The following is a 56185-nucleotide window of genomic DNA, read 5'->3' as shown; positions in this document are numbered from 1 at the left end:
AGCGCCGCGTTGGAACCCATGAGTCCCCTGCTGAGGATCAGGGCCGTGTGCAGCTCGGCGGGGCGGGCGTTCGACGTCACCAGGTCGAGGTCGTGGCAGATGTCGAACACGTTCGGAGTGGGCGGGACCTGGCCGTGCTCCATCGCGAGCACCGCGGCCGCGGTGTCCAGCAGGGGCGCCCCGCAGTAGGCCCGTCCGATTCCCGTCTTGGGCGCCGTGACGGGTACGCGGGTTCCGTGTGCCCCGAGGGCGTCCGCGATGGCCAGGGCTTCGGCGCGGTCCGCGGCCGGGACGCCCAGGGCGTCGGCGAAGACGACGTCGATCTCCTCCGGTGCGCAGTCCGCCTCGGCGAGGGCGCCCCGGATCGCGTGCGCGAGTCCCTCCCGGGACCGCTCCCACTGCGAGGCGCCGGTGAACGTGGCCCCGTGTCCGGCCACGACGGCCCGGACGGCCGCTCCCCGCTCGCGCGCACGTCCCTCGTCCTCCACGACGAGCATGGCGCCGCCTTCCGCGGGCACGAAGCCGCAGGCTCCCTCGGTGAAGGGGCGGTAGGCGCGATCGGGGTCCTCGACGGTGCTGAGCTCGGGGTAGGCGAGCTGGCAGACCATCGAGTACGGGGCCAGCGGTGCCTCGGCGGCTCCGACGACCATCGCGCCGGTGCCGCGCCGTACCCCGCGGGCGGCGTGCGCGATGGCGTCCAGTCCGCCCGCCTCGTCGCTCGCGACCACTCCGCACGGTCCCTTGAAGCCGCCGCGGATGGAGATCTGGCCGGTGCTGGCGGCGTAGAACCAGGCGATGGACTGGTACGGGCCGACGAACCGGGAACCCTGTCCCCACAGCTTCTGCAGTTCCCGCTGGCCGAACTCGCCGCCGCCGGATCCGGCGGCGGTGACCACACCGATGTCGTACGCCTCCTCGGGGTCGACCGCGCCGAGGCCCGCGTCGTCGAGGGCGAGGACGGTCGCCGCCATCGCGAAATGGCTGAACCGGTCGGTCTGGACGAGGAACCTTTCCTCGATGAGGTCCGCGGCGTCGAAGGCCCGGACCTCACCCGCGACGCGCAGCGGCAGATGCTCGCAGCCCTCGCGGGTGATCCGGTCCAGAACGCCGAGGCCTTCCCTGACGGACTTCCAGTACGCGTCCGCACGCAATCCGTTGGGCGCGATGACACCGATGCCGGTGACGGCCGCGCGCCGGGGGCGCTGAGTACTCATCGTGTCCTCCCACCCGTCCCGGTCAGGAGCACCGCGGACTGGAATCCGCCGAACCCGCTGCCGACGGAGAGCACATTCCTGAGCTTCCGGGGGCGTGCGGTGCGCGGCACGTAGTCCAGGTCGCACTCGGGGTCGGGGGTCTCGTAGTTCGCCGTGGGCGGCACCACCTGGTGCTTCAGGGCGAGGACGCAGGCGACGACCTCGATCGCGCCGATCGCGCCCAGCGAGTGGCCCACCATGGATTTGATGGAGCTCATGGGCGTGTCGTAGGCGTGCTCGCCCAGGGACAGCTTGACCGCGGCGGTCTCGTGCCGGTCGTTCTGCCGGGTGCCCGAGCCGTGCGCGTTGACGTAGTCGATCAGCGTCGGGTCGAGGCGGGCCTGATCGAGCGTGCTGTCGATCGCCCGGGACATCTCCAGGCCCTCGCTGGTCAGACCGGTCATGTGATAGGCGTTGCCGTAGGTGGCGTAGCCGCCGATCTCGCAGTAGATGTGCGCGCCGCGGGCCCTGGCGTGCTCGTACTCCTCCAGGATCAGCACGGCCGCGCCCTCGCCCATGACGAAACCGTTGCGGTTGGCGTCGAAGGGCCGGGAGGCGTGCTCGGGGTCGTCGTTGTTGGGCGACGTGGCCTTGATGGCGTCGAAGCAGGCCATGGTGATCGGGGATATCGGCGAGTCCGACGCCCCGGCGATGCAGATGTCGGCCCGGCCTTCCTCGATGGTGTGGAAGGCGTATCCGACCGCGTCGAGTCCGGAGGTGCAGCCGGTGGAGACGGTCTGCACGGGTCCCTGGGCCCCGAACTGCTCGGCGACGACCGAGGCGAGCGTGCTGGGCGCGAACGCCAGGTGCAGTCGCGGGTCGGCGGCGCGGTGGTCCACGTCCCACCGCCGGCCGCCTTCGCTGACCTTGACGTAGTCGTGCTCCAGGCGGGTGGTACCGCCGACGGCGCTGCCCAGGGAGACGGCGACGCGCCAGGGGTCCTGGCTGCCGGCGTCGAGTCCCGAGTCACGGACGGCTTCCCCGGCGGCGACCACCGCGAACTGGATGTAGCGGTCGGCGTCCCGGATCAGCTCCGGATCGAGTCCGTGGTCGAGCGGGTCGAAGTCGCATTCGGCGGCTATGCGGGAGCGCAGTCCCGCCGGATCGAACAGCGTGATGCCGCGGGTCGCGGTGCGGCCGCCTGCGAGGAGGTCCCAGAACGCCTTCGTTCCGGTACCGCCCGGAGCGACCACACCGATGCCGGTGACGGCCACCCGCCGGGTCACTGTATGGCCCCACTTCGCTCGGACGGCTGTCCGTGGTCCGGCGCGGACAGGTCCGGGCCGCCGATGACGACCTCGTGGCCGGGCGCGGCGGCGTCGGTCGCCTCCGTGTCGACGTGGCCGAGGCTCGGACGCGGGGCGAGCGGGCCCAGGTGGAAGACCATGCGGGCTTCCTCGTCGCCGACGTTGCGGAAGCGGTGCCGCATGTCGATCGGGATCAACAGGCCCTGGTCGGGCCGGAGCGCGAACGCCTCACCGTCCAGGTCCACTTCGAGGGCGCCGCTGACCACGTACACGAACTCCTCGGAGTACGGGTGGTAGTGCTCGCCGATGCGCTCACCGGGCTGGATGATGGCCAGGCCCATGAAGCCGCTGGTGGACCCCGCCGTGGCGGGCGTGAGCAGGGCCCGGATGTCGCCTCCGCGCCTGCGGTTGGGTTCCGTCTCGCTCAGGTCCACGATGCGTGGATGGTGCTTGATCATGCTTGGTACCTCCGGGTGGGGCGAGGACGTCGGATGGGACGTCCGGGGACGCGGGCTGCGGCGGTCCGTCAGGAGCCCGCCGCGCTGCGGTCGGTGATGGGCAGCATGTCGGCGTGCGACAGGAGGCGGTTGATGTTGCGTTCCGTCCCCAGCGAGCCCTCGACGCCGATCGCGGCACCGTCGAGGAGACGCTCGAGCTCGGCGGCCTTCTTGGTGCCCTTGAGGCCGAGGGAGGCGACGGGGTCGCCGTCGAGCTCGCCCACGATGTCGATGAGCCGCACCACGATGTCGTCGCGCTGGAAGACGGTGCTGCCGTACACCGGGCTGTCCTTGTCGTCGGCCGCGGCCTCGTCCTGGTGGGCCAGCAGCCGGGCGAGTTCCATGCCGCAGCCCGGCCGGGCCGGGTAGTACAGCGCGTGCCGCCGCAGCTTCCCGGGTTCCTTGCGGCCGGAGACCACGTGGTGCACGGCCGGGAGCGCCGCCCGGGTGAAGAACACCCGTGCCGAGTCCGGGTCGCTCAGGTCCCGGTCCTGCTCCAGGTAGGGGTTGATGGCCTCCTCGACCGCCCGTACCTCGGGCTGGCGCGAGACGTGGCGCAGTGCCGCGAGGAGGTCGCCCTCCACCTCGACGGCCCGCACGACGCGGTTGCCGTGCATGAAGAGCGAGGTGCGGCGCAGCCGGGTGGTGTCGTCGACCTGGGCCTGGGGTGACTGGTACCCGGCCAGGATCTCGGCGACCTTCGACTCGGATCCGGGCTTGACGGTGAAGGTGAGGGCGTGGCGGGCCACACCGTTGCCGACACGGGCCTCGACCTGCTTGGGCGTCCTGGCCGACTCCGGGGTGAGCGGTTCGGCGGGGCTCGTCTCACGGAGGATGCTGTAGCGCATCGACCGGGTGTCCCGGACGCAGCTGTGCATCGGCCGGACGGTTTCGACGTGCTCCTCGCTGTTCACCCAGGCGAGGAAGGGCGGGGCACTCTCCCACTCGCTGGTGATGAGCCACTGCGAGGGGTTCTCGATCGACTGGCACAGCTGGTCACTGATGTGACCGGGGACCGAGGCGACCTGGTTGCGCATGAGTTCGTACGCGTCGAGGAACTGCTGCTGAGCGCCTTCGTACAGGTCGAGCAGCAGGATCACCCGAAGCCTGGAGCCGTCGAACGCCGACTGTGCGATACGTCCCGAGGGAGTCATTCCGGCACACCTCTCCTTTTCGTCACGGAAAGTCAGGAACGACCGCGGTATCCGAAACGCCGGGGCCGCCATGAGCTGATCGTTGACGCGAGCTCCGCAGTGCGCGAGCCCCACGGGTCGGACGAGTGAACCGCGCGCCATCCGGGTGCCCCTGGCGCGCGAACCAGCCCATAAGGGGCATGGAACCTGCATCCCCTTCCCTCACTCACGTCGCAGGCGACGCTGGAGGCAATCAATGAACCGATTCGAAGAGGCCGGAGAGATCGGTCACCACACGCCCGTCCTCATCGTCGGCGGCTCTCTGGTGGGCCTGTCCACGTCGCTGTTCCTGGGGCGGCTCGGCGTGCCGCACATCCTCGTGGAGCGCCACGCGGGCACCTCGATCCATCCGCGGGGGCGCGGCAACAACGTGCGCACCATGGAGGTCTTCCGGGTGGCCGGGGTCCAGCGGCGCATCGAGGAGGCCGCGTCGGTCCTCGCGGACAACCACGGCATCCTGCAGACGCCGACCCTGGTGGGCGATGCCGGCGAGTGGCTGTTCAAGGAGATCGACCCCGGCAACGGACTCGCCCGTTTCAGCCCGGGCGCATGGTGCCTGTGCAGCCAGAACGACCTGGAACCGGTGCTGCTGGAGAGCGCCCGGGAGCTGGGCGGCGACCTGCGGTTCTCCACCGAGCTGATGTCGTTCGAGCAGGACGCCGAGGGAGTGACCGCGAAGGTCAAGAGCCGGGAGACCGGCGAGCACACCACGATCCGCGCGGACTACCTCGTCGCGGCGGACGGTCCGCGCAGCCCCGTCCGCGACGCGCTGCGCATCGGGCAGACCGGGCCCGGCGACCTGTTCCACAACGTGAGCGTCACGTTCACCTCGCGCGGCCTCGCGGACGTCGTCGGCGACCGGCGGTTCATCGTCTGCTACCTGACCGACCCGGAGGCCGACGGGGCTCTGCTGCCGGTCGACAACAAGGAGCACTGGGTCTTCCACGCTCCCTGGCACCCCGAACACGGCGAAACCCTGGAGGAGTTCACCGACGAGCGCTGCGCGGAACACATCCGGCGGGCCGTCGGCGTGCCGGATCTGGATGTGGAGATCACCGGCAGGGCCGCCTGGCACGCCGCCGAGCGGGTCGCCGAACGGTACGCGCGGGACCGGGTGTTCCTGGCCGGCGACTCGGCCCACGAGATGTCCCCCACCGGGGCGTTCGGGTCCAACACCGGTATCCAGGACGCGCACAACCTGGCCTGGAAACTGTCCGCCGTGCTGGCCGGCTGGGCCGGTCCGGGACTGCTGGAGACCTACGACGCCGAGCGCCGGCCGGTGGCCGAGGCGACGAGCGCCCGGGCCTCGTCACGTTCGGTCGAGCACAGCCACCCCGGATACACCCCGGGTCCCGGAGCTGGTGGTCAGGGCGGCCCCGGCGGTCAGGGCGGCCCCGGCGGCAGGAAGGGCGGGATCCTCAACGTGGCGCTCGCCTACCGCTACCCGCGCGGCGCGGTCCTGGGCGCCGATCCGGCCGGTCCGGTCGTGCCCGAGGGAGTACGGCTGACGGGCGAGCCCGGAACCCGGGCGCCGCACATGTGGCTGACCCGCGCCGGTGCCCGGATCTCCACCCTCGATCTGTACGAGCGGTCCATGGTGCTGCTGAGCGCGGCCGACGGTGCCGGCGGCTGGGACGCCGCGGCGAGGGACCTGGCCCGGCAGATGTCCGTCCCGCTCGACTCCCACCGGGTCGGCACGGGGCCCGAGGCGGACCTCGTCCCCGCGGGTGACGCGGACTGGGCGGAGATCCACGGCGTCACCGCGGACGGCGCGGTGCTGGTCCGCCCCGACGGATTCGTCGCCTGGCGCTCCGAGGGGCCGGTCAAGGATCCCCGGACAACCCTGCGGGAGGCCCTGATCTCCCTGCTGGACCAGGCCTGACCTGCCCGTTCCGGGCGGGCCCCAGGACACCGCCCGGCCGGGAGGCCGGCCACCGTCCCCCGAGGAGCGCGCAAACAGCCGGAGGCCGTATCGGAATTCCGATACGGCCTCCGGCCACGACTTCTTCAGTCGGGACGACAGGATTTGAACCTGCGACCCCTTGACCCCCAGTCAAGTGCGCTACCAAGCTGCGCCACGTCCCGATGCGTCCTCTCACGGTTCCCCGCGTGATCGCGCATCCAAACCCTACCGCACGTCGGTGGATGGCCGCGCACGCATTGTCATCGTCCCAGCGCAGACGGGGTCGCCGTCCGGCAGGAGACATCGTCCGAGCGCGACAGGGGATGCCGTCCGGGCCCGGGAGGGGTCGCGTCAGGCCGGTTCGCTCAGGTCGGCCGCCGCCGCCCGGAGCGCGTCGGCCAGCCGGGCGGCCGGTTCCGGCAAGGGCCGCGGAAGGCGGGCGAGGACGACACGGCGCCGCTCCTCGGGGCCGCCGCGCACGGACAGGATGCGCACGCCGGGCGGCGCGGCGGGGGCCAGCGAGGCGGGAACGGTGGTCAGGCCGCAGCCCTCGGCCACCAGGTGCAGCTTGGCCAGCCAGTCACGGGCGGTGTGGGCGATCACGGGACGCTCGTCCAGTCCCGGCCAGACGCCCATCAGCCTCTCGTCCCCGACGGAGGAACCGGCGATCCAGCGCTGTCCCCGCAGGTCGGCGACGTCGACCGCGTCACCGGCGGCGAGCGGATGGGTCGCGGGCACCGCGAGCCGCAGACTGCGTTCGCCGAGCGTCCGCACCGCCAGCGGGGGCGACTCGCTGTCGAAGGGCCGGAACGGTGGCGCCGAGGCGAGCAGGGCGAGGTCCAGGGTGCCGGCCCGCAGGGCGCGCACCAGCGCGGGCGTGCTGCCCTCGCGGGTGCTGACGGTGATCGCCGGATGGCTGCGGCGCAGTGCGGCGACGGCTCGGGGCAACAGGACGGCGCCCGCGCTGGCGAACCAGCCGAGGCGGACGGTCCCGGCGTCGGCCGGCAGCCCGGCGAGTTCCCGCGCGGTCGCGTCGATCTGGTCGAGCACCGTCACGGCCCGGCGCAGCACGACGTGCCCGGCCGCCGTCAGCCGCACGCCGTCCCTGCGCCGCTCCAACAGCTGGGCCCGCGCGGCACGTTCGAGCGAGGCGATCTGCCGGGACACCGCGGACTGCGTGTAGCCGAGCGCACCGGCCGCCGCGGTGAGCGTGCCGCGTTCGGCCACCTCACGGAAGACGCGCAGGGCGACCAGCGAGACGTCGGTGAAATCCATGAGAATGACGCATACCAGATGTGAGCAGGTTTCGTTGGACGCATACCCGAGGTGTTCCTAGCGTGGTGGGCATGGCCAACGCACGCATCGCTCTCGTCACCGGCGCCAATCAGGGGCTCGGCTTCGCGCTCGTCCAAGGGCTCGCCGCCCGGATGGACCGCGACGACCTGGTCCTGCTCACGGGGCGCGACGCCCACCGGGTCGCCGACGCCGTCACCCGGGTCACCGGGTCCGGGGACACCATCAGCAGGGTCGAGGGCCGCGTCCTCGACGTGACCGACGCGGGGGCCGTGGCGGAGCTGGCCGCCGAACTCGGCGCGCGCCACGGCGGGGTGGACATCGCGGTGTCCAACGCGAGTGCCATGCTGACGCCGGACCGGCCGCAGGCCGAGCAGGCCGACGCGTTCATCGATGTCGCGAACGGGGGCGCGCACGCGATGCTGCGCTCGTTCGGCCCGGTGCTGCGTCCCGGCGGGCGGCTGATCGTGGTGGCCAGTTCGCTGGGCACGCTCGGGCATCTCGACGCCCGGCTCCACCCGCTCTTCGACGATGCCTCGCTCGACGAGGTGGAGGCCGTGGTCGCGTCCTGGCGGGCCGCCGTGCACGCGGGCACCGAGCGGGAGGCCGGCTGGCCGCAGTGGATCAACGTGCCGTCCAAGGTGGCCCAGGTCGCCGCCGTGCGGGCGGTCGCGGCCGGGCGCCGGGACGCCGACCTGGCCCGCGGCACTCTGGTCGCGGCGGTCTGCCCGGGGCTCGTGGACACACCGCTGTCCCGGCCGTGGTTCACCGACTTCAGCCAGGCCCAGACCCCGGAGCGGGCGGCGGTCGCGGTCCTCGATCTGCTGCTGCGCGAGAAGGCCGATCCGGCGCTGTACGGCGAACTCGTGAGGTTCGGGGAGGTGGTGCCGTGGCACGCGGGCAGGCCGCCGCGTCACCAGGAACGGCTTCTCGGCTCCTAGGGCGTGGCCGCGAACTCCCGTCGTCCGCCCGGAGGACGGGCTCGCGACGCCCGGCACCGCACCGGCCGCGCCTGTCACGGCACCGGCCCGTGGTGGGTGACGCCGGGCGCGTCACCCACCAGCGGACCGCGGATCAGGCGTTGGGGTCGAAGGCGATACCGGCCGGCTTGGCCTTCACCAGGTGGGCGTTGAAGTTCCCGTCCTTGAGCCCGAACACGGCGCTGCCGAAGTCGTAGGCGCTCAGCTTCTCGCGCAGACCGGCGGGATAGCCGTTCCAGCCGACCAGGGTGGGGAACTGCCAGGTGTGGTAGTGGTTCTCCGGCGGCTCGTCATTGGTGTTCGCGGGCCGGAAGCAGTGCGTGCCGATGCCGTCCTTGTGGTAGACGACCTTGGGGTGCGTACCGTCCCAGCGGATCTGGTCCCGGCCGTAGATGTTGAAGTTGCCGTGGGCCGAGGTGGACACGTACTTGGCCTCGTTGTCCTGGACCCACACCACGACGTGCTCCCAGTCGTTGCGGTGCCCGCCGAGACCGCTGCCGGCGACGGCCTGGTCCTTCTCCATGTAGAGGCCGTACATGATGGCGCACCAGCCGTTGTTGCACTTCTCGCGGGAGTACCCGTTGGTGTTGTCGAGGTCCCAGGAGTCGCGGCACTGGCCGTTCAGGGCCCCGGAGGGCTTGAGTCCGCCGTTGACGGTGCCGTCGGGGCCGATGGCGGGCGTCGGGTAACAGCCGTCGGTGTCGTAGTCGAAGGCCGGCTGGAACGTCTGCTCCAGTCCGTCCGCGTTCGCGGGCAAGGCCTTCGGCGGGTCGGCGAGGGCGCTGCCCGGGAAGGCGACGACCAGCGCGACGGCGCTGCCGAGAATCACCGAGACCCTGCGGATCCGCGAGCTTCTTTTCACTGCTTCCTCCAGATCGACCGCGGCGTGGGGGCGGGGCAGGCCAGGCGGTCGTCTTGGCATGCCCAGTTCAGCCTTCCGGGTGGGCGCGAAAAACACCAGAGGTCGCGGGTGTCCGAGCGATGAAGGATCCACCAATGAGGAGCACAGGAGGGCGAGTTGGGAGACGCCGGCCCGACCGGGGGCTCGACTCCCGTGCCCGGCGGCCCTGTTGCCGCCGGGCACAGGACGTGCCGAGCTACACGCGGCCGTCGGCCAGCTTCCATTCGCGGTGCAACACGCCCAAGGGAATGGCCCGCTGGAAGACGGGCGTGCCGAAGATGGACAACTGCATCCGCAGAGTGCCCGTCAGATCGACACCGCCGTAGAGAGCCCAGGCGCCGGTGGCGGTGGCGTCGGCCTTCGCCGTGGACCCGGTCGCGGTCGCGGCGTCGGCCGAGCCGGAGGCCTCGCCGCGCAGATACGGCGCCAGGTCGGCGGTGACACCGACGGCGCCGTACAGGCCGACCGTGGCTTCCGCGCCGAGGGCCGCCTTCAGCCGCCCGGCCGCGCCGACCGAGGTGTGCACCGGACTGCTCGTCATGTGCGACTCGTCGACCGGCGTCCACCCCTCGGCAGCGCCGAACGTGCCACCGGCCTTGAAGTCGCCCTTCAGACGCTGTTCGACGTCGACGCTGACGGTTCCGTCGGCGGCGACCTGGAAGTAGCAGGTCAGATCGAGGTTCACCACGACGGGAATCGGGCCGACCTGGAGCACGGGGTCGGCGTGCAGTTTCGCGAACGCCACCCGCTGGGGCCGCGCGGAGGCGGCGGCGCGCCCCTTCACCGTCCACTGCGCGTCCCAGTCACCGGAGACGCCCAGGTACGCGGCACCCGGCCCGGAGCCGGCCGCGTCACCGCCGTAGGAGAAGTCGACGTCGGGCGCGACCTGCACGTACCCGGACACGGACGCGGATGCCGACGCCGGGGCCCCCGGGGCCGTGGCCACCTTCGCGCCGACATCGATCCGCAGGCTGCCGAGCGGGACCTTGGCGCCCGCGGGACCGACGTGGACGTCTCCGGCCTTCGCCCAGGAGACCCGCACGTCCGGAAGCAGCTTCTCGATGTCGAAGGACGCCGGGTCGACGGGGACGGAGCCCTTGGCGTCGTCGTCGCCGAGCAGCGCGTCCAGGGTCGTCGGCGCGGTCTGCACCTCGGTGCCGTCGCCGTGTTCGCCGATCACGGAGGTCACCTCGGCGAGGAGGCCGTCGGGGGCGCCGGGCGCGGGAGCGCTGGCGATGACGTCTCCCACGGCGGTGCCGCGCGGTTTCGCCGTACTCCCGCCGGACGGGGACGGCGACTCCGTCGCGCTTCCGCCCGAACCACCCTTGCCGATGGGCGATATGACGGCACGTCGGGTCCTGCTGTCGTACGAGGCCACCTTGAGCGCGGCCCGGTGGGCCCGTCCACCGGCCGCGCCCGGACGGGCGACGGCGGTCGAGGTGGCCGCGGCCTCGGGGGCGGCGGCGACGGCCAGCGGTTGCCCGGTGTCCGTGGTGGCGGAGGCGGAGGCCTCGGCGGGCCGGGCACGGTCGGCCCGGGAGGACGACTCCGCGGGACTCGCGGAGCAGCCGGCGGCGAGGAGGAGGGCGGATACGGCGAGCGCGGGCACGACGGCGCGCGAGGGCCGCTTGCGGATACGCAAGTTCAGTCCTGAGGGGGGTGGGGGGTGGCGTGGGACTACCGGTCGGTAACCAGAGGTGAGGGTGTCATGAACCCGTGAAGCCGCGCTTCACGTTTCGACGCCCGCCGGGGTGATGTGCGCCACGCCCACCGGAACGGTCAGCCGAGTCGTCAACCGTTCAACTGACCTGCGGGGCAAGCAACATGACAGTGCGTCAGTACGCGCTGCCCAGGATGGTTCGACAGCCGGCCGGCCTGCTCGTGGCGGCCGCGATACCGGCCCCGGCGCCCCTAGGAGACCTCGCTCCGCGGCTCCCATCCCTCGTACGCCGCCGTCAGCAGCCCCAGGACGCCGTTCGCGGTGACCTCGCGGGGGTTGGGATAGGACTCGGCGGCGGCCTGTGTCGCCGCCGGAGTCAAGTCCGCTTCCTTCAAGCCCAGTTCGGCGAGAGTGCGGGGAGCGCCCAGGCCGCCCGCGAGCTCGCGCAGCGCGCGGGGCACGTCGTCGGCACCCAGGGCACGGGACAGGACGGCGATCGCCCGCGGCGCGGCGGCCGCGTTGTAGGCGAGGACGTACGGGAGGACCACGGTGTGCGTCTCGGCGTGCGGCAGGCCGAAGGTGCCGCCGAGGACATGGCACAGCTTGTGGTGCAGGCCCATGGTCGTCGCACCGAGGCAGGCTCCGCACAGCCAGGCGCCGTAGAGGGCCCGGCCGCGCGCCTCCGGATCGGCGGGGGCCGCGGCCACCTCGGGCAGCGCGCCGGCCATCGCCCGTACGCCCTCCTCGGCCATCAGCGAGACGAGCGGGGAGGCGTCGGGGGCGTACAGCGACTCGACCGCGTGCGCGAGGGCGTTGACGCCGCTGGTCACCGAGAGCGGGACCGGGAGGCCGAGGGTGAGGTCGGGGTCGTAGACGACACAGCGGGGCTGTACGGAGGAGTCGCGGCCGGTGCGCTTGACCCCGCGCTCGGTCAGACCCCACACGGACGTCATCTCGGAGCCCGAGTAGGTGGACGGGACGGCGATCAGCGGCAGGCCGGTGCGCAGCGTGATCGCCTTGCCGAGGCCTATCGCGGAGCCGCCGCCGACGGCGACGCAGCCGTCGGCGCCCGCCGCGCGGGCCACCTCGACCGCCTCGTCGGCGACCTCCACGGGCACATGCATCCGGGCGCCGGTGTGCACCCCCACGCAGCTGTCGCCGAGCGCGTCCGCCACCGACCGTGCCGCGTCCGCGCCCCGGCTGCCGCACACGACGAGCACCCGGTGCAGCCCGAGCCGCGCGGCCTCCCCCGGTGTCGCGGTCACCGAGGCGCCGGCCCGGAAGACGACCCGAGCGGGCCGGGTCTCGTAGGAGAAGTCGAGCGGAGCGCTCGGTGGGGTGGTCATGCCGGCTCCAGTACGAGTTCGAAGCGGGCGTGCCGGAAGGGGTTCGCGACGCCGAACTCCCGTGCCAGGGAGGGGTCGTCGGTCTCGGCGAAGTCCTGGACGAGGCTCTTCCTGACGGCGAAGACGGCGTCGGAGCCGAGATACGGGCTGCCCGCCACGAAGAGGTGCGTGGTGACGGGGGCGTGCCCCTCGGCCGAGGCGATGAAGTGGATGTGGGCGGGGCGGTAGGGGTGGCGGCCGGTGGCCCGGAGCAGGGCGCCGACGGGGCCGTCGGTGGGGATCGGGTACGGGCTCGGTACACAGGTGCGGAACCGGAAACGGCCCTCGGTGTCCGTCGTGAAGAGCCCGCGTCCGTTGCCGGGCGGCTGGACGTCAGGCCGCTGGACGTCGTAGAAGCCCTCGCCGTCCGCCTGCCACACGTCGAGGGCCGCGCCGGGCAGCGGGGTGCCGTCCCGGGACAGCACCCGGCCGCTGACCACACACGGCTCGCCGGTGCCCACCAGGTCGATGGTCGCCCCGAGTTCCCGTACGGGCGACTCCGTCATGTGGAACGGGCCGAGGACCGTCGACTCCGTCGCGCCCGGGTCACGGTGACCGTTGAGGGCCTCCACGAGCATGGAGACGCCGAGCACGTCCGACAGGAGGATGAACTCCTGCCGGGCGTCCGTGCACATGTGGCCGGTCTCCGTCAGGAAGTCGATGGCGCGCTCCCACTCCCCCGTCGTCGGTCGCGTCTCGCGGGCGAAGGCGTGGAGGTGGCGGGTGAGCGCGCCGAGCAGCTCGCGCAGTCTCGGGTCGGCCGTGCCCGCGAAGCTGTCGACGACCGCTTCGGTGATGTCCGTGGTGAATTCCGTGGCCATGCCGCTCCCGTGGTCCCGCCGGTCGTCCTGCCGGGCGTCTATCAGGCTACGAGGCTGCCGGGGTTCACAGTTCGAAGCTGACGAAGCCGTCCGCCGCGTCGGGCTCCGGGGCCGTCACCGTGTAGGCGAACCGGTTCCTGAGCCCGGCGTCGTCCCACATCGCCGCCCGGTCACGGTAGTTGAAGACGATGTCCTTCCCGTCGCCACCGTGTTCCAGGATGCGGGCGACGGCGATCTCGTTGGGGTGGTCGTGCCGTGCACCGCTGGTGGAGATCAGATAGCGGTCGCAGTCGATCAGTCCGAGCAGGTCGTTCGAGAGATTGTGGTCGCTGCCGTGGTGGGCGACCTTGAGGGCGTCGAGGTGGAGCCGGCCGCCCGCCGCCTCGGCCGGCGCTCGCAACGAGGCGACCAGCCGGCGGTCGTCCGCGTCGCCGGTGAGCACGATGCGCCGGTCCTCGAACTCGAAGAGCAGGCCGATGCTGGTGAGGTTGGTCTTCGAGGTGTCCGGCTTGAACGGTGCCGCGGCGAGCTGCTCGACGTTCGGGGCGCCGAAGTGCTCGAAGCCCTCCACCGGGGGGAGTTCGTCGGGGTCCCGGCCCGGGATCAGCCCGTTCTTCGCGCATTCCGCGCTCCATACCGGGGCCAGCCGCTCCAGTTGCCCCCGATCGGGTGAGAGCACGGTCATCGTGGAACCGTCGTCGAACCAGGCGAGCTCCCGTCCGACCTCCACGCCGCGCCCGCCGAACGCGTCGTTCCAGGGAATCTTCTGGGCCAGCAGGGCGCTGGTGAGCTTCTCCCCGTCGACCGCGCCGAACCCCTCGGCGTCGAGAAGGTGGTCGAAGCCGTTGAACCAGACGTCCCCGAACTCCACCGTCCGGTCGGGGTCGTCCAGCAGGGCGAGCACGCCGAGGATGTGGTCCTGGTCGACATGGGTGACCACGAGGAGGTCGACCAGTCCGTCGAGTCCGGCGAGCACGGGCTTGACGAGCGGATAGGTTCCCGAGCGTCCGCCGTCGACCAGGATGCGGCGTACGAAGGTGTCGTCGCCGTACTCCAGGAGCAGGCAGTCGCCGTCCTCACCGGGCATCATCGTGAATCTGATCATCTCGGCCTCCCGGGCGAAAGGGTCCTTGTCGCCCCCACCCGCGGGGCCCTCACCGCGATCTCCCGTGCAGCGACACCACGACGAACGGCTCGCGGGTGTCGACGCGCCAGGAAAGACGGCGGGCCTGATCGAGCCGCGCCGCGCACTCCGGGTCGTCGGGGAACTCGGAGAGTCCATGGATGAGGCGGCTCAGGCCGAGGGTGAAGACGGGCACCCCTCGGTCGAACGCCTCGACGAGCGCGTCCCGCGCCGCCTGGCGTTCCGTCTCGGTGTGCGCGCGGCGCAGATGGCGCATGGCCCACAGCAGGGACCCGTCGCTCATCCACGGGAAGTCGTGGCGCAGCCGGGACAGCCACGGGTCCCAGCGGTGCGGCCGGTCGGTCAGTTCGCTGCCGATCAGGACGTAGGCCCCGGCCATGGCCGCGAGCGGGTTCGTCAGCTCGTCGTAGAGCATGGTCTCCGCGTCGTGGACGAGGGTGGCGGCCGCGTCGAAGGCGCCGCGCACCATGTAGCCGAGGGCGGGTCCCACACGGCTGTCGCGCACGGTCACCGAGACGGCGCTGCCGGTCGGGCTCTGGCGCTCGTTGACGAGGACCTCGATCTGGGCGGTCTCCCAGGGCGCGGGCAGGGTGACGACGTACTCGCTGCCGGCCAGCGAGACGACGAGGAACTGCCGCGGTCCGGTGGCCCCCTCGATGGTGGGTTCGCCCCGCTCGTCGACCGGGCCGTCGGGGCCGAAGCGGTAGAGCCGCGCCGCCGCGTCGCCGAGATCGAGGCTGGGCACGGAGTGCGGGGCGGAGTGGGCGATCTCGAACACGACCGGTCGCCGCGAGGGCTTCTCGGCCGCGTCGAGCATGGTGGCGAACTGCCAGGTGGACGGCTTCGGGTCGCCGACCCAGGCCGCGTGGCCCGGTTCGACGACCGAGTCCCACTCCCAGACGCCGGAGCGCGACCCCTGGGACCGGGGCACCGGAATCGCCTCGCCGTCGTGGTAGTCGCGGTACGACTCGATGTTCCCCATGAGGTACTGCCAGGAGTGCGAGGCGTAGGGCGAGCGCGCGGTGCGCAGCGTCACGCATGTGTAGGTGCCCTCGCGGGCCTCGGCGTCCTTGGTGAGGACGACACCCGAGGGCAGCGTGGCGGTCACGAGGTAGCGCCCGGGTTCGACGGCGTAGGTCGCCGGCCGCGCCGAGGCACCGCAGGGGAAGAGGACATTGCGGTGTGCGGCCCCGGCGCCGCCGACCGGATAGATGTTGCCGACCACCTGGGCGCCGCCGGAGACGTCGTCCTCGTCGAGGCTGAGCGCGACCCGGACGCGCAGCACGGTGTTCATGGCTTCACCAGCTGCACGCGGCGGAAGACCGGTCGTACGGTGATGGACTTGGTCCGTACGTCCTGGTCACCGAGCCGTGCCTCGAAGTCGTATTCGCCGAAGCGGAGTTCGATGGCCCACTCGCTCTCCGGGTCGGCCTCTCCGGAGGCTCCGGCCGGGCGCCGAAGCCGCTCGTGGCCGCCCTCGCGGCAGACGAACTCGGCTTCCGCGTTCTCCTGGGCGCGCTCGCAGCCCACGTACACCGGGACGACGGGCGGGCCGGGGAGCTCGTGCAACACGAACACGGGCAGTTCGCCGACGGAGGGGACCTGGACGCCGGCGACGGCTCCGGCGAACTGCGGCTGGTGCATGAAGTGGTCGATCGCTTCGAGGAGATGGGCGGTGTTGACCCGCCAGTCGCCCTCGGGGTCGTCGCTCGCCGCCCCGGCGAGGCTCCTGAGCAGCGCCTCGGTGAACAGGCTCACCTGTCCGGGGCGCGCGTGCGACCGGTCCCCGGCGAGGGTGGCGTAGTACGGGATGTGGAACCGTCTGGGGAGATCGAGCGGTCGCGACCCGGCACCGAGCGGCGAGCGTCCGGCGAACCGGGTGCCCGAACTCTCGATCAGCACATCGGAGTTGGACCGGCAGGCGTCGACGAAGAAGACCTGCTGGCCGGCCTTGCAGCGCTTGAGTCCGTTCATCAGGGCCGCGAAGTCCAGTGCGCCGTTGAGGGGGTTGTGCCGGTCGGCGAAGATGTCGGCGGCCAGGAGCGCCATGTCGTCGCCCTGCGAGACGCCGTGTCCGCAGAAGTAGAAGACGAGCCGGTTGTCGACGTGGCTGTCGCCGCGGTCGAACCACGCGGTGACCGCGGCGAGGATGTTGTCGATGGTGGCGGCGTCGACGTCGTGCGCCGTGTGGGTGCGGGGGTCCGTGAAGGGGGCCGGTTGTTCCTCGCTCAACAACAGGGCGACGCTGCCGAGCGGTCGCGTCGGGTCGTTGTACTCGGCCAGCAGCCAGTTCGCGAGAGCGCGTGCGGAGAGCGGGGGCGAGCTGAGCTGGCGCATCCCGTCCGGGTCCGCCACCGGCGCCTCGCCGCCGGCCAGATGCGGATACTTGCCGACACCGATCACCAGTGCGTGGGTGCACGGAAGGCCGGTGTCCTCTTCGAGGTGGATCACGGAACCGGCCATGGCCCCTCCGGAACCCGACTGAGCCGGAGACCGCCGGCGGAGCTGAGAACCGCCCGCCGACAGCATTTCCTTTATTATATTTCTGGGCGCTCTTTATGTCCTGATATGCACCGCGTTGTCCCAGGCTCGTATCTCGACCCCTCCTTCGGCCCTTCCCCCTGGCCCATCGAGGTCTCGACCGATCGGTGAACGTGAGGCCCGGCATGCCCAAGAACCTCGTCATCTGCCTCGACGGCACCGGCAACCAGGTGAAGGCGAAGGGGAACACCAACGTCGTCCGGCTCTACGAGATGCTGGACCTCTCCGATCCCGCCCGCCAGATCGCCTACTACGACCCCGGCGTCGGCACCTTCTCCGCGGCCGGCGCGTGGACCCCCGTGGGCCGCCGCCTGTCGAAGCTCCTCGGCCTCGCCTTCGGTTCCGGAATGAAGGCCAACCTGGCCGAGGCCTATACGTATCTGATGGGCCATTACCAGCCGGGCGACCACATCCATGTCTTCGGATTCAGCCGGGGCGCGTACACGGCCCGCGCGCTCGTGGGCATGCTCAAGGCGGTCGGGCTGATGCGTCCCGGAATGGAGAACCTCGTCCCGTACGCGGTGTCGGTGTACGCCAGGAACAAGGACTGGACCCGGCAGGACTGGGACCAACTCCACCATTTCGCGGGCGCCTTCAGCAACGCGGTCGAGGGCCGCGTCGGTATCTCCGTCGCCTATCTGGGGATCTGGGACTCCGTGAAGGCGGCCGGCGTGCTGCGCTGGAACCTGCGGTGGCCCTACACCCGTCAGGTCCCGAACGTCGCGCGCATCCGCCACGCCGTGTCCGTCGACGAGAAGCGCAGGCCCTATCGCGAGTACCTCGTGACACCGGGCGACGGCAGGCGCCCCGCGCCCGGCCTGGTCGAGCAGGTGTGGTTCGCCGGGGTCCACTCCGACGTCGGCGGCACCTTCGACGACGATCCCCGGACGGCCACCGTCGCCCTCAAGTGGATCGTGGACGGCGCCCTCGACGCGGGTGTCCTGCTGAAGAAGGGGGCGTACGCCCGCGAGGTGACCCTGGCGCCCGACGACGCCCTGGGCCGGATCCACCGGATGGGCCGGATCTGGGCCCTGCTCACCTACCGGCGCCGGAGGCTGCCCGCGGACGCCCAGGTGCACGCCAGCGTCCGCGCGCGCGACGCGCGCTACCGCGACCGGATTCCGTCGACGGCCCTGTGGGCCGACACCGCCTGGCTGACGCCGAGGGATGCGCGATGACCCTTTCCGTGGGGCATCGTTGACCTGGAGCATCACGCCCGCACCGGACGCACGGAAAGTATGATCAAGCAATGTCTGACTTGACCGAAACCACGCCCGGCTGGCTGTCCCGTGACGAACTGGAATCGGCCCGCGCCCGCCTGCCGATCCTGTACGTCGAAGCCGTACCGGTGCGCGTCGACGACAACGGCGAAGTCACCCACATCGGGCTGCTGCTCCGTATCGGTCCGGACGGGACGGTCAGCCGCACCCTCGTCTCCGGCCGGGTGCTGCACCACGAGCGGGTCCGCGACGCCCTGCTGCGCCACCTGGAGAAGGACCTCGGCCCCGTGGCACTCCCCCGGATCCCGGCCTCCCTGCAGCCCTTCACCGTCGCCGAGTACTTCCCGACGCTGGGCGTCACGCCGTTCCACGACCCCCGCCAGCACGCCGTGTCCCTGGCCTACATCGTCCCCGTGACCGGCGACTGCCGCCCCCGGCAGGACGCACTCGACCTGGTCTGGTTCAGCCCGGAAGAGGTCTCGTCATCGGTGGTCGCGGACGACATGCCCGGCGGCCAGGGTGTGCTGCTCAGGCAGGCGCTGGCACATGTCGGACGCCTTTCCTGACGCGAAGCCCCGCCGAACACCCCGGAATCGGGGAAAGTCGACGTCCCGCCCGACACGGCAGCCGGGCCATCACCCTGCCCGGCGCCGCGACCCCGTCATCAAGATCCTGCCGACGCGGCCCGGGACATCGGGCGGCGATCAGTCGGCGGAGCAGGTAAAAGGCCGTTCCCGCAGAAGCGGAAACGGCCTACGACCTGCATGCATGCAAGTCGGGACGACAGGACCTCGCTGGGCGACCGGCCCTCCGGGCCGGTGTGAGGTTCCGGCCGGGGACGACGAGGCGTGGGGGCGCGCCGCACCCACGGGCTTCCGGTTGGATCCCCACACCGCGCACATGCTGAACCTCGACGGCGGATTCAACACGGTCCGGCAGGAAACAGTCGCCGCCCGGCTCGGAGCGCGCGATGTCACCGCTCGCGCAGTTCACCCCAGACGACGAGCCGGAGCCTGTAGGCACGGGTGACCGGGTCACGGTCCGTGCAGGTGGTGAGCGTGATGCGCGCCTTGTCGGGCTTGACCCCGGGCCTGTTGGGAACGGGCAGGACGACACCGACCTCCGTCGGCTTCACCTTCTTTGTCTCCGTGATCCGGTAGGTGTCGCTTCGTCCCCGCCACTCGACGGTGACCGAGTCGCCGCGTTTCAACTGGTCCAGCCGGTTGAACGGCTGCCCCCAGCCTGTTCTGTGGCCGGCAACCGCAAAGTTGCCGATCTCACCGGGCATCGCAGTCCCTGGATAGTGCCCCGGTCCCTTTGCCAGAGCATCTTGAGATACTCCCTCGACAACGACCGGACGGTATCCGGACCCGAATTTCGGAATCCGCAGCACCGCGAGAGCCTTCCCCTCACGAAGGCCGGGACCCTTCCGTTTCGCCCCCTGCGGAGGAGCCGATGCCTGATGGCCCACCTGCGGCTGCCACAGTTGATCACGCAGATTCTGTTGTGCCCGGCCATATTCGTGATCCTGCTGCCAGTCCTGGTGGAGCCTGAGCCCTCCCATGAGGAGGCCGGTAAGGATCAAGCCCAGTCCCACCAGGCGGATTATTGTCCGCATGAGAAACGTCCTCACGGTTTTGGCGAGGTCACCGACAATTCCACTCCACCTTGGGTGCGTGTCAGCCTTGGTCAGGTGTCGTCGCTGTTGTTCTCCCTTCGGGGAATCAGCCGCAGCGCGGCGAATCCCACCGAGATCAGAACAAACATCACGACCCAGAACCAGATGCTGTCCACGCCGCCGGTGACAGGCAGAACGCCTGCACCGACTCCGGCAGATGCCGCAGTTCCGGCACCGGTGTAGTCCGCCATGAGTTTCTCCTTCGGAACATGAAGCTGCGGCCAATTCCGCCATCAGAAACGGATCGGCGCCACGGACAAGTGGAGATCCGGCACCTGCATCGATCCGACGCCCGGCCCGAAGCCGTAGTGGTGAGGGGACGGGCACATCAGCCGAGATTTCTCAGCTGCCGATCCGACTTGTTTACGACGTATATGTACAGCTTCAACCCGGTTGACGCATGCGGTCAAGTGGAGAGTGCGGCGATCACTGCACCGGCCCCGCCCCGATGGGCCGGACCAGGCGGTCGAGCAGTGCGTCCAGCCCGACGGCCAGGCCCTCCGGCCCACCCGGCTCGGTGAGCGCGACGGCCATCCGCAGCCTGGGCAGCTCCTGCGGCGGCAGGTGATCCAGCCCGAGGCGGACCACGGGATCCGGCTCATCCGGGTTGTCCGCCATGGGGCACACCTCAACCGACACATAGCCGAGGACCCACCCCGTGATGGCGCGGAAGACGACTCCGGCGCGGACGCCGTCGAGTCCGGCTTCCTCGAGCAGGGCGAACACCCTCTCGTGGCCCCTCAGAACGGCGAGCGGCCGGCGGGCCAGGGGAGCCCTCAGCATGCGCGTGGGGAGCAGTGGCACCGCCTCGGGATGGGCCAGGCAGACGTCGTAGGTCGCCCGCCCAATCCGGTGAAGCCCGAAGCGCCACGCCGGCACGCCGGCCACGGCCCCCGCCGCATCGGCGGCCAGGCACTCCTCCACTTCGAGGTAGAGCGCTTCCACCAGTCCGTCCAGGAGGGCGTTCTTGCTCGGCGCATACCGATAGAGCGCCATCGCTTCCACCCCGAGTTCGGCGCCCAGGCGGCGCATGCTCAGCACTGGCAGTCCTTCCCGGTCCACCAACGCCAGCGCTGCGGCCAGCACACGCTCCCGGTTCAGCGGGCGGTACCAGCCGCGACCGCCGGAGCGGCGCACCGGACCGGCGCCGCGCCAGCCCTTACCCTCCGCCCGACCCTGCTCCTTGGCCATGGCGCCTCCAGGCGATCCGCCCCCGCGCCGCTCGTGTTGACGACGCGCCCTTTCGGGTTCTAGTGTACGTATACAGTGTAAATATACGCATATCATCCATTCCTTCAACAGGGCTGATCGCACCGAGGGGCCGAAAGGCGGACTCCATGACCCGCATCGAGGACTACGCCCTCCTCCGCGACCTGGAGACGGCTCCGATGGTCGCCAGGGACGGATCAGCCGACTTGCCGTGTCTGCCGCGCCTCGACTCACCTGCCCGCCCGGCCCCGCGCGACTGGGCACGGCGGACAACAGCCTGCCGCCACTGGACACCGCGCCGGTGCGAGTCACCGACAACTGGCAGGTGCGGGGCCCCGGGCGACAGTTCGTCCACTCCAAGATCGTGGCGTGGCGTTCCACCGCTCGAGCCGTGCGCCGGCTCGGACGCGGACGGTTCCCGCGCCGGTACGCGGCCCCGGACACTGGCCGCCGACTCGGCAACACACCCCCAGGCATTCAGCCACATCGCCCTGGGTGGAAACAGCGTCCACCCTCTCAGCGGCATCGAGGTGATGGCCATGTTCGCCAAGACACGCATGCTTCGCGCCTGCTCCTTCCGGATGCGTTCGAAGCATGAGCGGGGCAGGCCGCCCCGAGGGGAGAACCCGCGAAGGGTGGTGGCGCTCGTTCCCGCTTACAAGGAAGTGGACTCGCTGGGGCACGTCCTTGAAACCCTGAAGCGCCAGACGCACCCCCCGGACCGCATAGTCGTGACTCTTGACCCGCACAAGCAGAAGCAACGAACTCGCGAACTGGAGCAAATAGGCCGCGAAGCCGGTGCCGAAGTCTGGCATTCCGTCGGCAACAAGTACAAGAAGGCTGGCAATCTCAACGGAGCACTGGCGGAACTTCTGAAAACCCTCTCGGATGATGACGCGGTTCTGGTTCAGGATGCCGACACCTACCTCGATCCCCACTTCATCGAAGTGACGCGCAGGAAGCTGCTCCAGGGATACGACGCTGTGGGAGGGAATTTCCGCGGACGTGCGGGCGGTGGATTGTGCGGCGTCTTCCAGCGGAATGAGTACGCGCGATACGCGCGGGACACAGGACGCAAGAAAGGCAAGGTACTGTGCCTGACAGGCACAGCCTGCCTGTTCAGGGTGGAAGCCTTGAAGGATGTTCTGGCCGCCCGTGAGAACGGACAATTGCCTGCGGCTGACGGCGTGTACGACACCAAGGTGCTGACGGAGGACAACGAACTCACGCTCGCGCTGAAGCACCGGGGTCGGCGTGTTGTCGCCCCTTCCCGAGCCACCATGACCACGGAAGTCATGCTGACGTGGGGAGACCTCGCCAATCAGCGGCTTCGTTGGAAACGCGGAGCGCTCGAGAACCTGTTTGACTACGGTCTTACGCGTTACACGCTAGAAGGATGGGTCAGACAAGCGATCGCCTTTCTGGGCGCCACGGTATCGACAATTTACGTCGGGTCGCTTCTGTGGTTTGTCATGACGGGTGCCGGCGTCAGGATCGCTCCCTTCTGGATAGCCCTTACAGCCTTCTACGCGATAGAGCGCGCGATCACCGTGAAAGCACGAGGGTGGCGCGTGGCCATGGCGTCGATGCTGGTCATACCCGAGTGGTTCTACGACCTTTTCCTCCAGGGCGTGCACATCCGCGCACTGGCAGAGGCGGCCCTCCGAAGGGAACGCAACTGGTAGGCAGCGCACCGCGGCGGCGGCGCGGGCCCTCATGCGAATGGGCCTCCACGGGCTTCCGCCGTGAAGACCCTTCGCACCGTCGGGACGACAGGATTTGAACCTGCGACCCCTTGACCCCCAGTCAAGTGCGCTACCAAGCTGCGCCACGTCCCGGTGCGTTCACCCGCGGTGACCCGCGTGATCGTGCGAACATAACTTTACCCCACGCCGGGGGGCTGCTCCGCAGGGGGACGGGGCGCGCGACAATCGGCGTATGAGCGGGACATCTGAGACGCGGCAGTCCGGCGGACGTGATCGGGACACCGAGGGACGGGCACGGAACGCCCGGCCCCGCGACGGACTGGGGCGCCCCCTGCCCTACGGAGCGGACGGGGTGGAACGGCAGCCGGAGGGGGTCGTGCGCGCCCCCGAGGAGACGGTCGCCGAGGCGCAGGCGCTGCTGGACGCGGGCAGGCCGTTCCACGCGCACGAGGTCTTCGAGGACGCCTGGAAGTCCGGTCCGCGGGACGAGCGCGGGCTCTGGCGGGGGCTGGCCCAGCTCGCCGTGGGACTGACCCACACGGCGCGGGGCAACACGACGGGCGGCGCACGGCTGCTGCGACGCGGCACCGGGGCGGTCGAGGAGTGGGCGGCGGAATCCGGGCGGCCGCGGCCGTACGACCTGGACCTCGCGGAACTCGCCGTCTGGGCAAGGGAGTTGGCGGGAGTCGTGGAGCACGACGGCGGGCCGGTCGACGCGGCGGCCTCGTCACCGCGGCTGCGCGGCCGGGCCGCCTGACGCGTGCGCGCCCCACCCCGCCCGATACCGGCTGGGTGCCCGGCCACGCCGTCCGTCAGCCCCCGGCCAGGCACAGGGCTCGGCGCCGGACCCGGCTCCGCCGATGCGGTGCGTCCACGGTCGGTGGCGTGCGGCAGACTCTGGGTGTGCGAAAGATTCATGTCATCGGCATCGGTGCGGGCGACCCCGATCAGCTCACGCTCCAGGCGGTCAAGGCGCTGAGGAGCACGGACGTGTTCTTCATCCTGGACAAGGGCGAGGTGAAGTCGGACCTCGTCCAGCTGCGCCGCGACATCCTCGACGCCCACATACCCGAAGGGGCGTACCGCCTGGTCGAGGCCCGCGACCCGGACCGGGACCGGACGGCGGGGGGCCCGGCCTACTCGCCGGCCGTCGGGGACTGGCGCAGCGCCCGAGCCGCGATCTACGAGCGCCTGATCGCCGAGGAGCTGGGCGAGGACGAGAGCGGCGCGTTCCTCGTCTGGGGCGATCCCGCCCTGTACGACAGCACGCTCGGCATCCTGGAGGAGATCCTGGACCGGGGCGCGGTGGCGTTCTCGTACGACGTGGTGCCCGGCATCAGCAGCGTCTCGGCGCTCGTCGCCCGGCACCGCACGGGACTGAACCGGGTCGCCCGGCCCGTGCAGATCACCACCGGCCGGCGCCTCGCGGAGGGCTTCCCCGAAGGGGTGGACGACGTGGTCGTGATGCTCGACGCCCACCAGACGTTCCGGCAGTACGCGGACGAGGACATCGACATCTACTGGGGTGCCTACATCGGCACGGCCGACGAGATCCTCGCCTCCGGTCCGCTGGCCGAGGCGGCCCCCCGTATCGAGCGGTTGCGCGCCGAGGCCCGGGAGCGCAAGGGCTGGATCATGGACACTTATCTGCTGCGCAGGAATCCGCGGGCGTAGTCCGCCAGGTGTGACACCCCGGACCCGGGTCCGGGGTGTCAGGTGTCCGAGAAGGCCTTCCCGCCGGTACACCGGGCGGATCGCCCCGCATGCAGGGGGAGCCCACCGGTGTGAGGGTGGCGATTGTGACGATCACGGAGGATTCCGCGCCACCCGCGGCGGGGGCGCCCGGGCCGCCGGTCCTGGACAGCCGGCGCCGCAACATCGTCTTCGCGACGATCGTGCTGGGCATGCTTCTCGCCGCGCTCGACCAGACGATCGTGGGCACCGCGCTGCCGACGATCGTGTCCGATCTGGGCGGCGCGGCGCACATGTCGTGGGTGGTGACCGCGTACCTGCTGGCCGAGACCGTGGCGACGGTGCTGGTCGGCAAGTTCGGCGACCTGTTCGGCCGCAAACTGGTCTTCCAGGTGTCGGCGATCATCTTCATCACGGGTTCGTTCCTGTGCGGGCTCGCCACGAACATGACGCTGCTGATCGCCTGGCGGGCGTTGCAGGGCATCGGCGCGGGCGGTCTGATGGTGACCTCCATGGCGCTGATCGCGGACGTCATCCCGCTGCGCGAGCGGGGCAAGTACCAGGGCGCGATCGGCGCGGTCTTCGGTGTGGCCACGGTCATCGGGCCGCTGCTGGGCGGACTGTTCACGGACCATCTGTCGTGGCGGTGGGCGTTCTACGTCAACGTCCCCCTCGCGATCGTGGTGGTGATCGCGGCGGCCCGCACCATTCCCGTGGTGAAGTCGGTGACCCGGCCTGTCATCGACTATCTGGGCATCGCGCTGGTCGCGGTCGGCGCCAGCGCCCTGATCCTGGCGACGAGTTGGGGCGGCAACGAGTACGCCTGGACATCACCGACCATCATCGGTCTCTTCGTGGGCGGTGTGGTCGCGCTCGGCCTGTTCTGCCTGGTGGAGACGCGTGCGGCCGAACCGATGCTGCCGATGCGGCTGTTCTCCAACCCGGTCTTCACGGTCTGCTCGATCCTCAGCTTCATCGTGGGCTTCGCGATGCTCGGCGCGATGACGTTCCTGCCGACGTATCTGCAGTACGTCGACGGGGATTCGGCCACGGTCTCCGGTGTGCGCACCCTGCCCCTGGTCATGGGGCTGCTCATCGCGTCGATCTTCAGCGGCAACGTGGTCAGCAAGACCGGCCAGTACCGGATCTTCCCCATCGTCGGCTCCCTGGTGATGGCGGTCGGGCTCTATCTGATGTCGCGCATGGGACCGGACACCGGGGCCTGGCTGGAGTCCCTGTACATGTTCGTGCTCGGCACCGGGATCGGGCTGTGCATGCAGGTGCTGACGATCGCCGTGCAGAACACCGTCGAGTACACCGACCTCGGCACCGCGACGTCCGGTGTCACCTTCTTCCGTACGCTGGGCAGTTCCTTCGGTACGGCGGTCTTCGGCACGATCTACACCAACGCGCTGAAGCCGAACCTGGCCGAGGGGGTCAGAGCCGCCGCGGAGACCGGGGCGGCCGGACCGGCCGTCATCGCCAAGGCGGCGCAGAGTCCGGAAGGCCTGCACCGACTGCCGCCGGAGGCGGCCCAGCCCATCATCGACGCCTACGCCGACACCATCCACACGGTGTTCCTGTGGACGGTTCCGGTCGCGGTCCTCGGCTTCGTCGTGGCGCTCTTCCTCAAGCAGGTGGAGCTGCGCGACAGCGCGCGGATGGGGTCGACGGACATGGGCGAGGGCTTCGCGTCGCCGTCCACCGCGGACTCCCAGCGGCTGCTGGAGTTCGCGGTCGCGAAAATCATCGGCACCACGGAGATGGACACCGCGCGCCGGATCGTCGCCGAGTCCGACACCCGGCTGGACGTGGCGGGCTCCTGGGCGGTGATGCAGGTGGAGCTGTTCACCCGGATGGTCGGCCACGCCAATCTCGCGCTGATCGCCGCCCGGCGCCATCTGCCGCCCGAGGTGCTGGTCCCGGTGTTCAACCGCATGGTCGAGGAGGGCTATCTGACCCGGCACGGCTCGTTGTTCTCGCACACCGCGGCGGGCGAGCGCGAGGCTCGGGTGATCAGCGAGGCCTGGGGCCGCTGGCTCGCCGGGCGCGTCGAGCAGGATCTCGGCCGGCCGTCCGGCGAGGAACTGCGCGCCGCCGTCGACACCATCGCCAAGCGTCTGCTCGTCGAGGACCTGACACAGGGCCTGCCCGGCCGGCCCCCGGAACTGGCCTCGGCGACGACGAGTTGACCGGCCGGCGTCCGGCCCACCGCGACCGGCGGTAGCCACGCGCCGTCGCGACGGAGAGCCGGGCGAGGTACCCGAACGGCGTCACGCGGCCGAGCGCGGGCCCCGGAGGTCGGTCACCGCGGGCCGAGGCCGAGCAGGGCCAGCGCCGACGCGACGTCCGGTACCGCGCTCACGTCCTGCGGGAGGGGCGGCCGGCGTACGACGACCACGGGGAGGCCCAGGTCGCGGGCGGCCGTCAGTTTCGCCGCCGTCGCCGCTCCACCGCTGTCCTTGGTCACCAGGACGTCGATGCGATGCCCGCGGAGAAGGCGCGTCTCGTCGTCCGGAGTGAAGGGACCGCGCGCGAGCAGCACTTCGGTGTCCGCGGGCAACGGCGGCTCGGGGGCCTCCACCGAACGTACGAGAAAGTGCAGCCCGGCCAGATCCGCGAAGGCCGCGAGACCGAGGCGGCCCGTGGTGAGAAAGACACGGCGGCCCAGCTCGGGCAGCAGCGCCGCGGCTTCGGCGAGGGAGTCCACCGGGTGCCAGCGGTCGCCGGGACCGGGGCTCCAGCCGGGGCGGCGCAGCACCACCGCGGGAATCCCGGTCGCCGCCGCGGCCCGTGCCGCGTTCGCGGTGATGCCGGACGCGAAGGGGTGCGTCGCGTCGACGACAGCGTCCACCCGGTGCTCGCGCAGCCATCGCGCCAGCCCCTCCGCCCCGCCGAATCCGCCGGTCCGTACGTCCCCTTCGAGCGCTCCCGGCCGGGACACCCGGCCCGCCAGCGAGGTCGTCACCCGCACGCCGGGGCGCGTCGCCAGCTCGGCGGCGAGTTCGCGGGCCTCGGTGGTGCCGCCGAGAAGGAGGACGTGCGGGGACATGGGGCGAGCGTACGGGGTACGGGAGCGGCTGTGCGCCTGCCCCGGTCGCCGCAGGTCAGGTCGGTATCGTCCTCGCGTGGATACGGTGCGTGCGGTCCTGATCGACATCGACGGCGTCCTCACCGTCTCGTGGGAGCCGATTCCCGGCGCGGTCGAGGCGTTGCGGCACATCCGCGAGGCCGGTCTCGGCATCGCCCTGGTCACCAACACGACGTCCCGCACGCGCGCGTCCATCGCCGCCACGCTGGCCGGGTCGGGCTTCCCGGTGGACGCCGCGGACATCCTCACCGCGCCGGCCGTCACCGCCGCGTATCTCGCCGAGCACCATCCGGACGCCCGGTGCGCCCTGCTGAACAGCGGCGACATCGGTGAGGATCTCGAAGGCGTGCACCTCGTCGAGGAGGACGCGGATGTCGTCGTGGTGGGCGGCGCCGGTCCCGAGTTCGGCTACGCGGCGGTGAACCGGGCCTTCGGCCATCTCCAGCGGGGTGCCCGGCTGATCGCCATGCACCGCAATCTGTACTGGCGGACCGACCAGGGGCTCCAGCTCGACGGCGGCGCGTTCCTGCTGGGGCTCGAACGGGCGGCACGCACGGAGGCCGCGATCACCGGGAAGCCGTCGCCGGCGTTCTTCGAGACGGCGCTGGCACGTCTCGGGGTCGGTCCCGGCGAGGCGCTGATGATCGGCGACGACATCGAGTCGGACGTCCTCGCGGCCCAGCGCACCGGCATCACCGGCGTCCTGGTCAGGACCGGGAAATACCTGCCGGAGAGCCATCGGGCGGCCGACGGCACGCCCGATCACGTCCTGGACTCCTTCGCGGACCTCCCGCGTCTGCTGGCCTCCGCGGCTCCCCGGTAGCGCCGGGGCGCGCCCCGGACGCCCCGGACTCAGCGCAGCAGCAGCTGCACTCCCCCCACGATCGTCGCCCCGATCACCAGGCGCTCGAAGAGCCGCTGGTTGATGCGGTTCACCGCCCATGTGCCGATGAGCGCTCCCGGCACGACGAACGCGGCCAGGGCCGCGTCCAGCAGCAGGGAACGGCCGTCGATCAGGCCGAGGCCCACGCTGAAGGGCACCTTGGAGACGTTGACGATGAGGAAGAAGAAGGCGGAGGTGCCGAGGAAGCCGAGCTTCCGGAAGCCCGCCGAGAGGAGATACATCGACATCACCGGACCGCCCGCATTGGCCACCATCGTGGTGAAGCCGCCGAGCACACCGTAGGAACGGGCCTTGACCCGTCCCGTGCGGGTCACCACCGAGTCGGGCTCCTCGTCCTGGCCGGCGGCCCGGCGGCGCCACAGGGTGACCCCGGTCATCAGCAGCAGGATCGCGCCGATCGAGGTCCGTACGGCCCCGTCGTCGGCCCACACCAGGAACAGCGTGCCGAGGACGACGCCGGCGGCGACCGCCGGGAACAGCCGCCACAGCGTGGGCCAGTGGGCGTGGCGCCGGTAGGTGAGGACCGCGAGCACGTCGCCCACGATCAGCAGGGGCAGCAGGACACCGGTCGAGGCGCGGGCGGGAAGCACGGCGGCGAAGATCGCCAGGCTCACGGTGTTGGCGCCGCTGACGGCTGTCTTGGAGAAGCCGACGAGCAGAGCCGCGGCGGCGAGAGCGGCGAACTCCCAGGTGGATATGTGCCAGAGCGTCATCGTGTTCATGCGGGGGCCGATGCTATGCCCACGCAACTCTCCCGCGTACGCGGGGTCCCGCCGCCCCTCCCGAGGTCACGCCGTGTACCGGGCGCGCAGCTCCCTCTTGAGGACCTTCATGCTCGGGCCGAGCGGCATGGCGTCGGTGAACTCCACACGGCGCGGGTACTTGTGACGGCCCAGATGGTCCTTGGACCAGTCGGTGATGTCGGCCGCCTCCGCCGAGGCGTCCCCGGCGCGTACGACGACCGCGCACACCTCCTCGCCGTGCAGCTCGTCCGGCAGTCCGATCACCGCGACCTGGGCGACCGCGGGGTGGCGCATCAGCACTTCCTCCACCTCGCGCGGGTAGACGTTGTAGCCGCCGCGGATGATGACGTCCTTCTTCCGGTCGACGATGGAGAGGAAGCCCTCGTCGTCCTTGGTGCCCAGGTCACCGGTGCGGAACCAGCCGTCGACCACGGCCTCCGCGGTCGCCTCGGGCCGGCCCAGGTAGCCGGAGAAGACATTGTGGCCCCGGATGACGACCTCGCCCAGCTCGCCCGGCGGCAGCAGTTCGACGCGTCCCTCGACGTCCGCGCGCGCTATCTCCACGTCCACGCCCCAGAGCGGGTGCCCGATGGTGCCCGCCTTCGTGCCGAAGAGGGGCTGGTTGACGGACGCGGTCGGCGAGGTCTCCGACAGCCCGTACCCCTCGTAGATCTTCGCGCCGAACGCCGCCTCGAACCGTTCCAGGACCGCGACGGGCAGCGAGGCTCCGCCGGAGATGCAGATGCGCAGTTCCGGGAGGGCTCCCGCGTCGGCCGCCGCGGCGGCGAGGGCGACGTACATCGTGGGGACGCCGTGGAAGGTGTTCACGCCCTCCTTCACCATCAGCTCGATCGCGCGCGCGGCGTCGAAGCGCGGCAGCAGGACGAGGGTGGCGCCCGCGCGCCAGGTGGAGTTGAGGGAGACGGTCTGGCCGAAGGCGTGGAAGAGGGGCAGCGCGCCGAGCGCGATGTCGTCGGGGCGGATGTCGTTGGCGTCGAAGGCGTTGACCGTCGCGTTCATCACCAGGTTGAAGTGGCTGAGGACGGCGCCCTTGGGGACGCCGGTGGTTCCGCTGGTGTAGAAGACGACGGCCGGGTCGTCCGCGTCGCGGGTGAGGTACGAAGGGAGGGGTTCGGCGTCCGCGGCGAGCCGTTCGAACTCGGCGCCCAGCGTGACGGTCCGGACACCGAGGGCCCGCGCGGCCGCGGCGCCCGTCCCGGCCTGCGCCGGGTGGCAGAGCAGGAGGGTGGCGTCACTGTCCTTCAGCACGTGCTCGACCTCGGACGCCGACAGGAGCAGGTGCACGGGGACGACCACGCCGCCCGCCGCCGCGATCGCGTAGTAGGCGTGCGGGAACTCCGCCGTGTTGGGCGCCATGAGGGCCACCCGGTCCCCGGGCCGGACGCCGAGACCGACGAGCGCGCCGGCCTGCGCCAGGACGCTCCGCCAGACCTCGGCGAAGGTGAGGCGCAGGTCGCCCTCGACGAGTGCCGTCTTCGCGGGCCGCCGCCGGGCGTTCTCGGCGAGGATCGCGGCGAGGGACAGGGTTGCCATGGAGGAGTGCTCCGTTTCCTGCTGGTGCGGCTCTGAACCAGGTGGGGGCGCGTCGGGGGCGCGAACGAGCCGGGGCGGCCGGGCGGGCACGTGTGTCGGCGTGCGCCTGGCGTACGCCGGCCCAGGCGCCCCCGCGCGTACGAGGGCGGGTCGGGGCGGTCGGGGTGTCAGTGGCGCTCGACCAGGACCGCGCTGCCCTGTCCGACGCCGACGCACATCGTGGCCAGGCCGCGCGCGGCGCCCGTGCGGCGCATGCGGTGCAGCAGGGTGGTGAGGATGCGGGCGCCCGAGCAGCCGAGCGGATGACCGAGGGCGATGGCGCCGCCGGTCGGGTTGACGAGGTCCGGGTCGATGCCGAGGCGGTCCACGCAGGCGAGGGCCTGGGCGGCGAACGCCTCGTTGAACTCGGCCTCCTGGATGTCGCCGATGCTCCAGCCGACGCGCCCGAGCGCCTTCTGGGTCGCGGGCACGGGGCCGATGCCCATGACGTCGGGATCGACACCGGCCGAGGCGCCGGCGACATACCGTCCGAGCGATTCGAGACCGAGTTCGTTCAGGGCCTCCTCGCTGACCAGCAGCACACCGGCGGCGCCGTCGTTCATCGGTGAGGCGTTGCCCGCGGTGACCGTGCCGCCGGCGCGGAACACCGGCTTGAGGCGGGCCAGCTTGTCGAGCGAGGTGTCCTCCCGTACGCACTCGTCGCTGTCGACGACCACACCGTCGGGGCGCTCGACGGGAAGCAGCTCGGCGTCGAAGTACCCGTTCTTGCGGGCGTCGGCCGCACGTTGGTGGCTGCGGAGCGCGAACGCGTCCTGGCGCTCGCGCGAGACGCCGTACCGCCCGGCGACCTCCTCCGCGGTCTCCCCCATCGACAGGACGCCGTGCAGCTCCTTCATCGCGGGGTTGACCAGCCGCCAGCCGAGCCGGGTGTCGACGGTCTCGATGCGGTGCGGCAGCGCCTCGTCCGGGCGGGGCAGGACGAAGGGGGCCCGGCTCATCGACTCGGAGCCGCCGGCGAGCACGATCTCGGCCTCACCGGAGCCGATGGCGCGGGCCGCTGTCGTGACGGCCTCGAGGCCGGAGGCGCAGAGCCGGTTGACGGTGGCGCCGGGCACGCTGTCGGGCAGTCCGGCGAGCAGCGCGGCCATCCGCGCGACATTGCGGTTGTCCTCACCGGCCTGGTTGGCGGCGCCCCAGTAGACGTCGTCGACGCGGGCCGGGTCGAGCGTGGGCACCTCGGCGACGAGACCGCGGATGACGCTCGCGGCGAGGTCGTCGGGCCGCACGGAGGACAGCGCTCCGCGCAGCTTGCCGATGGGTGTGCGGCGGGCGGCCGCGAAGTGGACGGGACGCACGACAGGACTCCTGACGGAACACCGAGATTAATTAGCACTGCTAGTTTTGGACTATAACCCCGCACCGGGCCCTTGGGAAGATCCCCCCGGCGGCCGGTATCCACCCATCCGTCCCCGGACACCGCGCACCCTCCCCTCACACGGCCCACCTCCACCCCCACACCCGCATGGAGTGGGGCACCGCGGGCAGACGTGAGGACGGGGCGGCCCGGAGGGACCCTCGGCGCCGCTCCTCGTCCCGAAGCAGACCCACGGGAACACCGAAGGGGGCACGCCATGACCGACGCCGTCGAGCTCGACGCGCTGTGGGACGAGTTCCACCGCGTGGTGAACATGACCTCCCAGGAACTCGCGGCCTGGCTGCGGGTCGGCGACGCCGGGGAGCCGAGCGAGCCGCCGCCTTCCGAGGCGGGTCCGTCGACCGGCCGTCATGTGCTCGCGATCCTGCAGAAGCGCCGCACGGACCTCACCGACGACGACATCCGGACCATGTACGAGGTGGTGGACATCGTCTCCGCCGAGGAGGACGGAGAGAACGGGGACGGCGGACCCGGGTCCGGGGACGTACGGCTGCGCCACCGCCTCATGGCGCTGGGCCATGATCCGCTGAAGCCGGACCGGTGAGAACCGCTCCGCGGCCGCGCGACCGCCGGGTGGCCGAGGATCGACTGTCCGAGGCACCGCATTCCACGCGGATGGCACACTGCTCACGCACCCCGCCGGACACGGGTCGACGGGGTGAACCAGCCCAGCGGAGCAGGGAGTTGCCGTATGACGGGGACGGAGTCCACCGCACACCGGATCGACACCAGCAGGCCACATCCGGCACGGGTGTACGACTGGTACCTGGGCGGCAAGGACAACTACCCCGTCGACGAGCGGCTCGGGCAGCAGATCACCGCGCTCGATCCCGGCGCCCGACGGGCCGCACGCAGCAACCGCTGGTTCATGCAGCGGGCCACCCGCCACCTGGTCCGCACGGCGGGAATCCGCCAGTTCCTCGACATCGGCACCGGCATCCCCACCGAGCCCAATCTCCACCAGATCGCGCAGACCGCCGCTCCGGACGCACGGGTGGTGTACGTCGACAACGACCCGATCGTCCTCGCCCACGCCGAGGCGCTGCTGCGTGGTACCCCGGAGGGCGTGACGCGGTACGTCCAGGCGGACGCGCACGATCCGGGGAGGATCCTCGAAGAGGCCGCGCGGGTGCTCGACCTCGACCGCCCCGTGGCCCTCTCACTGATCGCGCTGATGCACTTCATCGCCGACGACGGCGGCGCGTACGAGCTGGTGGAGACCCTGGTCGACGCACTGGCGCCGGGCAGCTGTCTGGCGCTGTCCGCGATGACCGCCGATTTCGAGCCGGAGAACGTGCGGCGGGGTATCGAGCACTACGCGCGCGGCGGAGTCACCCTGGTGGGCCGTTCGCACGCCGAAGTGAGCCGCTTCTTCAAGGGACTTGACCTGGTCGAGCCGGGCGTCGTCTCCGTGAAGGACTGGCGCCCCGACCTCGCGGAGGGCGAGACCCCGATCGGTGACGAGCCGGTGTCCCTGTACGGCGGGGTCGGCTTCAAGGGCTAGCGCCGCCTCCCCGTGCGCCTCCGGCGCCGTTCCTGCCGCCCCGAAGCCGCGCGTCGCGTTCCGCACTGGTGCTCGACCGCGGGTGCGGCCGGTCGGGCATCATGGCTCCGACGGGCGGCAGTGAGGGGAACACGTATGGACCGGGGCGCGCGCCTTCCGGAGGAGCCGTCGGTACCGCAGTTCCGGCTCGACGCCCTGCTGGAGGACCTGCAGGAACAGGTCGAGCGTGTGCGCGGCACCCAGAACCGGGTGCACACCCTTCTCGAAGCGGTCCTCGCGATCGGCAGCGACCTGGACCTGGACGTGGCCCTGCGGCAGATCGTGGAGTCCGCGGTGCAGCTCGTCGACTGCCGCTACGGGGCGCTCGGAGTCCTCGGCGACGAGGGCGGCATCAAGCAGTTCATCACGGTGGGGATCGACGAGGAGACCATCGCCCGCATCGGGAACCACCCCCGGGGAGAAGGCATCCTCGGCCTGCTCATCCGGGAGCCGCACGCGCTGCGGCTCCCCGTCCTGAGCGACCACCCGGACTCGGTCGGCTTCCCGCCCGGGCACCCCCCGATGACCACGTTCCTCGGCACACCCGTGCAGGTCCGCGACAAGATCTTCGGCAATCTGTACCTCACGGAGAAGCACGGCGGGACCGCGTTCGACGCCGAGGACGCGGCGGTCCTGCGCACGCTCGGCGCCGCGGCCGGTGTGGCCATCGACAACGCCCGGCTGTACGACGACGCCCGGCGCCGTGAGCGCTGGCTGGCCGCGAGCAGCGAACTGACCCGCACCCTGCTGTCCGGCGTCGATCCGGCCGAGGTCCTGCACGCGTTCACCGCGACGGTCCGGGAGCTGTCCGACGCGGATCTGGTCACCCTGGCGCTGCCGGTGACCGGCACCACGGACCTGGTCATCGAGTCCGCCGAGGGACGCGACGCCGACCAGGTACGGGGGCTGGCCCTGCCGGACGGAACGAGCCTGGCCGCCAAGGTGTTCGCCTCCGGCGAGAGAATCGTCAGCACGTCGCTCAGCCAGGACCCGCGCACCGGGACGGGCAGCGCGTCGGTCCTCGACCTCGGCCCGGCGTTCGTGATTCCGCTGGGCACCCAGGAGCGGGTGCGCGGCGTTCTCCAGGTCGCGAACCGGCAGGGCGGCACCGCGTTCCCGGACGCCACCGTCGAGATGATCGCCGGGTTCGCCGGTCATGCCGCGCTCGCCCTGGAGATCGCCGAACACCGCCGCGACGCCGAGCAGTTGCTCGTCCTCAACGACCGCGACCGCATCGCGCGCGACCTGCACGACCTGGCCATCCAGCGGCTCTTCGCCGGGGGGCTCAGCCTGCAGTCGGTGCTCAACCGGCTCACCGACCGGCCCGACGTGGCCGCGCGCGTCCAGCGGGTGGTGGACGATCTCGACGACACGATCAAGGTCGTACGCTCCACGATCTACGCCCTGCGCGAGAGCGACCGGTCGAGCGCCACCGGTCTGCGCGCCCGGCTCGTCACCGAGGTGGGCCGCGCGGCCGAGACGCTCGGCTTCGCCCCCGCCCTGCGCATGAGCGGCCTGCTGGACACCGACGTGTCCGACGAGCAGCGCGAACACCTGCTCGCGGTGGTGCGGGAGGCCCTGTCGAACGCCGCCCGGCACGCCCACGCCACCGCCGTGGAGGTAACGGCCGAGGCCACCGCCACCACGCTGCGGCTGCGGGTGGCGGACAACGGCCGCGGCATCGGTCCCGACGTCACCCGCCGCAGTGGGCTCGGCAACCTAAGTATCCGCGCCGAGAACCTCGGCGGCTCGTGCGCCCTGACATCCAACGAGCCGAGCGGCACCGTCCTGGAGTGGACGGTGCCGCTGCACCACGCCGATCCGGCCTGACCCTCGGAGTGCGCTCCCGTCCCGTGCGACGGTTCCGCGAGCGCCCGGCGGCGCCGTCACCCGGCCGGTCCGGGCCCCGAGGTCACCCGCGCCCGGCCCCGGGGCCGCGTTCAGTGCTGGTCGGCGGGTGCGGGGCTGTCGTCGATGAAGCCGCCCGACTGGTGCCGCCACAGCTTCGCGTAGGCGCCTTCGGACGCGAGAAGCTCCTGGTGCGTGCCCTGTTCGACGATGCGCCCCCGGTCGAGGACGACGAGCCGGTCCATGGTGGCGACCGTGCTCAGCCGGTGCGCCACCACGAGCGCCGTGCGCTTCTCCATGAGCCGCCACAGCGCCTCCTGGACGAGGATCTCGCTCTCCGAGTCCAGGGCGCTGGTCGCCTCGTCGAGCAGCAGGATCGGCGCGTCGCGCAGGATCGCGCGGGCCAGGGCGACGCGCTGGCGCTGGCCGCCGGACAGCTTGATGCCGCGCTCTCCGACCATGGTGTCGAATCCCTCGGGCAGCGCGTCGGCGAACTCCGTGACGTGCGCCGCCTCGGCCGCGCGGCGGATCTCGGCGTCGCCGGCGTCCGGCCGCGCGAAGGCGATGTTGTCCCGCAGCGTCCGGTGGAACATCGCCGGGTCCTGGGGCACGTAGGCGATCAGGCCGCGCAGGTCGGCCTGGCGCAGCTTGCTGATGTCCTGGCCGCCGATCAGGATGCGGCCGCCGTCGATGTCCGTCATCCGCAGCAGCAGCCGGGTGAGCGTGGTCTTGCCCCCGCCGGACCGGCCGACCAGACCGATCTTCGCCCCGCTGGGCACGGCCAGTTCCAGCCCGCTGAAGAGCGGCTTCGCACCCCCGTGGGTGAAGGTCACCCGCTCGAAGCGGACGTCGGCGTCGCGGGACAGGAGGGGCTCCGGAGCCACCGGGTCGAGCACGGTCGGCGGCGTCAGCAGCAGTTCGGTGAACTGGGCGGCCTCCGTCATCGAGCTCTCCAGACGGCGGTAGATCTGGTTGAACTCGAACATGATCCGCGTCGCGTTGGCGTAGTACGTGAAGGCGACCACGACCGCCTCCACGCCGTGCCCGCCCCCGCCGAGGGCGACCGCGAGCAGCAGCCCGAGCGCGTTGGTGAGCACGGACATCGGCGCGACCAGGGTGTCGATGCGCAGATTGCCGTAGTCCCACGACCGCAGGGTGAGCCGCCGCGAGGCCGCGACGCGGGAACGGTGTTCGGCCGCCTCGCGTTCCTCGGCGGCGAAGGCCCGGACGGTGTCCATGTTCATCAGGCTGTCGGCCACGTGGCCCGAGACCCGGGCGATCGCCTCCTCGCGCTGGTCGACGAGTGCCTGGCGACGGCGGATGAGGGGCACCACGCACAGTCCCGTCACGGCGATCATCACCAGCAGCCCGACGACGAGCAGCGGTTCGTAGCGCCACAGCACCACCGATCCGAACACCAGCGGCACCAGGCTCCCGACGACCTGGAACGTCATCGTGTCGACGAATTCCTCGAAGCGGGAGGCGAAGCTCAGCACCCGCTTGGTCAGCGATCCGGCGAAGTTGTCGTGGAAGAACGAGGCGTCCTTGGCGAACAGTTCGTCCATGCCGATCACGTACAACTGCTCGATGCCCAGGGCGTCCAGACGGTTCAGGCAGTGCAGACCGAGGCGCCAGAACGCCTCCGCCAGCAGCAGCACGCCGCCGAAGCCGAGGACGTAGGGCAGGGCCGCGCCCATGGACATACCGCTGCCGTCGCCCGCGATGCGGCCGACGAGCTTCGCGACGATGAGCGGCGCGACGTAACTGATGCCGATGTTGCCCAGCGCCGGCATCAGCATGGCGGGCAGCGTCAGCCGCCGGAGCCGGCCCAACTCCCTTCCGTAGTAGCGGAGTGCGAGGAGCACGGAGCCCCTGCCCGGTAAAGCCTTGCGCGATTCAGGCGATGCCATACCCACCCTGTGTCGTCGTACGGCAGCCCGCCGCGCGCGTCCGGTCACGAAGACGGCGATGTCCGCATATGGGCAGGCCAGGACTTGCAGTGTCCCGTGACGGTGTCCACGCGGTCCAAGCGTTTTTCTCGGCCATCGGGCCGCCCCGGACACCCCGGACGGGCTCGGCCGAAGAGGGCCGTACGACGGCGACCGGGTACGACAGAGGCCGTTTCCTCATCGCTGAGAAAACGGCCTCTGAACCACGACTCAAAAAGTCGGGACGACAGGATTTGAACCTGCGACCCCTTGACCCCCAGTCAAGTGCGCTACCAAGCTGCGCCACGTCCCGATGCCCGCCTGACCTGGGGTTTCCCCTGGTTGGACGTGCACGGAAACAATACCGCACTCGTGACGGTGGTCGCGCACCGGTTTTCCGCCGACCGGGCGGCCGGCGCCGCGCGGAAGCGGACGGGCGGCACGCGTCCGGTGCCGGCCCGGAGCGCGGTCGAGGTCACCGAGATCCCCGAGATCCCCGTACGACGGTCTCGGCGACGCACGGCCGTACCTAGCCCGGCCTGCCCCGACCCGCACGGACCCGGGTGACCGGTTCCCGTTGTCCCGGGAGTACGGGCCCGTCGGCGCGCACCAGATTGCGGATCGCGGGGACCGACAGCAGGGCCGTGGAGACGACGAGGGTCATGACACCGGCCATGAGGAGGACGTGGTCGGCGCCGAGGGCCGCCGCGGCGGGTCCCGCGAGTGCCTGGCCGACGGGCATCATCGCCAGGGAACCGGCGACGTCGTAGGCGTGGATGCGGTTGAGGACGTCGGGCGCGACCTGCGTCTGCACACTGGTCGCCCACATCACGCCCCACAGCGACGTGCCCGCTCCGGCGATCAGCGCTCCCGCCGACATGGCGGCCACACCGAGCCCCGCCCCGACGGACGCGGGGAAGCACGCGAAGGCGAAGAGGGCGAAGGAACCGGCGCGCAGCATGCGGCGCGGACGCAGTCGCAGCGCGACGAGCCCGCCGATGACGGTGCCGGCGCCGAGGGCGGAGTTGATCAGGCCGTAGGCGCGCGGGCCGTGCTCCCGCACCACCTCGGTCGCCACCAGCGGGACGGTCGGGCCCCAGACGGAGATCATGTAGACGCACCAGATGACGATGACGGCCCACATCCAGGTACTGGATCTGAACTCCCGCCAGCCTTCGGCGAGATCGGCCTTGAAGCTGCCGCTGTGCGCCCGGCTTCCGGGAGCGGCCGGGGGCGGGCGGAGCAGCAGCAGGCACAGGGCGCTGAACGCGAAGGTGGCGGCGTGGGCCACGAAGACCCCGCCGGCGGAGGCGAACGCGACCAGCAGACCCGCCAGGGCGGGGCCGGCGAGCTGGGCGGAGGACTCGGCGATCCGGATGGCGCCGTTGGCGCCCTGCACGTCGGCGGCGAGGCGCGGCACGGTGCTGGCGACGCCGGGCTGGAAGACCGCGCCCGCCACGCCGTTGGCCGCGCCGATCACGCAGATCTGCCAGAGGATCACGTGGTCGGCGAAGAACAGGGCGGCGGCGACCGCCTGGGCCACCAGCCGCACGAGGTCGGCGCCGATCATCAGCTTGCGGGTGCTGAACCGGTCGGCGATCACTCCGCCGAAGATCACCAGTCCGGCGAAAGGGGCGGCCGACGCGGCCATGGCGACGCCGACGGCACCCACCCCGTACCCGTACCGCAGCAATCCCGCGGCGAGGGCCACCGGCAGCATGGTGTCGCCGAGCCGGGCCATGGCGCGGGCGACGAAGAACAGGGCGAAGTCGCGCGACCAGACCGGCCGCGGAGGCCGGTCGGCAACGATGTCAGGCCGGACGGGGCCCGAGCCCGAGCCCGCCACCGTGGATGCCTCGCTCCACGACTCGGCCGATCCACCCCTGGCCACACCGACGCGCTCCGACCGCTCTCCGCGCGGCGACTCCTCGCCCGATGACGTCCTGGTCATCCCGCTCGCACCCCTCCCCTGGCCCCGCCGGGCGGCTCCCCCGCGAAGCCGCCTGTCCCTCTCCCCACTCCTGTTTCCGGATCATGCCACGGGCCTCCGACACCGCCGAGGCAGTTTCAGTCGGCGGACGAGAGCCCCAATTCGGGGTGGGCGTCGATCAGTCGGGGCGGGGCCGCCTGGCGCCAGGAGTCGGCGAGGATGTCACGGAGTTCGTCGTCGTCCTCCAGGGCGGAGAGCCGGGCCCGGACCCAGGCGAAACCGGCTTCGTGGTCGGCGATCCAGAACTTCCGCGGCTCGGCCAGGACGAGTTCGTCGCGCTCCTCCTTGGGGCAGCGCACCGCGATGGAGGTCTCCGCCTCGGGCAGCGTGACGAACATCTTTCCCGCGACCCGGAAGGTGGGCATGTTCCACGCGATCTTCTCCGTCGTGTCCGGCAGGGAGAGGGCGATACGGCGTACGTCTTCGGCATCCGGCATGAGACGCACGGTAGCCAATGGCACTGACATCGACGCGACGAAGCACGACGTCAGCGGCGTTGTCGACGGGGCGGGGCGGACCCCGGTCTCCGGCGACCTCGATCCGGCGGGGTCTCCCCGCCACGGCCTCACCAGCCTCCACGGCGCCCGCAGGGGCCGAGCCCCGTCACGCGTCGTCCGCGGGCGCTCCCGGCCGCTTGTAGAAGATCGTCGTCGGGCGCAGTTCGCCCGAGGGCGTCGCCGCGTAGTCGGGTATGGCCCCGAGCCGGGTCCAGCCCGCCGAGTGGTAGAGGGACTCGGCGGGGCTGTCGGTCTCGGTGTCCAGATGGAGGAGGGTGACTCCGGCGGCGGCCGCCTCCTTCTCCGCGGTCGCGAGGAGCGTCCGGCCGAGGCCCTGCCCACGGCCGTCCCGGTGCACCATCAGCTTGACGAGTTCCGCGCGGTGGCGGCTGTTGGGCTTGTCGGGGAACGCGAGGGCGACGGTGCCGAGCAGCCGGTCACCGCCGCGGGCCACCCAGACCGCGAGGTGCCCCGCCGAGACCGCGGCCGCGCGCTCCCGCCACCAGGCGACGGCCGCCGCGTGGTCGAGCGGGGCGAGGAACCCGATCGAGGCGCCGCCCTCCACGGTCTCGGTGAGCAGGTCCGCCAACTCGTCGACGGCCGCGTGGAGTTCGGCTGCGGTGAGGCGGGCGACGGTGGTCACGGCAGCACCACCGCCAGCACGTACCGCACGTCCGCGGGGCCGGGGCAGCGAAAGCGCGTCGGGCCCCACACCCGCAACCGCAGGCAGTCGCCGGCACCGAGGCGGTGTTCGACATCCTGCGCGGTCACGTCGAGCGTTCCGTCGAGGACCCAGATGTGCTGCTCCAGGCCGGGTACGGGAGGCCTGTCGTACGCGATGTCCGCGCCCGCCGTGAGCCGTCCCTCGACCAGTTCACCGCGGAGTCCCGGATGCGGCGGCGACACCGATCGCCGGACGAAGCCGGAGGCCTTGTCCGTCCAGATCGCCTGGTCGGCGGCTCGGACCAGCAGGGCGGGCTCTCCCTCCACCTCGCTGAGCAGATGCGACATGGTCCGCCCGTACACATGGCAGAGGCGGTTCAGGAGGGAGGCCGTGGGGCTGATCTCGGCGCGCTCGGCGCGGGAGAGGGTCGACCGGCTGATCCCACTGTGCTCGGCCAACTCGCCGAGGGTCCAGCCCCGTTCGGCTCTCAGCTCGGCCAGTCGGGCCCCGAGCCGGGCGTCGACGGCGGCATCCTCATCACTTCCCATATTCGGGATTCTATCCCAGATACGAGAAGACGAGCCGTCGGGTTCAGTCCACGGTCGCCGCTCGGGTCAGAGCGTCCAGCACGGGCCGGATCAGCGGATGGTCCTCCGCGCCACGGCGTACGGCGGCGAAGACGCGGCGGGTGGGCGCGACGCCGTCGACGGGGCGGACGACGACACCGGTGAGCTCCATGCCGCGCAGCGCCGAGCGGGGCACCAGGGCGACACCGGCGTCGGCGGAGGCGAGGGCGACGACGGCGCGGAAGTCGTCGGAGGAGTGTTCGAGGCGCGGCTGGAATCCCGCGTTCTCGCAGGCCAGGACCACCACGTCGTGGCAGGGATTGCCCGGGTACGGACCGATCCACGGATCCTTGGCCAGCTCGGCGAGCGGCACCTCCTCGGCGTCGGCCAGGCGGTGGCTGACGGGGACGACCGCGTCGAAGGGCTCGGCGTAGAGCGGGACGTGCGTCAGCCGCGGGTCGTCCGCGTCCGGGGCACCCCGGTACTCGACGGCCACCGCGATGTCGACCTGCCGGTCCAGCACCATCGGCAGGCTGGCGTCGCCCTCGGCGTCGTGGACCCGGAGGTGGATGCCGGGGGCCGTGACGGCGAGGCGGGCCAGCGCGGGGGCCACGACCAGGCCGATGCCGGTCGCGAAGGAGGCCACGGTGACCGTGCCGGCGGAGCCCGAGCTGTACGCGGCCAGCTCGGCCTCCGCGCGCTCCAGCTGGGCGAGGACGGCGTTGGTGTGGCCGAGCAGGATCTCGCCGGCGGCTGTCAGCCGTACACCCTTGGCACCGCGCTCGACGAGCCGGTGGCCCGTCTCCTGCTCCAGGGCGGTCAGCTGCTGCGAGACCGCCGAGGGCGTGAGATAGAGCGCGGCGGCTGCCGCAGTCACCGTGCGGTGGTCGGCCACCGCACGAAGGATGTGGAGCCGCCGCGCTTCGATCATGCGACCGATTCTCTCAGGTCACACGCACTTTCCGGCCACCGTGGTGCCGGCCGCCCTCGGGCCCGAGGGCGCGCACCCCGTCAGGCGTCGAGTTCCGCCCGCGCCGCCACGAAGGCGTCGACGGCCCGGTTCACGTCCTCGGTGGAGTGTCCCGCGGACAGCTGGACCCGGATACGGGCCTTCCCCTGCGGAACGACCGGGTAGGAGAAGCCGATCACGTACACGCCGCGCTCCAGGAGCAGCTCCGCCATGCGGCCGGCGACGGACGCGTCACCGATCATGACGGGAGCGATCGCGTGGTCGCCGGGGAGGATGTCGAAGCCCTCCGCGGTCATCCGGGACCGGAACAGCGCGGTGTTCTCCGCGAGCCGGACGCGCAGGTCGTCGGCGGACTCCAGCAGGTCGAGGACCTTGAGGGAGGCCGCGGCGATCACCGGAGCGAGCGTGTTCGAGAAGAGGTACGGACGGGAGCGCTGGCGCAGCAGGGCGACGATCTCGGCGCGGGCGGCGACATAGCCGCCGGAGGCGCCGCCGAGGGCCTTGCCGAGCGTGCCGGTGATGATGTCGACGCGGTCCATGACGCCGTGCAGCTCGGGGGTTCCGCGGCCGCCGGGGCCGACGAAGCCCACGGCGTGCGAGTCGTCGACCATGACCATCGCGTCGTAGCGCTCGGCGAGGTCGCAGATCTCCTTGAGCGGGGCGACGTAGCCGTCCATGGAGAACACGCCGTCGGTGACGATCAGACGGCGGCGCGCGTCGGAGGCCTCCTTGAGCTGGGCCTCCAGATCGGCCATGTCGCGGTTGGCGTACCGGAAGCGGCGCGCCTTGGACAGCCGGATGCCGTCGATGATCGAGGCGTGGTTGAGGGCGTCGGAGATGACCGCGTCCTCGGCGCCGAGCAGGGTCTCGAAGACGCCTCCGTTGGCGTCGAAGCAGGAGGAGTAGAGGATCGTGTCCTCCTGGCCGAGGAACGCGGACAGCCGCGCCTCCAGCTCCTTGTGCACCTCCTGCGTACCGCAGATGAAGCGCACGGAGGCCATGCCGTAGCCCCAGCGGTCGAGCGCCTCGTGGGCGGCGGAGACGACCTCGGGGTGGTCGGCGAGGCCGAGGTAGTTGTTCGCGCAGAAGTTGAGGACCTCACCGGGGCGGCCGCCCGCGGTGACGTTCACGGTCGCGGACTGCGGGCTGCCGATGACCCGCTCGGGCTTGTGCAGCCCGGCGGCGCGGATCTCTTCGAGGGTGGTGCGGAGGTCATCACGGACGGAGTCGAACATCATCAGTTCCTTAGAGTCCTCAGAGGGTCCAGTCGAGAATGACCTTGCCGCCGCGGCCGCTGGCCGCGTCGGCGAATGCTTCCTCGTAGTCGCGGAATCCGTACCGGCCGGTGATCACGGGGGCGAGGTCGAGGCCGCCCTCCAGGAGGACCGACATCGCGTACCACGTCTCGAACATCTCACGGCCGTAGATGCCCTTGATCGTGATCATGGAGGTGACGATCCGGGACCAGTCGACCGGGAACTCCTGGGACGGCAGGCCCAGCATCGCGATCCGTCCGCCGTGCGTCATGTTGGCGATCATGTCGCGCATCGCCTCGGGGCGGCCGGACATCTCCAGGCCGATGTCGAAGCCCTCGCGCAGGCCGAGCGTGCGCTGACCGTCGGCGATGGTCGAGCTCGCGACGTTGAGGGCGAGGCTGACACCGATCTTGCGGGCCAGTTCCAGGCGCTCCTCGCTGACGTCGGTGATGACGACGTTGCGGGCACCCGCGTGGCGCGCCACCGCCGCGGCCATCAGGCCGATCGGTCCGGCGCCGGTGATCAGGACGTCCTCGCCGACCAGCGGGAAGGAGAGCGCGGTGTGCACGGCGTTGCCGAACGGGTCGAAGATCGCGGCGACGTCGAGGTCGACCGGGACGCGGTGCACCCACACGTTCTGGGCGGGGAGGACGACGTACTCGGCGAACGCGCCGTCGCGGCCGACGCCGAGGCCGACGGTGGCACGGCAGAGGTGGCGCCGCCCGGCGAGACAGTTGCGGCACTTGCCGCAGACCAGGTGTCCCTCACCGCTGACGCGGTCGCCGATGTTGATGTCGGCGACGTCGCGGCCGGTCTCGACGACCTCGCCGACGAACTCGTGGCCGAGGACCAGCGGCGTCTTGATGGCCTGCTGCGCCCAGCCGTCCCAGTTGCGGATGTGCAGGTCGGTGCCGCAGATCCCGGTCCTGAGGACCTTGATCAGTACATCACCGGGGCCGGCCTGCGGCTCCGGAACGTCCGTGAGCCAGAGTCCGGGCTCCGCCTTCTCCTTGACCAGCGCCTTCACTCGACGGCTCCTGTGCGTGAGGTCCCGGGAACGGGCACGCCGAAGGGGCCCGCACCGGGGAGAGGGGTGAATTCACCCAGAAATCTGCCGTACGACGGTGCCCCTGGTCCATCGAGGATTTCTTAAGCGCGGCCCCAGCTTTCCTTCACACCCCAGTTCTCCCTAGCCCCGCCCGGGGTCGGATGTCGGGCCGCCGGAGTGGCCCAAGAGAGGGACTGCGGTGTCGGAGGTGACTACGTGGACATGCATGATCCCCGTCCCACCGGGGCTCATCACCTACGTCGAGAGCAGGTCCCGCGGCCGTCGGCAGGGCCGGCTTCCGCGTCCGGCACGTAGTCAGAACCCCTGGACCGCCTCCCGTCGTTCGAGCTGCTCGACCAGCTCGGCCGCCATCGACTTGATCGTCTCCAGGCCCGCCTTTCCCCATGGGCGCGGCTCGACGTCCACGACGCAGATCGTGCCGAGGGCGATGCCGGTGCGGTCGATCAGCGGGGCACCGAGGTACGAGCGGACGCCGAAATCGTCGACGACCGGATTCCCGGCGAAGCGCGGGTAGTCGCACACGTCCTCCAGCACGAGCGCCTTGCGGCGCACCACCACATGAGGACAGAAGCCGTGGTCCCGGGCCATGTAGCGGCCCACTTCGAGTTCGGGCCTGTCCGCGGTCGCGGCGAGGTCGCGGCCCTTGGCCCCGCCGTCAGGGGTGTGCAGGCCCGCGAAGAACTGCTGTTCCTCGTCGATGAAGTTGACCATCGAGTACGGCGCCGCGGCGACCTCCGCGAGACGGTCCGCGAAGGCGTCGAAGGCGGGCTCGGCGCGCTCCCCCAGCCCCAGTCGGCGCAGCCGTCGCACCCGGGCCGGAGCGTCCTTGTCCTCCGGCGTGAGCAGCAGACGACCGGCCGGCCGCGGCGGGTCGTACCTCATGTACGGGCTCCGTGGCTCGGGGAGTGGGCCGGCGCGTGGGCCAGGAGGTGGCGGACCAGGGTGAGCAGGGTCTGCACACCCGAGCTGGAGATCCGGGCGTCGCAGCGCACGACGGGGATCTCGGGGTCGAGGTCGATGGCCGCGCGCACCTCGGCCGGGTCGTAGCGGTACGAGCCGTCGAACTCGTTGACCGCGACGATGAACCCGAGACCGCGCTGTTCGAAGAAGTCGACGGCCGCGAAGCAGTCCTCCAGGCGCCGTGTGTCGGCGAGGATCACCGCACCGAGAGCGCCCTCGGAGAGCTCGTCCCACATGAACCAGAACCGCTCCTGCCCTGGTGTGCCGAACAGATAGAGCACGTGTTCCGGATCGAGGGTTATGCGTCCGAAATCCATCGCGACGGTCGTCTCGACCTTGTTCTCGATGCCGTCGAGCTTGTCGGTCGCGGCGCTGACCGTGGTGAGCAGCTCCTCCGTACTGAGCGGCGCGATCTCGCTCACCGCGCCGACGAAAGTCGTCTTGCCGACCCCGAACCCGCCCGCCACCAAGATCTTCAGTGCGGTGGGGAAGAGGTCAGAGTTGTCGTCGTAATCCATCGAGCACTGCCTCCAGAAGAGACCGGTCAGTGGGGTTGTGGTGGAACTCCGGGGGCTTCGTGGTCAGCGCCCCGCAGTCGACGAGGTCGGACAGCAGCACCTTGGTGACCGCCGCCGGAAGCTTCAGATGGGCGGCGATCTCCGCGACCGAGACCGGTGCCCGGCAGCGTTCGAGTGCCTGGCTGTGCTCGGGGCCGAAGTAGCCGAGGGGTGTGGCTCCGGTGGCCATGACCTGGGAGAGGAGGTCGAGCGCGGTCGTCGGCCGGGTCCGGCCGTTGCTGACGGTGTAGGGGCGCACCAGGCGTCCTGCCGCGTCATCGAGCCAGGGCTCGTCACCGGCCGCGGCCACGCTCAAGGCCTCATCGCCGGGGGTTCGACGGTGTGCTGCCGGGGCGCGGTGATCAGATAGGGGCGGACGCTCTTGACCAGCATCGCCATCTCGTAGCCGAGCACGGCCGCGTCGGCCTCGCGGCCCGCGAGCACGGCGAGACAGGTACCGGAGCCCGCCGTGGAGACGAACAGGAGGGTCGAGTCGAGTTCGACCACGACCTGGCGTACCTCGCCGCCGTCCCCGAAGCGCACGCCCGCGCTGCGCCCGAGCGAGTAGAGGCCGGAGGCCAGCGCGGCCATGTGGTCGGCACTGTCCGGGTCGAGGCCGTGGACCGACTTCACGAGCCCGTCGCAGGAGAGCAGCACCGCGCTGGTGGTGTGGGGTACGCGCTGGACGAGGCCGCTCATCAGCCAGTCGAGATCGGATACGTGACCGGTCGGCGCATCGCTCGCCATGGGGGATCGACTCCTTGAGGTACGAAGGTCCGCGGGAGCGGTGGGGGTGGGTGTGGAAGTGGGGGTGGGGGTGGTCATCCGGCCGGTGCGCTCCCGTCGTGCCGGGTGGTGCGGTCGTGGCCGGACGCGGTGTCGCGCGCTCCGTGCGGCGCGGGCGCGTGCGTCGTGCGGGTTTCGCTCAGGAACGCCGTCGGTGTGCCGTACTCCAGGGGTACGTCGATGGGGTCGCCGCCGCCGAGGGGGGTTTCCCGGGCGGACTCCCCGTGGACCCGCGCCGCACCGTCCGGGCGCGGTGCTTCCAGGCGCGGCCGCTCCAGGCGCGCCCGGTCAGGGAACGACGCCGGGGCGGCCGCCGCCGACGCCCCCCGTGCCGGCTCCGGCTTCTCCCGGCCCGCCGTGTCCGCGTGGACGGCCTCGGCGAGCCCGATCCCGCGCTGGAACGCCGCCATGAGACCCGGGTCGTGCCCGACGACGTCCTCCGTGTCCTGGCGGGGAGCGGGCCCTTCGCGCAGCTGGGGAACGAGGTGCTCCTGAGCCCGTCGCCTGGGCAGATGGGGCTTGCCCATGGTGCCGCGGACGGCACCGGAGCGCGGTGTGGGCGGCATGGCCGCGTTCTCGGCGACCGTGAGCCGGTCCCCGGGGCGGATGCCGGGCACGGCCTCGGCCGGATTGGGCCGCTCCGCGCGGGCACCGCGCATCGGGAGCGGGGTGGGACCGCCGCGTCCCGCGACCGGCTCACCCGGCGCGACGCGCGGAGGTGTCCGCTCCCCTCGCACCGGCTCCCGCTGCGACTGCCGTGGCACGGGGGCGACCGTGCGGCCCGCGGGAGTGACCGGGACCCCCGCCGGTGCGGGCTGCGCGGTCCCGGGTCCGAGGGACGGCCGGTGCCCGCCGCTCGTCTCCTGAGGCGACGCCTGCGTCATGCCCGCGTCTCCCGGAGCTCCCGGCCTTGCGCCCAACAGCGCCTGCGGGACGACGAGTACGGCCTGGACACCGCCGTAGATGTTGCTCTGGAGCCGGACGTGGATGCCGTGCCTGCGGGCGAGCTGCGAGACCACGAACAGACCGATGCGCCCGTCCTGCAGCAGTCCGGCGACGCTGACCTGGTCGGGGTCCGTGAGCAGGGCGTTCATCTTGTTCTGTTCGCCCGGCTGCATGCCGAGCCCACGGTCCTCGACCTCGATGGCCAGTCCCGAGGTGACGAGATTGACGCGCAGCAGCACCTGGGTGTGCGGGGCGGAGAACACCGTGGCGTTCTCGACGAGTTCGGCGAGCAGGTGGATGACGTCGGCGACCGCGTGGCCGCGCAGGGTGCCTTCGATCGGCGGCACGAGCTTGACCCGCGAGTACTGCTCGACCTCGGCGATCGCGGAGCGCAGCACCTCGGTCATGGAGACGGGGTTGCTCCACTGGCGGCGCGAGACGGCACCCCCGAGCACGGCCAGGTTCTCGGCGTGGCGCCTGATACGGGTGGCGAGGTGGTCGACGTGGAAGAGTCCCTTGAGGAGGTCCGGGTCCTCGATCTCGTTCTCCAGCTCGTCGAGGATGGAGATCTCGCGGTGCACGAGGGACTGGAGGCGCCGGGCCAGATTGACGAAGACCTCGACCTTCTGTTCGCTGCCGGCGTGGCTGGAGAGCTGCGCGGCCTGCACGACGGCGGCGACGGCGCCGTCGTGGGCACGGGACATGTCCGCGGCGAGCAGTTCGAATTCGTCGGCGTCCGCGGGAGGCCGACGGCGCGTCTTGCGCTCGGGCGGGTTCTCGCCGCGGCGCAGCCCCTCGACGACGGCGCGCAGATCGGTCTCCGTACGAGCGCTGGCGCGGCGCAGTGCTCCTATGCGTTCCCGGACGGACGTGGCGGCGCGATCGGCTGCCACGGCGGCGATCAGGATGCCGGCCAGGGCCACGCTCACGGCTCCGGCCAGGACGGCCCACAGGGTGAGGCCGGGCCGGGCGCCGGTGGAGCGGACGGTGAACAGTACGGCGGCACACGCGCTGAGGGCCACCGCGGTCGGCGGCAGTACCGCGAGGCGCAGCAGCTGGGGCCGCAGGTGCGTCTCGGGCAGCGAAGAGGTGGCACGGGCGACCGGTCGTCCGTGCCGTCCGCCCTCACGGCGGTCTGCGCGTGCGGCCGGTGCGCGAAGGTGAGACATCGGCGTCCTCGTACTGGATGCGTCGGGGGCACGGGGCTCCCGCGGGTCTGCGTGACTCGGGGATGTGCCATCGCGGTGCCGGTCGAGAGAGCCGAAAAAATCGGCCCTGCGTCGCCCGACGGCAACTGACAGTAGTCGCCAACGCATCATGTGCGGTGGGCTGTTGACAAACTCCCCCAGCCGACATCCCGCTCTGGTATGAGCCGTCGTACGACTGACCGATAACAGCGTCGGACGCATGTTCGTGCCACCCCCGCATCCGATCGGAGCTGGTCAGAAGCGGTCGCAAACAAACGGCGAGGGCCGAGGAGCATGTCGCTCCTCGGCCCTCGCCGTAGATCGGCTGATCAGCCCGCAGGCACCGTTTCCGGCTCTCCCGTGCCCTCCGCGGAGGTGCCCCCGACGTCACCCGGCGTGTCGGCGACGGTCTCCTCGACGACCGGCCAGCCGCCCTTCGGCGCACGGGCCACACCACGCCACCACGGCTCGGAGGGGACGGTCTCGGCCGTGGGCTCGAAGGGCTCGCCGGGCCGCGGCAGCGCGACACGGGCTCCGGCCGCGCGGGCGGCGGCCACCGTGCCCTCTCCCGGGTCGGCCCAGGCGTGGGTCGAGAGGTTGAACGTCGCCCAGTGGATCGGCAGCATCACTCCGGAGGGCCGCCCGCCCTGGAGGTCGAGGTGGGAGCGCATCCCCTCCTCGGGTGTCATGTGGATGTCGGGCCAGAACTCGCTGTACGCGCCGATCTGGATCATCGTGGCGTCGAACGGGCCGTGGGCGGCGCCGATGTCCTTGAAGCCCTCGAAATAGCCGGTGTCACCGCTGTGGTAGATGCGGTGGGCGTCGCCCTCGGCGACCCAGGAGGCCCACAGGGTGTGCTGCGTGTTGCGCAGTCCGCGACCACAGAAATGGCGCGCCGGTGTCGCCGTCAGGGTGATCCCGCCGACCTTCGTCGACTCCTGCCAGTCCAGCTCGCGCACGCGGTCCGCCGAGATGCCCCAGTGCTCCAGGTGGGCGCCGACGCCGAGCGGCACCGCGAACACCGTGTCCGTGTCGGCCAGCGCCTTGATCGTGGGCATGTCGAGGTGGTCGTAGTGGTCGTGCGAGATCACCACGACGTCGACCGGGCCGAGCGCGGCCAGCGGCAGCGGCACCGGGTGCAGCCGCTTGGGGCCGGCGAAGGCGAACGGAGAACAGCGCTCACCCCAGACGGGGTCGAACAGCACACGGTGGCCGTCGATCTCGGCGAGGACGCTGGAGTGCCCCATCCAGGTGAGCCGCAGCCCCGTCGCGGCGGGTTTGCCCAGGTCGGCGAGGGTCGTGGCATGCACCGGCACCGTGCCGGTCGGGGCGCGGTGGGCGCGCTCCTCGCTGCGGAAGTAGACCTTCGCGAACTCCACCATCGAGCCGTCGGGGCGGGTCCGGGCACGCTCCGGGTTCTGGAAGACACCGTCCGCGAAGTTCGGTGAGTTGCGGATGCGCTCCATGCGCGCACCTCCCGGATCCGCGCCGAAGGCGGCGGGCCGCAGCGCGCGGAGCCCGGAGCTCAAGGTACGGAAACCGGTCACGGATACCTCCAGAAGGAGTCGGTCAGGCTTTCATTATGGTCGTCGCCTCTGACAGCGCCGGGTCGCCCCGGTCGCGGCGCGATGTCCGTGGCCCCGGGTCTGTATGTGCTCAACCCCGGCGTGCACGTGGTTCTTCCTCGGAAGCGAAACGTTCTCGTACACCACCGCGCGACGAGCGTCGCTCCGGCACCCCCACCGATGGTCGATCCCGTGCGTTGACATGACCCGACCCCCGTTCCGATACTGACTCATGATTCAGTAGTACGGAACCGTCCCGTGGCCCACGGGTCGCGTCGGCCCGCCCGCTCCCTGGAGGCACCGTGTCCGACCGCCACGCCCGGCCGACGCCGACCGAGGACGTCTCGGGCGCCGTGCGGCGCGTCATCGCGCGGAGCCCGTGATGGGCGAGAGGATCACCGGCGGCGAGGCCCTCGTCCGCGCCCTGTGCGGCCATGCCGTGACCCAGGTCTTCGGCATCCCCGGAACGCACAATCTGGAGATCTACCGACACCTGTCCGCGTACGGCATCCGGCACCTCCTGACGCGCCACGAGCAGGGAGCCGGATACGCCGCCGACGGCTACGCGCGCGTGACCCATCGCCCGGGTGTCGTGATCACGACGACGGGGCCCGCCCTGCTGAACGCGGCGGCAGCCATCGGCCAGGCCTACTCGGACAGCGTGCCACTGCTCGTCGTCTCCCCCGGGATGCCCCTGCGCCACCCCCGTCTCGCGACCGGTCTGCTGCACGAGACGCGCAGCCAGACGGGGGCCCTGCGGGGCGTGGCCGCCTTCAGTCACCGCGTGTCCTCGGTCGCGGAGATCGACGCGGCGGTGGCGCGCGCCTTCACCCTGTTCCGCACCCGCCGGCCGCGCCCCGCGCACATCGAGATCCCCCTCGATCTCCTGGAGGCGGCCGAGGAGACGGGTCCCGTCCGCATCACCCCTCCCGTCCTCACCCTCGCCCCCGACGCGGCGGCCGTGGAGCGGGCCGCCGAAGCCCTGCGCGGGGCACGCCGTCCGGCGCTCGTGCTCGGCGGCGGCGCGCGCGGCGCCGCCGCCCCGGGCCTCGCCCTCGCCGAGGAGCTGGGCGCTCCCGTCCTCACCACGGCCAACGGCAAGGGGATCGTCCCCGAGACCCACCCGCTCTCCCTCGGCGTGTCCCTCCACAGCCCCTCGGTCCTGGGCTGGCTCGCGGAACGCGACGCCGTGCTCGCCGTCGGCACCGAACTCGCCGAGTCCGATCTGTGGACCGCGCCGCCCGCCCTGAACGGCACGCTGATCCGCGTGGACCTGGACCCGGACCAGATGTACGCGGGCCTCCCCGCGGACATCGCCGTCGTCGGCGACGCCCGGGTCTCCCTGACGGCCCTGCTCGCGGCCGTGGAGGGGGCCGGCGGCCCGCGCCGCCGCGCGCGCGTGGCGGACGAGGACCCCGCCCTGGGGGCTGGGGTTCTGCGGGCCGCGCGGAACGCCGAGACCGCGCGGCGCGACGCCCGCTGGATCCCGTACCTGCGGGCCGTCCGCTCCGTCCTCGCCGAAGACGCCGTGATCACCTCGGACAGCGCCCAGTGCTGCTACTACGGAGCGCTCCCGCACCTCCCGCTCGGCCCCGGGGGCCGCTATCTTCACCCGACCGGCTTCGGCACGCTCGGCTACGCGCTGCCCGCGGCGATCGGCGCCAGGACCGCGTGCCCCGACCGCCAGGTGGTGGCACTCAGCGGGGACGGCGGCCTCCAGTTCACGGTGCAGGAACTGGCGACCGCGGCACAGCTCCACCTCCCGCTGCCCGTCGTGGTGTTCGACAACGGCGGCTACGGGGAGATCCGCGACGAGATGGCCGCCCGGGGTGACACCCCCACGGCGGTCGACCTCGCACCGGTCGACCTGCCCGCCCTGGCCCGCGCCTACGGAGGACAGGGCACGCGCGCGTGCAGCCCGGAGGAGCTGACCGCCGCGCTCACCGAGGCACTGCACACCCCCGGCCCCACCCTGATCGCCATCCCCGAGGAGACCCGATGACCGCCCCCCTGATGACGCTCACCTGGACGGACCACGTCACCGGCCGCCCGGGCTTCCTCGTCGTCGACCGGCTCGTGCGCGGCGTCTCCAGCGGCGGTCTGCGGATGCGGCCCGGCTGCACGCTGGAGGAGGTCACCGGGCTCGCCCGTGGCATGACCATGAAAGAGGCCCTGCATTACAACCCCGAGGGCCGGTACATCCCGCTGGGCGGCGCCAAGGGCGGTATCGACTGCGATCCCCAGGACCCGGCGGCGTACGGCCTGCTGGTGCGCTACCTGCGCGCCATGCGCCCGTACATCGAGGCCTTCTGGACCACCGGCGAGGACCTCGGGCTCACCCAGGACCTGGTCGACCGGGCGGCCGAGGAGGCCGGGCTCGTCTCGTCCATCCAGGCCGTGTACCCGCTGCTCGACGACGAGACGGCGGCCCGCGGACGGCTCGCGGACGCCTTCGCGGTCGAGGTGGACGGCATCGGTCTCGACGAACTGGTCGGCGGCTGCGGCGTGGCCGAGTCGGTCCTCGCGGCCCTGGACCGGGCCGGGGTGGAGTACGCCGGTACACGCGTCGCCGTGCAGGGCCTCGGCACCATGGGCGGGGCCACGGCGCGCTTCCTGTCCCGTGCGGGGCTCAGCATCGTGGCCGTCGCCGACGTCAAGGGAACGATCGCGAACCCGGACGGCCTCGACGTCGAGGCGCTGCTCGCCGGGCGGGACGCGTACGGGACGGTCGACCGCGGGGTGCTGCGCGGCGCCGACCGTGAGCTCCCGGGTGACGCCTGGCTGTCCGCCGATGCCGAGGTTCTGGTGCCCGCCGCGGTGTCGTACGCGATCGACACGGCGAACCAGGCCGGGATCAGGGCCCGTTGGATCGTGGAGGCGGCCAACATGCCCGTCCTGTCGGACGCGGAGACCCTGCTCGCCGCGCGCGGGGTCACCGTCCTGCCGGACGTGGTGGTCAACTCCGGCACGAACGCCTGGTGGTGGTGGACGCTGTTCGGCGACATCGGCGCCGACGCGGACGAGGCGTTCGCCCACACCCGGCGCTCGATGCGCGCCCTGATCGGCCAGACGCTCGCCCGCGCCGAAGCCGACGGCACGACACCCCGGGCCGCCGCCCACGCCATCGTCACCGACCGGCTGCCGGTCATCGCGGAGCGGTTCGGGTGGTACGGATGACGGCCCGGAGCCCCTGAGCACGCGCCCCGCCGTTCCATCGTCGGGTTGCCGTCGAGGACCTGGCGGTCAAGGGGCCCGCCCGTACACGCCCGACCGAGTCCGTCCACGACGCCGGATGGTCCGTGGCCGTCCAGCGGCCGGCCGGAGTCGCCCGAGCGGGCCGGGCCGCCGAGGGCGCCGAGAAGGCGTCAACTCCCGCGGGGTCACTCCCGAGGGGGCTGTGTAGGGTTGCCGCGTGGCGAGAGTGCGGTTGAGCGTGGCGGAGCGGCGCGAGGAGTTGCTGCGGGCCGCCGTCGAGCAGATCGAGGCGCGGGGCGTGGCGGCGGTACGGATCGCCGACGTGGCCTCGTCCCTCGGGGTGAGCAACGCGCTGGTGCTGTACCACTTCTCGACGAAGGAGAAGCTGGTCGCCGCCGCTTTCACCTACGCGGCCGAGGACGACCTCGCCCATCTCCGCAAGCTGCTCGGCCGCCGTACGACCGCACTGCGACGCCTCCGTACCGCCGTGCGCTGGTACGCCCCGACAGGCCAGGCAAAGGGCTGGCGCCTGTGGATCGAGGGCTGGGCCGCCGCCCTGCGCGAGCCCGCGCTGCGCGAGGTCACCCGCGATCTGGACAGGCAGTGGAAGGCCGCGATCACCGAGGTCATCGCGGAGGGCGTGGCCGCGGGCGAGTTCCGCTGCCCGGACCCCACGAGTGCGGCCCTCCGGCTCACGGCGCTGCTGGACGGCCTGGCCGTCCAGATGACGGCGTACGCGGGCGCCGTGTCACGGGCGCGGACCCAGGAGTGGGCGGACGAGGCCCTCGCCCGCGAACTGGGCCTCGAACGCGAGGCGTTGGTGGCGGCAGTGCGCTAGGGCTGGGCACGGTGCCCCATTCCGTGCGCCCGTTCCCGTGCGCCGGTTCCCGTGTGCCCAGCCCCGTTGCCCCGTCACGCGGTCCCGAGCCACTCCTTCGCCCTCACCTCACCGGTCGGCGCGGGTCCGCCCCGGGCGCCGTGCCCGACCCGCGCCCTACCGGCCGAGCCGGGCCGCCCGCACCCTCGCCGCCTGTGACGCCGCGACGGAGGTCCCGTCTCAGGCCACCGACTCGATGCGCATCTTGATGTCGTCCGGTGACAGGGCGCCCTTGGCCGCCACGTGGTCGCCCGAGGACTCCCCGCGCAGCCGCCGTCCGATCCACGGGACCAGGTACTCGCGCGCCCACTGGATGTTGTCGCGCCGCATCTCGAGCGTGCCGCGCGGCGGCAGGGGCGGCCAGGGCTGGTCCGGGTCGGCGGGCACGTCGAGACCGAGTACCTGTCCGGCACGGAGCGCCACCCGCGTGTGGCCCTCGGGCGAGAGGTGCAGGCGGTCGCCGTCCCAGGCGCGGCGGTCCTGGATCGTCTTCAGGGACCAGAGGTCGAGGACGGGACAGCCGTAGCGGTCCGCGATGGCCCGCACATGTCCGTTGTAGGTGGCGATCTTGCCGCGCAGATGCTTGAGCACGGGGACGCCGCGGGTGTCGAAGCCGGTGGTCACCATGACGGTGCCGACGGCGGAGGTGAGGTCGACGATCGCGCGCTCGAAGCGCTCCGCGACCTCGTCGGGGTCGGTACCGGGCCGGATGATGTCGTTGCCGCCCGCGCAGAACGAGACCAGGTCCGGGCCGAGCTCCTTGGCCCGCAGGAGCTGGGTCTCGACGATCTGGTCGAGCAGTTTGCCGCGTACGGCGAGATTGGTGTAGGTGAAATCGCCCTCGGGGCGCCGGTCCGCGAGAAGGACCGCGAACCGGTCCGCCCAACCGACGAAGGCCCCGTCGGGCCCAGGGTCGCCGACGCCCTCGGTGAAGCTGTCCCCCACCGCCACGTACGACCCGATCACTGATCTGTTGTCACTCTTCGAATCGTCTGCCACATCGAGCCATGATTCACCCTCGGATGTGAGCTACGCGACCGTAGGGAAGGGTTGACGTGCGGTGAGAAAGGCCACTGGCCAAGTATTGGTCAACTCCGGAATAGCTCTCAGATCAAGGCTGTTGAAGCAGCGAGCACCCACGGGCGGGGAACATCGCGCGAATTCGCGCCGCGGCGGTCACAGGCCTTGTACGGGGAACACCGAAGGCCGGACCCCGGGGATCGTGGGGTCCGGCCTTCGGAGTCAGTCCTGCCGTCAGGAGCAGGGCTTGGCTTCAGGAGCGGGGCTGGGCGTCAGCCGACGGTGACACCGTGCGCGCGCAGGTACGCGACGGGGTCGACGTCCGAGCCGTAGTCCGGCGTGGTGCGGACCTCGAAGTGCAGGTGCGGTCCGGTGACGTTGCCGGTGGCGCCGGAGACGCCGATCTGCTGCCCCGCGGTCACGGTCTGCCCCGCCGAGACGGACAGGGCCGACATGTGGGCGTACTGGGAGTACCGGCCGTCGGCGTGCTGGATGACGACCTGGTTGCCGTAGGCGCCGCCCCAGCCCGCGGAGACGACCGTGCCCGCGGCGATGGACTTGATCGTGGTGCCGGTCGGGACCACGAAGTCCACACCCGTGTGGTAGCCGCTGGACCACATGCTGCCCGCCAGCTTGTAGCTGGTGCCGAGGGTGGCGCCGTCGACGGGCAGGGTGTAGCCGGAACTGCTGCTGGCGGAGGCCGCGTTGGTGG

General features: G+C 71.6%; 50 protein-coding genes and 3 tRNA genes (2 of these 53 only partly in view). 15 read left to right on the top strand and 38 right to left on the bottom strand.

Going from position 1 to position 56185, the window contains the following annotated elements; genetic code table 11:
• The 4 genes from OG788_RS36965 to OG788_RS36950 form a co-directional block, all read right to left on the bottom strand.
• Window positions 1-1214, bottom strand: partial view of a ketosynthase chain-length factor gene (locus OG788_RS36965; protein ID WP_406375354.1) — the 5' portion only. It extends 34 nt beyond the left edge of the window; the window shows 1214 of its 1248 coding nt (coding positions 1-1214); its start codon is at window positions 1212-1214; the stop codon falls past the left edge of the window.
• Window positions 1211-2479, bottom strand: coding sequence for a beta-ketoacyl-[acyl-carrier-protein] synthase family protein (locus OG788_RS36960; RefSeq protein WP_356758248.1), 1269 nt, complete (start codon window positions 2477-2479; stop codon window positions 1211-1213). Before OG788_RS36960 ends, OG788_RS36965 begins: the two co-directional genes overlap by 4 nt.
• Entirely contained in the window at window positions 2476-2958 is a 483-nt protein-coding gene (locus OG788_RS36955; protein WP_266764154.1) for a cupin domain-containing protein, read from the bottom strand. Before OG788_RS36955 ends, OG788_RS36960 begins: the two co-directional genes overlap by 4 nt.
• Before the next feature lie 68 nt (window positions 2959-3026).
• On the bottom strand, window positions 3027-4151 hold the full coding sequence (locus OG788_RS36950; RefSeq protein ID WP_406375353.1) for a SchA/CurD-like domain-containing protein: 1125 nt from the start codon (window positions 4149-4151) through the stop codon (window positions 3027-3029).
• 235 nt (window positions 4152-4386) lie between these two features.
• Between OG788_RS36950 and OG788_RS36945 the strand changes: the two genes are divergently transcribed.
• On the top strand, window positions 4387-6072 hold the full coding sequence (locus OG788_RS36945) for an FAD-dependent oxidoreductase (RefSeq protein WP_406375352.1): 1686 nt from the start codon (window positions 4387-4389) through the stop codon (window positions 6070-6072).
• A gap of 129 nt (window positions 6073-6201) precedes the next feature.
• Here the strand turns inward: OG788_RS36945 and OG788_RS36940 are convergent.
• Window positions 6202-6275, bottom strand: a tRNA-Pro gene (locus tag OG788_RS36940).
• 169 nt (window positions 6276-6444) lie between these two features.
• A complete protein-coding gene (locus tag OG788_RS36935; protein ID WP_406375351.1) occupies window positions 6445-7368 on the bottom strand; it encodes a LysR family transcriptional regulator in 924 nt (307 codons plus the stop codon).
• Window positions 7369-7439: 71 nt separating this feature from the next.
• Here OG788_RS36935 and OG788_RS36930 point away from each other — a divergent pair, with 71 nt between their 5' ends.
• Entirely contained in the window at window positions 7440-8327 is an 888-nt protein-coding gene (locus OG788_RS36930) for an SDR family NAD(P)-dependent oxidoreductase (protein WP_406375350.1), read from the top strand.
• A 133-nt stretch (window positions 8328-8460) separates the two neighbouring features.
• Here OG788_RS36930 and OG788_RS36925 read toward each other — a convergent pair whose 3' ends face one another.
• The 7 genes from OG788_RS36925 to OG788_RS36895 form a co-directional block, all read right to left on the bottom strand.
• The gene (locus OG788_RS36925; protein ID WP_266764148.1) at window positions 8461-9228 is read right to left on the bottom strand and encodes an NPP1 family protein; all 768 of its coding nucleotides are present in this window, start codon (window positions 9226-9228) and stop codon (window positions 8461-8463) included.
• A gap of 235 nt (window positions 9229-9463) precedes the next feature.
• Window positions 9464-10903: a hypothetical protein gene (locus OG788_RS36920; protein WP_406376948.1), complete on the bottom strand. Its 1440-nt coding sequence runs from the start codon at window positions 10901-10903 to the stop codon at window positions 9464-9466.
• A gap of 275 nt (window positions 10904-11178) precedes the next feature.
• Window positions 11179-12273, bottom strand: a complete 1095-nt coding sequence (locus OG788_RS36915) for a maleylacetate reductase (protein ID WP_406375348.1) — start codon at window positions 12271-12273, stop codon at window positions 11179-11181.
• Window positions 12270-13133 (bottom strand): intradiol ring-cleavage dioxygenase, encoded by an 864-nt coding sequence (locus tag OG788_RS36910; RefSeq protein ID WP_406375347.1) that lies wholly within the window; start codon window positions 13131-13133, stop codon window positions 12270-12272. Before OG788_RS36910 ends, OG788_RS36915 begins: the two co-directional genes overlap by 4 nt.
• A gap of 64 nt (window positions 13134-13197) precedes the next feature.
• A complete protein-coding gene (locus OG788_RS36905) occupies window positions 13198-14238 on the bottom strand; it encodes a ComEC/Rec2 family competence protein (RefSeq protein ID WP_406375346.1) in 1041 nt (346 codons plus the stop codon).
• Window positions 14239-14287: 49 nt separating this feature from the next.
• Complete coding sequence (locus OG788_RS36900) at window positions 14288-15571, bottom strand: hypothetical protein (protein ID WP_406375345.1); 1284 nt, start codon at window positions 15569-15571, stop codon at window positions 14288-14290.
• Window positions 15568-16740: a caspase domain-containing protein gene (locus OG788_RS36895; RefSeq protein ID WP_406375344.1), complete on the bottom strand. Its 1173-nt coding sequence runs from the start codon at window positions 16738-16740 to the stop codon at window positions 15568-15570. Before OG788_RS36895 ends, OG788_RS36900 begins: the two co-directional genes overlap by 4 nt.
• A 203-nt stretch (window positions 16741-16943) precedes the next feature.
• On the opposite strand from OG788_RS36895, the gene OG788_RS36890 reads away from it, so the two are divergent.
• Window positions 16944-17996: a DUF2235 domain-containing protein gene (locus OG788_RS36890; RefSeq protein WP_406375343.1), complete on the top strand. Its 1053-nt coding sequence runs from the start codon at window positions 16944-16946 to the stop codon at window positions 17994-17996.
• Between the two features lie 80 nt (window positions 17997-18076).
• On the top strand, window positions 18077-18604 hold the full coding sequence (locus OG788_RS36885) for an NUDIX hydrolase family protein (protein WP_351541024.1): 528 nt from the start codon (window positions 18077-18079) through the stop codon (window positions 18602-18604).
• 407 nt (window positions 18605-19011) lie between these two features.
• Here the strand turns inward: OG788_RS36885 and OG788_RS36880 are convergent, their stop codons facing one another.
• The 3 genes from OG788_RS36880 to OG788_RS36870 form a co-directional block, all read right to left on the bottom strand.
• Window positions 19012-19656 (bottom strand): class E sortase, encoded by a 645-nt coding sequence (locus OG788_RS36880; RefSeq protein WP_406375342.1) that lies wholly within the window; start codon window positions 19654-19656, stop codon window positions 19012-19014.
• A 71-nt stretch (window positions 19657-19727) separates the two neighbouring features.
• Entirely contained in the window at window positions 19728-19907 is a 180-nt protein-coding gene (locus OG788_RS36875) for a hypothetical protein (RefSeq protein ID WP_351540888.1), read from the bottom strand.
• A 235-nt stretch (window positions 19908-20142) separates the two neighbouring features.
• Window positions 20143-20907, bottom strand: a complete 765-nt coding sequence (locus tag OG788_RS36870) for a TetR/AcrR family transcriptional regulator (protein WP_406375341.1) — start codon at window positions 20905-20907, stop codon at window positions 20143-20145.
• Window positions 20908-21464: 557 nt separating this feature from the next.
• Here OG788_RS36870 and OG788_RS36865 point away from each other — a divergent pair.
• Window positions 21465-22610 (top strand): glycosyltransferase, encoded by a 1146-nt coding sequence (locus OG788_RS36865; protein WP_406375340.1) that lies wholly within the window; start codon window positions 21465-21467, stop codon window positions 22608-22610.
• Window positions 22611-22689: 79 nt separating this feature from the next.
• Here OG788_RS36865 and OG788_RS36860 read toward each other — a convergent pair.
• Window positions 22690-22763 (bottom strand) — tRNA-Pro (locus OG788_RS36860).
• A gap of 100 nt (window positions 22764-22863) precedes the next feature.
• Between OG788_RS36860 and OG788_RS36855 the strand changes: the two genes are divergently transcribed.
• From OG788_RS36855 to OG788_RS36845, 3 genes are all read left to right on the top strand, one after another.
• The gene (locus OG788_RS36855) at window positions 22864-23388 is read left to right on the top strand and encodes a DUF309 domain-containing protein (protein WP_406375339.1); all 525 of its coding nucleotides are present in this window, start codon (window positions 22864-22866) and stop codon (window positions 23386-23388) included.
• Between the two features lie 146 nt (window positions 23389-23534).
• Complete coding sequence (gene cobF / locus OG788_RS36850; protein ID WP_406375338.1) at window positions 23535-24305, top strand: precorrin-6A synthase (deacetylating); 771 nt, start codon at window positions 23535-23537, stop codon at window positions 24303-24305.
• Between the two features lie 125 nt (window positions 24306-24430).
• Window positions 24431-26515 carry an MDR family MFS transporter gene (locus tag OG788_RS36845; protein ID WP_406375337.1) on the top strand — a complete coding sequence of 695 codons (2085 nt, stop codon included), beginning with the start codon at window positions 24431-24433 and terminating at the stop codon, window positions 26513-26515.
• Between the two features lie 113 nt (window positions 26516-26628).
• Here OG788_RS36845 and OG788_RS36840 read toward each other — a convergent pair whose 3' ends face one another.
• Window positions 26629-27375 (bottom strand): cobalt-precorrin-6A reductase, encoded by a 747-nt coding sequence (locus OG788_RS36840; protein ID WP_406375336.1) that lies wholly within the window; start codon window positions 27373-27375, stop codon window positions 26629-26631.
• Between the two features lie 76 nt (window positions 27376-27451).
• Here OG788_RS36840 and OG788_RS36835 point away from each other — a divergent pair, with 76 nt between their 5' ends.
• Window positions 27452-28237: an HAD-IIA family hydrolase gene (locus OG788_RS36835; RefSeq protein ID WP_406375335.1), complete on the top strand. Its 786-nt coding sequence runs from the start codon at window positions 27452-27454 to the stop codon at window positions 28235-28237.
• A gap of 29 nt (window positions 28238-28266) precedes the next feature.
• Here the strand turns inward: OG788_RS36835 and OG788_RS36830 are convergent, their stop codons facing one another.
• From OG788_RS36830 to OG788_RS36820, 3 genes are all read right to left on the bottom strand, one after another.
• Window positions 28267-29040: a sulfite exporter TauE/SafE family protein gene (locus tag OG788_RS36830; protein ID WP_406375334.1), complete on the bottom strand. Its 774-nt coding sequence runs from the start codon at window positions 29038-29040 to the stop codon at window positions 28267-28269.
• Between the two features lie 66 nt (window positions 29041-29106).
• Complete coding sequence (locus OG788_RS36825) at window positions 29107-30615, bottom strand: long-chain-fatty-acid--CoA ligase (RefSeq protein ID WP_406375333.1); 1509 nt, start codon at window positions 30613-30615, stop codon at window positions 29107-29109.
• 167 nt (window positions 30616-30782) lie between these two features.
• Entirely contained in the window at window positions 30783-31970 is a 1188-nt protein-coding gene (locus OG788_RS36820) for a thiolase family protein (protein WP_351540923.1), read from the bottom strand.
• A 276-nt stretch (window positions 31971-32246) separates the two neighbouring features.
• Here OG788_RS36820 and OG788_RS36815 point away from each other — a divergent pair, with 276 nt between their 5' ends.
• The 3 genes from OG788_RS36815 (at window position 32247) to OG788_RS36805 (ending at window position 35423) form a co-directional block, all read left to right on the top strand.
• On the top strand, window positions 32247-32594 hold the full coding sequence (locus tag OG788_RS36815) for a DUF3140 domain-containing protein (RefSeq protein ID WP_406375332.1): 348 nt from the start codon (window positions 32247-32249) through the stop codon (window positions 32592-32594).
• 147 nt (window positions 32595-32741) lie between these two features.
• Window positions 32742-33554 carry an SAM-dependent methyltransferase gene (locus OG788_RS36810; RefSeq protein WP_406375331.1) on the top strand — a complete coding sequence of 271 codons (813 nt, stop codon included), beginning with the start codon at window positions 32742-32744 and terminating at the stop codon, window positions 33552-33554.
• Window positions 33555-33689: 135 nt separating this feature from the next.
• Window positions 33690-35423 carry a GAF domain-containing protein gene (locus OG788_RS36805; RefSeq protein ID WP_406375330.1) on the top strand — a complete coding sequence of 578 codons (1734 nt, stop codon included), beginning with the start codon at window positions 33690-33692 and terminating at the stop codon, window positions 35421-35423.
• 110 nt (window positions 35424-35533) lie between these two features.
• On the opposite strand, the gene OG788_RS36800 is transcribed toward OG788_RS36805, so the two are convergent.
• The 15 genes from OG788_RS36800 to OG788_RS36730 all read right to left on the bottom strand — a co-directional run bounded on the left by OG788_RS36800 (window position 35534) and on the right by OG788_RS36730 (window position 50363).
• Window positions 35534-37351: an ABC transporter ATP-binding protein gene (locus tag OG788_RS36800; protein ID WP_406375329.1), complete on the bottom strand. Its 1818-nt coding sequence runs from the start codon at window positions 37349-37351 to the stop codon at window positions 35534-35536.
• A 257-nt stretch (window positions 37352-37608) separates the two neighbouring features.
• Window positions 37609-37682: transfer RNA gene (locus OG788_RS36795), tRNA-Pro, on the bottom strand.
• Window positions 37683-37898: 216 nt separating this feature from the next.
• A complete protein-coding gene (locus tag OG788_RS36790; protein WP_406375328.1) occupies window positions 37899-39320 on the bottom strand; it encodes an MFS transporter in 1422 nt (473 codons plus the stop codon).
• Between the two features lie 116 nt (window positions 39321-39436).
• On the bottom strand, window positions 39437-39796 hold the full coding sequence (locus OG788_RS36785; protein ID WP_406375327.1) for an MmcQ/YjbR family DNA-binding protein: 360 nt from the start codon (window positions 39794-39796) through the stop codon (window positions 39437-39439).
• A 166-nt stretch (window positions 39797-39962) separates the two neighbouring features.
• Window positions 39963-40499: a GNAT family N-acetyltransferase gene (locus OG788_RS36780; RefSeq protein ID WP_406375326.1), complete on the bottom strand. Its 537-nt coding sequence runs from the start codon at window positions 40497-40499 to the stop codon at window positions 39963-39965.
• Window positions 40496-41068, bottom strand: a complete 573-nt coding sequence (locus OG788_RS36775) for a helix-turn-helix domain-containing protein (protein WP_406375325.1) — start codon at window positions 41066-41068, stop codon at window positions 40496-40498. The genes OG788_RS36780 and OG788_RS36775 overlap by 4 nt, the downstream gene beginning before the upstream one ends.
• A gap of 43 nt (window positions 41069-41111) precedes the next feature.
• Entirely contained in the window at window positions 41112-42017 is a 906-nt protein-coding gene (locus OG788_RS36770; RefSeq protein WP_351540946.1) for a LysR family transcriptional regulator, read from the bottom strand.
• Between the two features lie 80 nt (window positions 42018-42097).
• Entirely contained in the window at window positions 42098-43291 is a 1194-nt protein-coding gene (locus tag OG788_RS36765) for a glycine C-acetyltransferase (protein ID WP_351541026.1), read from the bottom strand.
• A 19-nt stretch (window positions 43292-43310) separates the two neighbouring features.
• On the bottom strand, window positions 43311-44339 hold the full coding sequence (gene tdh, locus OG788_RS36760; RefSeq protein ID WP_266764120.1) for an L-threonine 3-dehydrogenase: 1029 nt from the start codon (window positions 44337-44339) through the stop codon (window positions 43311-43313).
• A 336-nt stretch (window positions 44340-44675) separates the two neighbouring features.
• Entirely contained in the window at window positions 44676-45263 is a 588-nt protein-coding gene (locus OG788_RS36755; RefSeq protein ID WP_351540952.1) for a GAF domain-containing protein, read from the bottom strand.
• Window positions 45260-45859: an ATP/GTP-binding protein gene (locus OG788_RS36750; RefSeq protein WP_266764118.1), complete on the bottom strand. Its 600-nt coding sequence runs from the start codon at window positions 45857-45859 to the stop codon at window positions 45260-45262. The genes OG788_RS36755 and OG788_RS36750 overlap by 4 nt, the downstream gene beginning before the upstream one ends.
• Entirely contained in the window at window positions 45837-46208 is a 372-nt protein-coding gene (locus OG788_RS36745) for a DUF742 domain-containing protein (protein ID WP_406376947.1), read from the bottom strand. Before OG788_RS36745 ends, OG788_RS36750 begins: the two co-directional genes overlap by 23 nt.
• 2 nt (window positions 46209-46210) lie before the next feature.
• Window positions 46211-46645 carry a roadblock/LC7 domain-containing protein gene (locus tag OG788_RS36740; RefSeq protein WP_266847992.1) on the bottom strand — a complete coding sequence of 145 codons (435 nt, stop codon included), beginning with the start codon at window positions 46643-46645 and terminating at the stop codon, window positions 46211-46213.
• 74 nt (window positions 46646-46719) lie between these two features.
• Window positions 46720-48798 (bottom strand): ATP-binding protein, encoded by a 2079-nt coding sequence (locus tag OG788_RS36735; protein ID WP_406375324.1) that lies wholly within the window; start codon window positions 48796-48798, stop codon window positions 46720-46722.
• Between the two features lie 347 nt (window positions 48799-49145).
• The gene (locus OG788_RS36730) at window positions 49146-50363 is read right to left on the bottom strand and encodes an MBL fold metallo-hydrolase (RefSeq protein WP_406375323.1); all 1218 of its coding nucleotides are present in this window, start codon (window positions 50361-50363) and stop codon (window positions 49146-49148) included.
• A 400-nt stretch (window positions 50364-50763) separates the two neighbouring features.
• Between OG788_RS36730 and OG788_RS36725 the strand changes: the two genes are divergently transcribed.
• The 3 genes from OG788_RS36725 to OG788_RS36715 all read left to right on the top strand — a co-directional run bounded on the left by OG788_RS36725 (window position 50764) and on the right by OG788_RS36715 (window position 54414).
• Complete coding sequence (locus OG788_RS36725; protein WP_406375322.1) at window positions 50764-52383, top strand: thiamine pyrophosphate-dependent enzyme; 1620 nt, start codon at window positions 50764-50766, stop codon at window positions 52381-52383.
• A complete protein-coding gene (locus tag OG788_RS36720) occupies window positions 52380-53558 on the top strand; it encodes a Glu/Leu/Phe/Val dehydrogenase dimerization domain-containing protein (protein ID WP_406375321.1) in 1179 nt (392 codons plus the stop codon). Before OG788_RS36725 ends, OG788_RS36720 begins: the two co-directional genes overlap by 4 nt.
• Before the next feature lie 235 nt (window positions 53559-53793).
• Window positions 53794-54414, top strand: coding sequence for a TetR/AcrR family transcriptional regulator (locus OG788_RS36715; RefSeq protein WP_406375320.1), 621 nt, complete (start codon window positions 53794-53796; stop codon window positions 54412-54414).
• Window positions 54415-54633: 219 nt separating this feature from the next.
• On the opposite strand, the gene OG788_RS36710 is transcribed toward OG788_RS36715, so the two are convergent.
• Window positions 54634-55419: an SGNH/GDSL hydrolase family protein gene (locus tag OG788_RS36710; protein ID WP_406376946.1), complete on the bottom strand. Its 786-nt coding sequence runs from the start codon at window positions 55417-55419 to the stop codon at window positions 54634-54636.
• Between the two features lie 326 nt (window positions 55420-55745).
• Window positions 55746-56185: the 3' portion of a peptidoglycan DD-metalloendopeptidase family protein gene (locus OG788_RS36705; RefSeq protein WP_406375319.1), read on the bottom strand. 454 nt of this gene lie beyond the right edge of the window; the window shows 440 of its 894 coding nt (coding positions 455-894); the start codon falls outside the window, past its right edge; its stop codon occupies window positions 55746-55748.

The organism is Streptomyces sp. NBC_00647 (assembly GCF_045207245.1).
In the GTDB taxonomy this organism is placed as follows: Bacteria; Actinomycetota; Actinomycetes; order Streptomycetales; family Streptomycetaceae; genus Streptomyces.
The sequence above is the reverse complement of the archived record's forward strand: the minus strand, read 5'-3'. Positions and strand labels throughout refer to the sequence as shown.

What these genes read in the sequence shown, in the direction of transcription:
- OG788_RS36955 (WP_266764154.1), bottom strand. Translation starts at nt 2,958, where the DNA reads ATGATCAAGCACCATCCACGCATCGTGGACCTGAGCGAGACGGAACCC.
- OG788_RS36950 (WP_406375353.1), bottom strand. Translation starts at nt 4,151, where the DNA reads ATGACTCCCTCGGGACGTATCGCACAGTCGGCGTTCGACGGCTCCAGG.
- OG788_RS36945 (WP_406375352.1), top strand. Translation starts at nt 4,387, where the DNA reads ATGAACCGATTCGAAGAGGCCGGAGAGATCGGTCACCACACGCCCGTC.
- OG788_RS36935 (WP_406375351.1), bottom strand. Translation starts at nt 7,368, where the DNA reads ATGGATTTCACCGACGTCTCGCTGGTCGCCCTGCGCGTCTTCCGTGAG.
- OG788_RS36930 (WP_406375350.1), top strand. Translation starts at nt 7,440, where the DNA reads ATGGCCAACGCACGCATCGCTCTCGTCACCGGCGCCAATCAGGGGCTC.
- OG788_RS36915 (WP_406375348.1), bottom strand. Translation starts at nt 12,273, where the DNA reads ATGACCACCCCACCGAGCGCTCCGCTCGACTTCTCCTACGAGACCCGG.
- OG788_RS36910 (WP_406375347.1), bottom strand. Translation starts at nt 13,133, where the DNA reads ATGGCCACGGAATTCACCACGGACATCACCGAAGCGGTCGTCGACAGC.
- OG788_RS36905 (WP_406375346.1), bottom strand. Translation starts at nt 14,238, where the DNA reads ATGATCAGATTCACGATGATGCCCGGTGAGGACGGCGACTGCCTGCTC.
- OG788_RS36900 (WP_406375345.1), bottom strand. Translation starts at nt 15,571, where the DNA reads ATGAACACCGTGCTGCGCGTCCGGGTCGCGCTCAGCCTCGACGAGGAC.
- OG788_RS36895 (WP_406375344.1), bottom strand. Translation starts at nt 16,740, where the DNA reads ATGGCCGGTTCCGTGATCCACCTCGAAGAGGACACCGGCCTTCCGTGC.
- OG788_RS36890 (WP_406375343.1), top strand. Translation starts at nt 16,944, where the DNA reads ATGCCCAAGAACCTCGTCATCTGCCTCGACGGCACCGGCAACCAGGTG.
- OG788_RS36880 (WP_406375342.1), bottom strand. Translation starts at nt 19,656, where the DNA reads ATGCGGACAATAATCCGCCTGGTGGGACTGGGCTTGATCCTTACCGGC.
- OG788_RS36875 (WP_351540888.1), bottom strand. Translation starts at nt 19,907, where the DNA reads ATGGCGGACTACACCGGTGCCGGAACTGCGGCATCTGCCGGAGTCGGT.
- OG788_RS36870 (WP_406375341.1), bottom strand. Translation starts at nt 20,907, where the DNA reads ATGGCCAAGGAGCAGGGTCGGGCGGAGGGTAAGGGCTGGCGCGGCGCC.
- OG788_RS36865 (WP_406375340.1), top strand. Translation starts at nt 21,465, where the DNA reads ATGTTCGCCAAGACACGCATGCTTCGCGCCTGCTCCTTCCGGATGCGT.
- OG788_RS36855 (WP_406375339.1), top strand. Translation starts at nt 22,864, where the DNA reads ATGAGCGGGACATCTGAGACGCGGCAGTCCGGCGGACGTGATCGGGAC.
- OG788_RS36840 (WP_406375336.1), bottom strand. Translation starts at nt 27,375, where the DNA reads ATGTCCCCGCACGTCCTCCTTCTCGGCGGCACCACCGAGGCCCGCGAA.
- OG788_RS36830 (WP_406375334.1), bottom strand. Translation starts at nt 29,040, where the DNA reads ATGAACACGATGACGCTCTGGCACATATCCACCTGGGAGTTCGCCGCT.
- OG788_RS36825 (WP_406375333.1), bottom strand. Translation starts at nt 30,615, where the DNA reads ATGGCAACCCTGTCCCTCGCCGCGATCCTCGCCGAGAACGCCCGGCGG.
- OG788_RS36815 (WP_406375332.1), top strand. Translation starts at nt 32,247, where the DNA reads ATGACCGACGCCGTCGAGCTCGACGCGCTGTGGGACGAGTTCCACCGC.
- OG788_RS36810 (WP_406375331.1), top strand. Translation starts at nt 32,742, where the DNA reads ATGACGGGGACGGAGTCCACCGCACACCGGATCGACACCAGCAGGCCA.
- OG788_RS36805 (WP_406375330.1), top strand. Translation starts at nt 33,690, where the DNA reads ATGGACCGGGGCGCGCGCCTTCCGGAGGAGCCGTCGGTACCGCAGTTC.
- OG788_RS36800 (WP_406375329.1), bottom strand. Translation starts at nt 37,351, where the DNA reads ATGGCATCGCCTGAATCGCGCAAGGCTTTACCGGGCAGGGGCTCCGTG.
- OG788_RS36790 (WP_406375328.1), bottom strand. Translation starts at nt 39,320, where the DNA reads ATGACCAGGACGTCATCGGGCGAGGAGTCGCCGCGCGGAGAGCGGTCG.
- OG788_RS36785 (WP_406375327.1), bottom strand. Translation starts at nt 39,796, where the DNA reads ATGCCGGATGCCGAAGACGTACGCCGTATCGCCCTCTCCCTGCCGGAC.
- OG788_RS36775 (WP_406375325.1), bottom strand. Translation starts at nt 41,068, where the DNA reads ATGGGAAGTGATGAGGATGCCGCCGTCGACGCCCGGCTCGGGGCCCGA.
- OG788_RS36770 (WP_351540946.1), bottom strand. Translation starts at nt 42,017, where the DNA reads ATGATCGAAGCGCGGCGGCTCCACATCCTTCGTGCGGTGGCCGACCAC.
- OG788_RS36765 (WP_351541026.1), bottom strand. Translation starts at nt 43,291, where the DNA reads ATGTTCGACTCCGTCCGTGATGACCTCCGCACCACCCTCGAAGAGATC.
- OG788_RS36755 (WP_351540952.1), bottom strand. Translation starts at nt 45,263, where the DNA reads ATGAGGTACGACCCGCCGCGGCCGGCCGGTCGTCTGCTGCTCACGCCG.
- OG788_RS36750 (WP_266764118.1), bottom strand. Translation starts at nt 45,859, where the DNA reads ATGGATTACGACGACAACTCTGACCTCTTCCCCACCGCACTGAAGATC.
- OG788_RS36740 (WP_266847992.1), bottom strand. Translation starts at nt 46,645, where the DNA reads ATGGCGAGCGATGCGCCGACCGGTCACGTATCCGATCTCGACTGGCTG.
- OG788_RS36735 (WP_406375324.1), bottom strand. Translation starts at nt 48,798, where the DNA reads ATGTCTCACCTTCGCGCACCGGCCGCACGCGCAGACCGCCGTGAGGGC.
- OG788_RS36725 (WP_406375322.1), top strand. Translation starts at nt 50,764, where the DNA reads ATGGGCGAGAGGATCACCGGCGGCGAGGCCCTCGTCCGCGCCCTGTGC.
- OG788_RS36720 (WP_406375321.1), top strand. Translation starts at nt 52,380, where the DNA reads ATGACCGCCCCCCTGATGACGCTCACCTGGACGGACCACGTCACCGGC.